This window comes from Neobacillus sp. PVCKKU3, from assembly GCF_058323225.1.
This window is the reverse complement of the sequence record NZ_JBLVQN010000053.1, coordinates 1-43,477: the sequence shown is the minus strand read 5'-3', so window position 1 is coordinate 43,477 and position 43,477 is coordinate 1. Positions and strand designations below refer to the sequence as shown.

Here is a 43,477-nt window from a genome sequence, read left to right as displayed (position 1 = left end):
GTGCTTCATTTTTTTCATGGGGTGTGACACGGGGACGGTTCTCATGCTTCATTTTTTCATAGGGTGAGGCATGAGAACCGTCCCACGTCACATCCAATATTGATTCGAGTCGAACATTCCTTTGATGTGTTGGCCGTTTGTGGTGAGCTTTTTTCGGATTTCCATGTTTCGTTGGTGGTCCCACCGCCAGGGTCTTCTTAGTTCGGCTATGATATAGAGATTGTAAGTTAGTGAGTTTTGGACAAAGTGGATGAGGTCCTGGGGGGTGTAGTTGTCATGGAGATTTTCGATTAGCAGAATTTCCTCTTCAATCATATCGATGCCGCTTAAAATCCACCGTCGTGCCTGGTCCCTATGCGTTTCGAGTGAATCCGAATCAGCTGAATTAATAAAATATAAAACATCTCTCAAGTAAGAAAGTTGTTTTTTATGGAGAGAAATCAAATATACATAGAGATTTTTATATCTTTTGTTATCTAAACCATCAAAAGCAAACTCCGCAGCCTGATGAATTTCTGATACTGCCTTCTGAAAATTCTCCCGGTCACTGTCAGTCAAAAAAATCTTTTCAGAATAAGGAATTCCCACAAGCTGAACAAGACGGTTGAGATACCATTCTGCATAAAAACTATAGCCACTATAAATCTCAAATTGCTTCCTCAGCCCTTCTCTCCTTCTTTTTTCCTCATTCACATTCGTTGTCACGAAAACGATAAAAATCGAGGTAAAGAAAAACGTCCGCAAATCCCATAGGGCATCGTACCAGGTATGGTATTTTTCCATCATAAGACCAATCGGAATGATGACAAGGCTAAAGATCACGGCACATACGAAGACTATAATCAGGTTCCTCGACCTAAGCAGCAACCTTTTTAAGCCCCGCAAAATTCTCTTGCTCAACAGCCATAACATTTGCCCCCAAATATAGAGACCATCCCGCAAATTAATCCGATAGGTCGACTTTTTATAGCGCACCCAAATATTCCATTTCCGTTTCAAATGGACAAATCCCTTCTATACGGATTTCTGTACCACTTAAATTTATATTAAGGAAATAACGGGAATATGTCTTGATGCATGGGGACGGTTCTTATGCATCATCCTACTAAAGTCAAATAAAAGTGAGGCATGAGAACCGTCCCCATGCCTCACTTTGCCCACCGCTGAGAAAGTCTTCCTAGTATGGTGATTCCGATTAGGAATGGGGCTGTCCAAGAATGAATGATGCTAATTAGGTTTAAGCCCCAGATTCCCCATTGGTATAGTGTGTTAAGAGAATGAACGACATACCATGCTAGCAATACTGTTGAAGCCGCTAGGCACAGTGCGGGTAGTCTGTATAGAAGGAGCTTCTGTTTTTCTACAAAGTTTCCTTTTGTCAGTTTCCTTTTCTTAATCCAATCCATCCCATTCTCTATTACCCATACAATCGACCAGCTTAATAGCGGCGCTTTAATGATGTATCCGTATGCCACCTTTGTAGCTGGGTCCGTTAATATATTGCTGCCAAGCGCTAAATTTAATAATACAGCTAAGCCGAGCGCCACAAAGAACAGAATGCCCATTCCAGTAAGAATCACTGATACATATTTGATCGGCCAGAGGTCCTTAGAGAGGAGCGTGTATATAACAAACAGTGTACATAGTAAGCCGAATATCCATTCTGCATGAAATAGTGCGGCCCCCAATGCTGTCATAACTACCCATATTCCAATTGTGGTTTCAGGATCACTTACCTTGCCTCTTCGGGACCGCTTTCTGCGAGATCCTTTAGGGATAAAACTTTTAAGGCTGGGGATCCTAGTCCTAGTTTTCCTCTTGGACCCCTTAGTACCGCTGCCGGTATATACCCCGCCGTCATATCCATCGTACCATTCGTCATCCATGTTGAATTCCTCCAATGATGTATTGTTCCTGTTGTGTATAGTTAAGAATTGTGATAGCACCTGTCTAGTGCCAAACTTACTCATATATTATACTACCATGATAATTTTCAACAAATTCTCGGCTGCCTCCGTACGACTCTAATAAATAGAAATGGAGACTGTCCTTATAAAACAAATGCTCCCCTTCATCTAGGTCTGTTCACAATCGGAACGGTTTTTTTCTGAAAGATTAGGAAGATTGTAAGCTGTAATCTTATAAGGATTACGGATAGCTTCAATTTGTCGCCTACGTTTGTCCCCGTACAGCCTTGACCATAATAAGAGGCAGTAGAGTAAATGGAGGAGGAATATTTATGGCGGAAATTAAATACGAAATAACCGTATCCATGGGCAAACTATCCGAATCACCAAAGGGATGGAGTAAGGAGCTGAATCTCGTTAGCTGGAACGGAAAAGAACCCAAGTATGGATTTGAGGGATTGGGCACCCGGTCATGAAAAGATGGGAAAAGGCGTCACACTTTCAAAAGAGGAACTGCGGGCATTAAGGGATTTATTAAATGGGAAATATGAACTTGAAAAGAAAGGGCTGACTACAAAAAGAAGTCAGCCTTTTTTTGGGGGTTAATAGAGTCTCCAAATGATGCATGAGAACCGTCCCCATGCATCACCCATGCATCAATAATTTGAGGCAAGAGAACCGTCCCTATGCATCACTTTTGCTAGGTTTTTAGTTTCGATAATTAATTCTGTAACTTTTACATTTGAAGGCATTAGAGGATGGTTTCGAATGACATTAGCATTATTTTGGATACTGTTAGCTGACGATGAGGATTCGTTGCCCTCAAGCCATTCTCTTATGCTGCCCTTTGGGTGTTCAGGCATGCTATTTTTAAACAGGTAATCTAATGTTTTAATTTTCTCTTGTAATTCTTTATTATCGTATATTTTCTTAAGTGTTTCTCTAGCATTCTTTCGATTAGCTGTTGGAACGGTAACGAAGATTTCTTCAACATTTTCCCGATAGACAGCAAGGATGATGTCCCGCATGAGATCACTGAAGGGTGCAATGGATGGTCCATAAGATTGCAAGACTAAGATATTATTCGGCTCAAGACTGCTCATCTTTTCTATGATACTTTCCGGACTTTGCTCCATACCAACTACAAACAGCACTTTTTTCTTTTCGTTCCTATTCAATAGGTTCACCCCATTTTTGAATTGAATTCAGCCAAAATCCTTTGTTACGATAGTTCTTTCTCCAAATTTCCTGATAATTTAAAAACCATGACCCGTTCGCCGGTTTGGGTGCTGATGTCGGTATGGAAACTGATGAGTTCCTGACCTGTTATCGAGAAAATAATTTGCTTTAGCTCCTCTTGACCTGATTCCACCAAGCCATTTCGGGTCGTCTTTATAGATAACAATCCCTCTTTATCTCTGCATAAGGCATATTCAGCAGGGGTTAGGATGCCATTCAATACAACAATCACCATATCCCGTAAAATGTCAGTCTTAACAGAAAGGGAACCCCGTCCAAGATAGCTTTTCTCCCATTGCGTTAATGCTTTACTAATTTCAGCTTCAATAGCGCCTTTTGATTTCTCCATATCGACTTTTATCCCTTCTCTACCATAAATAGCTATATTACTTTATAACCAAAGCTGTCTAAAAATATTTTACACCGAATCAGCGCTAAGACCAGCTTTTCCAGTTCCCTTCCGGATCAATCGACGCAAGCCGCAGCCAGCCGTTTTCGACTTTTTGCAAAAAGGCCCGGTCTTGATTCAACAATCGTTCCACATATTCCTTTGGTGCCTGGATGACCACCAGCAGTCGTAACGGCGCATGATAGACTGAGTCGTCCGACTGCATCACGGACTGCCATGGGAGTCCCGATAATAAATCGCTGGCGTTCCCCTGCATCACGCCGATTCCTGATGTCACGGTTTGGGTCGCTTTATTTCCACTGCCATAATAATGAGGCGCAACGGCCGATGCGTAATATTGCAGGTTAATCATTTGGCAAACCGTTCCCGGTCCTGCGATGATACCGCTCAGCAGCGAACCATTTTTATCCTTTTTCCAGTTATAATTATGAAGAAACACTCTTCCCTCGAGATTGCACTCCTCGGTCAGGCTTCGTTCTCCGATCACAAACGCCGCATTGCCGGCCAGCCCCCATTCCGGACGGATCTCACTCCAGTCCTCAGCCAACCGCTCCGCTTCCGCTTTCGGATTTTTCAAGACGCCTTTGAGACTAGGTAATTCCCGGATTCGCTCGGCGTTAGCCTCCTCACTCACCTTAGGCAGGACCGCCTCAATGCGGGTATACGCATCTTCAGCCTTGCCCGAAAGGTGAGGAAGATAAACCCAATGCAATTCATCAAGTGTTGTAATATGCTCAGCAGCTGCAAAAACAGTCTCTTCCGGAACGGAAATCCCCCTTGTCTTAAGGGCCTGCCGTACATTCGGAAGGTTGCACAACGCTGCCAGCACCCGCGCATTAAAGGCGCTCGATGTCCCGCCGCATGCCCCGCAATCGAGCGAAGCAGCATAGGGATTATTGGTGCTGTGACTTCCGTGTCCGCAAATCACCACGAGCGGTGCGAAATGATCGGTGAGCCCGATCGTTTTTAAGGCTTGCTCCACATATTGTACTTTCTCTTCTTCTGAAAAACCAACCGGAATCTCCGTTTCAGCAGGGTCCTCCATCCGGTCAAGCGTCAGCTTCACATCCGGTTTTCTGAACCAGGTGTCAAGCAGTTTCTTGAACGTGCGTCCATCCCTCCTGGGTAAAAAAGTACGGGTCAGCGTCTGCATACTAAGCCACGGTCCGCTTACCTCCGGCAGCAACATGCTGGCAAGCAGGTTGTGCTTCATGGTTTTAAAGGTACCTTGCAGTGAATTAACTGCCTGCAGCCGCTCGTGAAACGGTTGATATTGCGATTCAGGCAAGTATTCCTTTACCTTGAATTGCGGTTTATTCAATACCGGCAAGGAAGGATGGCTATGATGGCTATCGAGTTTGCAGGTTTCAATCGGCAAGCCGAAGAATCCAGCTGCCCCAAAGGTTTCAAAGCCTTCTGTCCGTTCGAGTTGACGGCGGAATGGCTCTGACCTTACATCGATGCAAAAAACAAATTGCGCCAATGAAGGCGATTTAGGCTCAGCCGCCGCCTGCTGTTTCGCGATGATTTTTTCCTTCAATTGCTGTTCATATGTTTGTTCCCAAGCTTCCATCCAAAGTCTGTTGCGGACAATGTTATCAAATTGCCAAGCAAGGTTCAAACGGGCTTTTTGCTCCGCGGCAGGCAATTGTGACCATGCCTTGATGGGGAAGTTCACCCAATGAAGCCAGGCAGCAATTAGAGATTCCAGGAGCACGTCCTCTTCCGTTCCTTGGGTGGGCAAAGGAAGATATGGCTTCATCAAGATCAGCTCCATTGAAATTCTTACTGCCAAATAGTCCATCAGCAAGGAGCTTTCGTTACTACGTTGCTGCGAGCGCCAAAGCATCATTCCCGCCCAGCCTGGCAGGGCCAGCAAATGAGCTTCCAAGTATTCTTGCGACTCTGAAGGATGGATTCCTAAATGGGACAAGGCCTCATTTAAAGCAATGTCCGCTTCCTTCGGCAAATTTTTTATCTGTTTACGCGCCTCTAGCGTTAAGGCCGGGTCTAAGGAAGCCATTCGCCGCCATGCCTGGTAGAAGCCTTCCTCGCGATTTGGCATCGACCAAACGGCTTGGGATTCATCCAAAAACAACTTGCACCACTTAATCAGATGGCGGTTGAGATCCCTTAACAGCGCCTCGCCGCCAATTTTTTCGAAACGCTGACTAAGAGTTTTTACCGATTGTCTGGTCTTTAGTTGGTACTTAAAGCCACTAAGTTTTTTGGCCAATCGTTTTACTTCTGGTTGCACCGTTAAATCAGAAGACGGCAGATCCTTTGTTAGTGCCGCCCGGCAAAACTCCTCTGCTGCTGTAAGCGGGAGTCCGAAAGAGTGCTGCTTAAGCCATTGCTGTAGCCCTTTTTCTAAAAAATTCACATCAATTTCGCCTTGGTCCCGTGCTGATTTTAATAAAGAATCATTGGGAAACATCTCGATATCAGAAACATCTTTAAACCGGCGTGCTGTCTGTTCAAAGGATAGCCGTTCTAAGCCGGCCCAGGGGCTGCGTGCCGCGAACTTGCTGATCGGGCCGAGCGGTGCGATGACTTCGCTAGCTGATTTCACTAAATCATGGATATCAAGACTGAGATTTTCTTGTTCCTTTTCCCAACTTAATGTTCTGGCTAATGTCGGTGTCATCTGAATGACCTCCTATAAGACAAGTATTTTGGATGACTTTCTACTAAATCTTTATGAGGCTCACCCAAATGGACAAGCCAGAGATAAATAACCGTATATGCCGTTGAGGAACGATGGCGCGCGAGCCATAATCCAAAAGCACTGCCGCCCAGCAAGATAATCAGGGCCAAGATGACCGTTGGTGTGGGTGGCTGCATACCAGACAGTACGGTTTCATGTAACAGACTGTCCAAGAGCGTATGGATGAATTTGAACATGATGACCGCTCCGGCAAGGAACGCAAGCCCTGCAACTCGGCCAATCCGGCCTGACCCAAAGGCAACGAGTCCGGTCCAAGCAAACATCACGGACCAGCCTAAAATGAGGGTGCTAATGATGTGATAACCCTCTCCGCCGGAATTCAGCCAATAGCCAATCGAAAAAATGAGACCTAAAACCACTCCGGTGATCGTCCATAAAAAGGGAAACGGACGGCCCTTGAAGGAATGAGTCTCCCGATGCTGGATGGCGGATCCGGCCTGCAAAAATAGGCTTGCTTTGAATAATCCATGTAAGACAGCATGAATAATCGCTGCCAAATACGCGCCTAATGCACACTGAACAAGCATGAATCCCATTTGGGCTATGGTCGAGCCGACCAACTGTCGTTTATAGTCGACATGGACGAGCATAATTCCGGTCCCAAGCAGGACGGAAATGCCGGACAGAACAAGCAGAACTATCTGGGCTGTATCACCGCCGTTAAAGAGCGGTGCAAACCGGGTAAACATCAGACCGCCGGCATTGACGATGCCGGCATGCATGACAGCCGAAACAGGCGTCGGCGCCACGACTGAGTCCAGCAGCCAGCGCTGGAACGGAAACTGTGCCGATGGAATGATCATCGCTACAATCAATAGGAGGCTGATGCAGGTCCTCTCCCACGATGCAAGTTGAGCCAGGTTATTTTTTTCAAGAATAGCCGATAGCTGCCAGTGTCCTGTCGTTTGTGTAATCCAGATAACAGCCACGAGCAGAATAAGCCAGCTAAGTAAAAATATCCGGCCGGAGGAGGCTGATGCTTTTCTGGCCACCTGCCACTCCTTATTTAATCTGATCAGCAGGGTCAAGCCCAAAAGGGTCATTCCCCAGCAGACCAACAGAATCCGAAGATCATTGCTGAGCCAAACAAGGGTATCAGCAAATGTCGTGAGTGTCAGCAGCGTAAAATACTTTCGGTAAGAACGATCACCGAACAAGTACCGTAGTGAGTAGCGCTGCACAATGACACCAATGGTCAGAACAAAAAGGGCAAGGAGCAATGAGAGCGAATCGAATCGCCAAGGTCCATACAGCACACTTCCATCGTGTTTGCTAGAGAACAGCCCCCACATGGCGACGATTGGCGGCAACGAAATGATGCCTATATGATATCGAACAAAATGTACGGGGACCTTTTCCCATAGCAGGAAAATGGCGCTTACCATGGCAACTGCTAGAATGATAAAAAATGCAGTTGGTAATGAAATTAGCTCCAGATAATTGGACATCCTCGCTCTCTCCCTCTTAGATTTTGATAATATGAATCTCTTTTTTAAAAACAAAAAAACCGGCAAACTCTAAATTTAATGGTCATACTACAACCATTAAACTTTGAAGATTGCCGGTTTACCTTTAACTTCCCAATCGGGCTTTTAAATAGTCTACCTTAATCGTATATTATTCATTAAGTATTTTTGATTTCTAGTTCTATAGAATTCCTTTTTCATAAAAGCCAATAGATCATTATTAACCATATGCTAAAGTTCTATATTGAAAGAAATCACCTAAACACTATAATCACGTATTAAATATTACTATTAGTTAAAGATTCTGTCAAGTGAAGCATGGGGACGGTTCTCTTGCCTCACTTTGTGAGGCAGAAGAACCGTCCCCGTGCATCACCGTGCCTCACACCAGTCTAGGCAATTTTACATACTATATGTTGGAGGTGGAAAAATGCCAAGAGTGAATTATCGAAGTTCTGATGTTGATTTAATGGCAAGGATGATGAGGGCAGAGGCCGAGGGTGAAGGAAAGCAGGGAATGTTATATGTCGGAAATGTTATTGTTAATCGCCTTAAAGCAGATTGTTCAGACTTTAAAGGTCTAAGGACAATTCAACAGGTCATTTTTCAGGTACAGGGAGGGAATTTTTCCTTTGAAGCTGTTCAAAAGGGGAATGTTTTTTATCAAAAAGCAAGAGCATCTGAAAAACGATTAGCAAAGAAGAATTTGGATTATTGGAGAGAGCACCCAGGGAAATATGCCCTTTGGTATTTTAATCCATATGCTCCATGTCCTCCAACCTGGTACGGTCAACCTCAATCTGGTCAATATAAAAATCATTGTTATTATGAACCAAAACCTGGTACATGTGAGAGTGTTTATACCGGAGGCTAAGCTTACTCATTGAGTAGGCTTTTTTACATTTTTAGCTTAATAAAAACCCTTGAATGGATACATATAATGAAAATAAAAAAACAACAATAAATAACCAACCTTTTGCTTTTTGCTCTTTCTGAAATTCTTCCAACCCCATCACTAACATGGTTATTCCTAAGAGAAACATCATTATATGATTTAACTCAAAATTATTTGTGATTAGTCCATAAACAGCAAAAAACAAAGTTACACCAGATAAAACATAACGTAGAATTTTCAACAAAAAACCACTCCCCCTTTCGTCCTTTAGAACAAACCCATTCCATAGACATTTGAAATATAAAAGATGCTATACATTTGTTTAATATCGTAAAAAGTTGAAAATGAGGCAGAAGAACAGTCCGAGACCACTGAAAAACACTCCTTACCTTGCCATCCGGTAAAAATAAGAGGCCCTATTCTGCCCGTGAGCCCATGAAAAGAAGCGTACCGGTAAAAATAAGCAGCCCTATTCTGCCCGTGAACCCAAGAAAAGAAGCGCACCGGTAAAAATAAGTGGCCTATTCTGCCCGTGAGCCCAAGAAAAGAAGCGCACCGGTAAAAATAAGCGGCCTATTTTGCCCGTGAGCCCAAGAAAAGAAGCGTACCGGTAAAAATAAGCGGCCTATTTTGCCCGTGAGCCCAAGAAAAGAAGCGCACCGGTAAAAATAAGCAGCCTATTTTGCCCGTGAGCCCAAGAAAAGATGCGCACCGGTAAAAATAAGCGGCCTATTTTGCCCGTGAGCCCAAGAAAAGATGCACACCGGTAAAAATAAGCGACCCTATTCTGCCTGTTAGCCCAAGAGAAGAAGCGCACTGGTAAAAATAAGCCTTCTATTTTGCCCATGAGTTCAAGAAAAGTAACGCTCGAGCATCTTAGGATCATTTTTCAGTGGTCTCGAACCGTCCCCATGCTTCACTAAAATCTGCTCTTTTTCGGGTCGCCGAGGTATGTTTTTAGTGTTTCAATGAATGTTTGTAGTGCTTTTGTTTGGTAGGTGGCGTGGGTTAGGATGGAGAAGTTGCGTTTAAACGGGAGTCCCTTTACGCGAAGGGTGCCGATGTAACCGTTTGTGAGCTCCTTCTTAATCGCCCAGCTTGATAACAAACTGATGCCAAGACCTGCTTCAACCGATTCCTTGATGAGCTGGGTGCTTCCGAATTCCATGACTTTTTTCGGGGTGAACCTGTACCTCCGAAATAGATTTTCCGCAGCCTCCCTGGTCCCAGAGCCTTCTTCCCTAAGAATCCACGTTTCTTCCTCCAAGTCAGCCAGACTTATTTCCCCTTTTTCGCCTAAAAGAGGATGACACGGTGAGGCAACAATCACCATTCGATCTTTAGAAACCACTTTTGAATTTAGGACATTTTCCTCATAAAATCCTTCAATGATGCCAATGTCCAATTGATGTTTTTTCACCAGCTCAATGATTTCCTTTGTATTTTGGATCCGAATCGACGGGTGAATGTCGGGGTATTGCTCCTTCATTTTGGCAATAATATGCGGCAGAATATACTCGCCAAACGTATAGCTCGCCCCAATCGCAATCGGGCCGCTCGCCTTATTGGTCAGGTCATCGACTAAGGATTGCATTTTAGTATAAAGGGCGAGGATTTCCTTTGCATGGTGATAAACGATCTCACCGGCCTGATTGAGGCGGACAAACTTATTACTTCTTTCCAAAAGCCTTGTGCCAATCGATTGTTCTAACGTTCTAATATACTGGCTCACCGCCGGCTGGGTCATATGCAGCTCCTCCGCCGCTTTTGAAAAATTCTCCTTTTCCACCACTTTAATAAACACCTCTAAATGCTGATCCATCCTCTGCCCCCTTTTTCAAAAATAACCCATGTATATAAATTTACTTATCATCCCTATTATATATCATTATTTTCCTTATACACCAATCGCGAGTATGCTTAAGTTACAAAATCAAATCATTTGAGGTGATTGGAATGGGAAGTCAAAGTGCAAGAATTTTACCTCAAGACGAACAGAACGAACAACCTCTTAAAAAGCCGGAAACAAAACCTTCCGCTTATTTATGGCTGGGAGGAATTGCTTTTACCATTGTCATTGCAGCGTTCGGTTTTGCGTTAGCAAAAGTCCCAGGGTTTGATCGTGTCGGACCGCTTGCCTGTGCAATAGTGATTGCGGTAATCTACCGACAATTTTTCGGTTATCCGGAAATGCTACGCGCGGGGATTCAATTTTCTGCCAAACGCTTTTTACGTTTTGCGATTATTTTATACGGGCTCAAGTTAAACATAGATGTAGTGATTCATCAAGGGCTGGGGTTGATTGCCCGTGATATCGGCGTCATTGCTTTCGCTATCTTATTAACCGTGTGGCTTGGAAAATTGCTGAAAGCAGAATCCTCCCTCGTGCTTCTGCTTGGTGTCGGAACCGGTGTATGCGGGGCTGCCGCAATTGCCGCTGTTTCGCCCATTCTCAAGGCAAAGGACGAAGATACAGCCATCGGGGTCGGAATCATTGCGTTGGTGGGGACGATTTTTTCAATAACCTATACGATCTTAAGACCAATTCTCCCATTATCGGGCATTGATTATGGCATCTGGAGCGGCATCAGCCTTCACGAAATTGCCCACGTTGCCTTAGCCGGGGCACCTGCAGGTCCAGATGGTCTGGCCATTGCCCTGCTCGCCAAACTAGGCAGGGTACTCCTGCTCATTCCATTGTGCTTTATTCTTATGTATTGGATGAAAAAACGCAGTTCAGGAAGTGCTGGAGATACAAAAATTGAGTTCCCTTGGTTTCTGATCGGCTTTATCTTGATGAGTTTGTTCGGAAGCTATATCCTTGGCAAATCCATCCCTGTTTCAAAGACAGCTATGGACGGGATTTCAACAGCAACCACCTTTATTTTGACATCCGCTATGGTTGGTCTCGGTTTAAATGTCAGCCTCCGCGACCTCCGGACCAAAGCAGCTCGGCCGCTGATCGCCATGCTGATTACATCCGTTCTACTTTCCGTAGTTTCGTATTTTATTGCGTGAAAGTGATGCATGGGGACGGTTCTCGTGCATCATTTTGTGATATGAAGCACGGGGACGGTTCTCGTGCATCAACAGTTGGGAAGTATATTAGGAAATTTGGAAAGTAAAAGCCGAAATCGCAAAGTATTTGTCCAAAAGTGGAAAGTTAAATCAACAAATTGGAAAGTAACCAGACCAATTCAGAAAGTATATCCAAATAAATGGTATCCTTTTTAAGCAACCGGCTGTTTTTAAAAGCTAAATAAGTTAGGAAGGATTCTCTATTATCAAGAGGATAAACTTACCTATGTCGTGAACCTCTGTATGATTTATTGAAATGAGTCGAAACTGTATCTGGTGGCCCCGTCAATTCCAAGTATACCTAAGTGGTGGTACCTACAAATTTAAGCCGCCATTGATTCCATTCATGAATAAAGCCAACTACCTTGTTCAAGGTAGCTGGCCAATAGCTGTGACACCGGTTACCTTAACTACTCAAGGAACTTAGCGATGTCTGCTCCTTTCTTTTTACTGATTTTGATTAGGATATTTACAATTAACATAAAAATCCCCGTAAGTAAAATAAGAATCGTAGATATGGCTGTGATAGTTGGATTAATTTGCAAAATCAGCTCATTATACATTTTTTTTGGCAGTGTCATATTTTCGCCAGCCAGAAAGACGGTGACGATTAATTCATCGAAGCTTATGATAAAAGCGAAGAGCCATGCCGCTAGAATGCTTGGAAGATGTAGAGGAATCAAAACTTTCCGAAAGACAGTAATCCAAGAACCACCTAAGCTTTTCGCAGCCAGTTCTAACCTTTTATCAAAAGCCTCAAATGCCGGCAGGGTGATTAAAACGATATAGGGGAACGCAACCAAAACATGAGCAAAAATTAGTCCTGGTAAAGTACCTAGGATACCAAGCTGGGCAAAGAATAAATAGAGCGCAACCCCAGTAATGATGGTTGGAATAATCATCGGTGCGATAAAATTACCTACGATAAGATTTTTACCCCTAAAATTGCTAATAGAGAGGCCATACGAGGCTAAAACACCAAAAACTAAGGCAATTGCACTTGCCGCTACGCTAACAATGACAGAGGTTCTAACCGCAATAAGCCAGGAGGGGTCAGTAAAAAAGGAACTATACCACCTCAACGAGAATCCGGGAGGCGGGAATTCAAGGGAACTTGCGTTTGAGAAAGACATCAGGACTACAATTACCAATGGAACAGACAAAAATAGGATAATACAGATTGAAAACAGCCCCAGTAAAACATTCCACACATTTTTCTTATGCAATTTGTGTGTTTCCTTTACTTTAACAGCTGTAGAAATATTGGTAGTATTCAAGGATCTCATTTTACTGTCTCCCCTATCTTTCTATAAATAACGTACAAAATGATGGTAACTAATAGAAGAATAGTAGAAATAGCTGAGGCTAAGTTCCAATTAGCCAAACGGTTAATAAGCGTATCTAAAATGGTAGCAATCATCTGGACTTTCCCTCCTCCTAAAATGGCTGGAGTGATAAAAAACCCAAGGGTCATTATAAATACAAGAATTGCACTAGATAACAAAGTAGGCAGTGTTAGCGGAAAATAGATTCGAAAAAACATAGTTAACGGATTGGACCCAAGTGAATAGGCAGCTCTAATTAACCGATTATCAATTTTTAACATGGCAGCATAGAGGGGAAAAACAGCAAAAGGGATTAGCACATTAATCGTTCCAAGGGTAACACCCAGATCGTTATAGATAAGCTGCAGCGGGCTTCCAATTAAACCTAACTCCAATAGGTTTCGATTAACAATACCATTATTCCCTAAAATGACAATCCATGCATACGTTCGGATTAAAATACTGACTAAAAACGACATAGCGATTAGCGCAAGCACAAATAGCCTTGACTTCCCTCCCAACCGAGTTATCCAGTGGGCTAATGGGTAGGCTAATAGACAGCATAGAAGAGAAACTATAATAGCAGTTTTAAACGTATTTGCTAATATTTGAAGATATATGGGGTGCCTCGCAAGATAAGTATAGTGTTCAAAGGTGAAATCAGGACTAAGGAAACTACGAATTAACATTAAGAGAAGAGGGATATTGAACCCAATAACAATGATAATTAAAGGGGGAACTATATAAGAAAAGCCTTTAAACTTTCTCTTCATCTTCCCACTTCCTTTCCTAAAGATTTTAAAGAAAAAGGCAGATGCTTATAGTCATGATCTGCCTTTTTAAATTTAGTTATTTATTTAGATTTAACTTAAATAACTCCCATTTCTCTTCAACTTCTTTTCCATGTTCTGCCCACCACTTGGAATCAGTAAGACTTTGTTTACTATAGTTCACCTCACTGCTTGGGAAAGCCTCTAGGCGATCCTTTGGTAAAAGAGGCGTTAATTCTTTACTTGGGCCGGTATACGGTAATACCTCAACTGCCCTAGCCTGGTTCTCTGCAACTGTCATTTCATGAATAAAAGCGGAAATCTCATTAATGTTCTTTGCTCCTTTAGGGATAACCAAGTAAGATAAATCAAGTAATCCTTCATTAAAGGAGTATTTAATATTGTCCTTATTTTCAACGATTCGGCCAGACCATGCTGCGGAATAACCAACTTCCTTATCTTTCAGTAACTGTGCAGGCTGGGAGCCAGATTGCCACCAAACAGACACATGCTTTTTAATTTTTTCCAAGCTTTTAAATGCTCGATCAACATCTAGTGGATATAACTTATCCTTTGGAACGCCATCCGCCAATAAAGCAATTGGAAGGGCGAACACAGCATAATCAGGTAATGCCCGTTTTCCAGGGAATTTCTCAACGTTCCAGAAATCAGCCCACGAGGTCAGTTCCTTTCCTCCTGTTGCATCCGGATTCCACGCCATAATTGTTGAGTAATATTGATAGCCTACTCCATATTCATTTTGACCTTCCTCATTAATTGGGTCCGGATTTATTAATTTCCAATCTAACTTTTCAAGAAGATTAGCACTTTTGGCTTGGTAAAGGTTACCGGAACTTACCTCAACCAAATCATAGGTATGCTGGCCAGATTCTACCATTGCCTGCAGTTTTCCTAACGACGTAGGACTTTCACGTACCACTTTAATGCCTGTTTTTTTCGTAAAAGGCTCTACGAATCCTTTTTCCATATAATCTCCGGATGGTCCACCAGCCTCTAAAATTCGTAACGTAAAGGATTTATCCAATTCTCCGTCTTTTTTCGGTTTACTAGATGATTCTTCTGATGCGCCGGAACATCCCGCAGCCAATAGAAGTATGAAAATGGACAAAACAGTCAGCGGATACTTCATAGTGGAAAACAACTTTCTCATCGCAACCTCTCCCCTTATATTTGATTTCTTCACACGAATTCCAACTGTGTTTCTTCCTTACGATAATCCTGTAAAAACCAATTTCTTTTAGGGTCCCATGAAAGTTTGACATTCTCTCCATCTTTGAATCTATAATCATTTCTTGAATCATTAACCGTCACTAACTGTCCATCGCTGATTTCAACCTGATAACGGGTTGCACTTCCAAGGTATGTCGAATTTTTAACACTGCCCTTTAAACCCTCTCCACTTCCATCATCGGATCCAATTTGGATTTGCTCCGGTCGAATCATCAGACAAGTCCGTTCCCCGCCCTGTAAACCAGAAACATAAGTTTTAATTTTATCTCCACTATCAGAAATAAATATCTCATTTCCATTTTCAAATCCGATTGTTCCATTAAAGAAGTTACTGTTTCCTAAAAAGCTAGCTACAAAACGGTTCACCGGCTTGCTATACAATTCTTCTGGTGTTCCGAATTGTTCAATCCGACCATGATTTAATATGAGAATTCGATCTGACATGGTCAGGGCCTCTTCTTGGTCATGCGTGACAGAAATGGTTGTAATACCCAAAGAACGCTGCAACTGCCGGATCTCGAACTGTAAATCCTGTCTAAGCTTTCGGTCAAGTGCTGCCATGGGTTCATCCAGCAAAAGAATAGATGGTTTGAAAATAAAAGCACGGGCAAGGGCCACCCGTTGCTGCTGCCCTCCTGATAGCTCGTTAATCTTCCGGTTGCCGAACGCCTCAAGCCTTACAAGTTCAAGTGCCTTTTGTACCTCCATATCAATATTGTCACCGGTCATTTTCCTAACCTTTAATGGAAATGCAAGGTTCTCAAAAACAGACATATGAGGAAAAAGTGCATAGCTTTGAAAGACAAGGCCGATATTTCTCTTTTCTGCTGGTAACCCAATGACATCTCTACCATTCATCAAGATGTGGCCTGATGTAGGATCTTCAAAACCCGCTATTAACGTTAGTAGAGTTGTTTTCCCCGAGCCGCTTGGCCCAAGAATTGTAACAAGTTCACCCTCGTTTACCGTTAAATCGACATTATCAACAGCTATAAAATCATTAAATTTTTTAGTGAGATTAATAAGGTCAATCATTGGTCTTTTGTCCTCCAAATATTCTCAACACTATCAAATGAATCTAGGCGAAGGTCACTTTTTTCTTCCCGTAAAACATGTTTTGCTACTCTCTCAGAAGGGGTTCTTGGTAAATCTGTCCGAAACTCCCAATACCGAGGGATTTTAAAATAAGCAAGACGCTCTTTTGAAAAATCAAGGAGCCTTTTTACTTGCTCGGTATCCGCGGATTCATCCTCTTGTAAAACAACATAGGCTTTAACCTCTTCGCCTCGGAGTTCATCGGGTACAGGGACGGCAGCGACATATTTTACATTTGGGTGCAATTTAATAACATCCTCAACTTCAGTAGCAGATATATTCTCACCGCTTCTTCGAATCATTTCCTTTTTTCTGCCAATATAGTAAATTAACCCTTCTTCCGTCATGTAAGCCAAATCGCCAGTATGGAAATATCCGTTTCGAAAAACTTCCTTGGTTGCCTCTGGATTTTTATAATAGCCTTCCATCATTCCGGCGCCTCTTATGACGAGCTCCCCGATTTTTCCACGTGGTAGAGTTTGGTCGTTTTCATCCACAATTCTTGCTTCACGATACGGGTTTGGTCTGCCAATGCAGCCAGAGCCAACTAACTGGTCATGCTCCTCTCTTGTTACTCCGATATCACTACCGGTTTCCGTCATGCCAAATGCCTCATACCAAGGGGCTCCCCAACGTTCCTCAAGCTCTTTATGCAAATGAACAGGAATAGCTGAACAGGCAATATGCCGGACACAATTCTCTCTATCATGGAGAGATTTTGGCATTTTCAGCATAAGTACCGGCATAATTCCAAGGCAGTAGAAAAAGGTAACCTTATATTCGCGAACTTTTTCCCAAAATGTTGAAGGGTGGAAACGGTCTAAAACGATTAATGTTCCACCAGAAGCTAATGAAGTGATGACGTTCCACTGTGGATCCATATAGTAAAAAGGCTGGGCTGTCAGCAATATGTCATTTTTATTGATTTGTGGATAGGGCAGCAAAACATTTTTTCTGGCAAAGTTCATCCAATAGTTATGTGTTAACATGCAGCCTTTTGGCCGCCCCGTTGTTCCTGATGTATATTGGATATTCATGATAGACTCGGGATAAACTGGGTTCGTTAGAGGGTCATTGTTGTTTATTTTTGAAAACATATCTTTCAAAAACACGACATCTTCATGGGAATCGTCGTCAACTGCAACAATAGTTTTTAGCGATGGAACGGATAATTGTATTTTTTTTAACAGCGGGATAAACTCAGATGAGGTGACTACTACATTCGCTTCTGAATGTTCTAGAAGGTATTTTGCATCGAATTCTTTGTAATAAATATTAATGGGTACCATGATTGCCCCAAGCTTTCCTATGGCAAGCCAGGTTAAGGGAAACTCTGAACGATTTCTCAGCATAATGGCAACTCGGTCCTTAGCATTAACACCTAGGTTTTCAAGAACCTTTGCGATTGAGTTTGTTTTTTCATCAATCTCTTTATAGGTTAATCTCTCGTTAAATTCGTCAAATATGAGTCCAACCTTATCTCCCCAAAGAATAGCTGCACGCTCTATTAATTCCTTTATATTTTGCACCTTTTCTAATTCGAGAGCCTTGACATTTTGTATACTGCTACTCATAACAGATACCTCCATCTTACAATTTGCTCTTGTTTTTAAATCTTTCGGAAGAGTTTTTAGCGTCCTCTGACTGAGTGGTTGCAAGTACATGATCCACTTCTATCTCGTAAGCGTTTTCAATTGTGGACTGTGATCCACTGTTTAGCGCAAACTTAGCCCTAGATAGAGCTCCTTGCGGCAAATTACTTAGTTTAAACGCCAATTCCATAGGCCATTTACCAAATTCCTCTGAATCAACTACAAAATTAATAAGCCCTAAGCTCTTTGCTTCATCTGCTGTGAATTTTTCACCCAACAGAAGGAGTTCCTTTGCCTTGGCCATTCCAACTGTCATTGGCAAAATATGCGAAATGCCACCAGTTACACTTAAGCCCACACTTACTTCAGGAAATCCAAATTGAGCGTTTTTTTCAGCAACGATTAAATCACAACATAAAGCAAACTCACATCCTGCCCCAAGAGCATATCCGTGAACAGCAGCTATGACGGGGTATGGCGCTTGACGAATTTTTCTAGTAATGTCCTGTGTTCTTTGTACTCTTCTACGCATTTCAAATTCATTATTCGATTTTTCATTAGATTTCAAATCATGACCTGCGCAGAATGCTCTTCCTCTTCCTGAGAGAACGACCGCTTTAACTCCATCACTTTCTGCCCGCTCCAACGCCTGATACAACTCCTCCACTAACTGTGGGATGACAGCGTTTAAGCGTTCCGGCCGATTAAGAACAATTTGGGCTATTTCCCCTTTTAACTCATAATCTACAACACTACCAGAAGTAATCATTGTCTTACCTCCTGATTAACACCAGAAATAAGTTTTTCTGCATTTGCCCCAAGGATTTTTTCTAACACTTCCTGCTTAAGTCCCAAGTTTCGCCATTCTTTTAAAGCCCTTTCCATTGAAAAAACCGGCCAGTCTGTAGCGAACAATAATTGGTCTGGCAGCAAACTATTCATAAAACGGTACATCGTCTCCCATCCTGATCCTTGGACACCAATATATTTTGGTGCTAATCCCCCAAAATCCATAAGAATGTTCGGGTGTTTACGGGCAACAGCAACCATATCTGTAATCCATGGCCACGAGGCATGTAATGCTATTAATGTTATACCGGGGAAGTCGCACGCAACTTGGTCTAATAGTAAGGGATGTTCATTTCTAATAGGGTGTTGGGTAGAGTAATTTACCCCTGAATGTATTCCAACAGGCAATCTTAGTTCCAATGCCTTAGAGTAAAAGGGATATAACTTCCTATCATCAATAGCCATTTCAAAGAAACCTGGTTGGATATTAACCCCTGCCAATCCTAACTCTTTAATTCTTTCCACTTGTTTAACTGCTCTCATGGGTCTAAGGTTTTCCATTGAAATTGTTCCATACCCCGTGAAATGCTTGGGAAATTTGTGTACAATCTCTGCCACAATTTCATTTAATTCATCAGCAGAGTCACCATATTCATATTCTGCATGAATAATGGCATGGTCTACTCCTGCCAACCTCATTTCTTCCATTAAATCATCGAGACTTTTATGGCTATTTTCGGATACTCGTAGCACTGCGTCATATTGCTTTCGGTAAGCACTCACATCTCTGTTACTTACCTTTGGCCTCATATCCATTGGTAACCGGACACGTGCATCTATGATTCTACTCATTTGTTTAACACCTCTCTATACTTTGCATACTCCTCAAATCCAGGCTTATAATACTGGGTCGGACTCGGTAAACTTAAATCCTCAACATTAATTGGGATTCCGTTTCGTATTGCCCCCAGTAGTCTTAATGATATGTTCGCAAAATTTTTGCTGATTTCTGTTAACGAAAGACTGCCATTAGGTGAATACCAATGGGCCACTCCCGTACACATCTCAAGCAATGCAAAAGTAGTTAACTTAATATCCTCTTTAAAGATAAAAGTCCCTTCTTCTATTCCTTTCTTGATAACCATCTGCCAGATCTGTTCATATTCTTTTCTTAAGTTTTTAATCAATCCCTTGTTTTCCCCATGCAGTGCACGAAATTCAGTATCAATAACTAACGCTGATAAACGATTTACACCATGGGCCATCACATGCATTTGAACCAATGCTGCTATCTGTTGTTCGGGCGTTTCATTATTGTTGATTATATCCTTTGCGTTATGGATCAATGGCCTTAATCCAGCTTCCATAATGGACAGCAAAAAGTCCTCTTTATTTTTTATGTAATAATACAGAGTTGCAGAGGTTACTTCAGCTGCCATAGCAATATCACGTACACTAGTCGCCTCAAACCCTTTTGTAGCAAATAATCTAAGGGATGCTTGAATTATTTTTTCCGCAGTTGTTTTTGCTTCTTCTGTCATCTCATCGTTTCCTTTCTAAATTAAAATCACCACCTTTTAAAAATAAGGCAGGTTCAAATATCCATAATCAACTTGTTTACCTTATTTTGTAATTTATTCTATCAAGCGTTCGATAGGTGGTCAATACATTTTTATTAAATATTTGATAATTTGTAATATTTAAACAAATTAACAAACCAAAGAGCAAATCTTTCTCGTTAAAAAAGGAAAAGTACCAGTCGCCTTCCAATTTTCTGGTCGGCGCCTGACACTATTTTTTTCTGATTGCCATTATGCACGGGGACGGTTCTTTACTGATGCACGAGGACCGTCCCATACATCTTTAATTTCTTTCGAACCGTTTAATCCCTTTCTTCGTTTCCTTAAATGACAACCTAAATAAATGGAGGAATGAGGATGAAAAAAAATCTGTTACTCGGCGCAATCTTTTTACTTCTGTTCACGGCCACTGGATTATCGGTTTACGCTAACATGAAGGATTCAACAAAGTCTCAACAGCCGAACGATGGAGTGATTCGAGTGTACGGCCCAGGCGGACCACTGGGACCAATGAAGGAAGCAGCAGAAAAATTTACAGCGGAAACAGGAATAAAGGTTGTCGTAACGGCTGGACCTGAATCCAACTGGGTTAACCAAGCCAAACAAGATGCAGATATCGTTTATGGAGGATCGGAGTACATGCTTCGCAGCTTCATGCTAAGCAATCCAGAAATGATCAATGAAAAATCACTTACAGAATTATACGCCCGTGCAGCAGGAATTTTAGTACGAAAAGGGAATCCCAAGAACATTCAATCGCTTGAAGATTTAACGAAAAGCGGCGTGAAAATTATCGATGTCAATGGTGCCGGGCAGCTTGGATTATGGGAGGATTTGGCCGGAAGAAAGGGACTAATCGGAGGAATTAGCCAAAATATTGACATCTCCGTAAAATCCAGTGCCGAAGCAATCGAAATATGGAAATCCAATTCAAAACACGACGCATGGATTACATATGAATCCTGGCACCATAGGCTTAAGGATGTCACCGATTTAGTGGAGCTCCCAGAAGCAGAAAAGCTTTACAGAGGAACCCCGATTGCGCTAACAACAAGCACGGATAATAAAAAAGAAGCCCAACAATTCATTGACTATCTAAAAACCGACGCATCCCACCAAGTCTTTCAAAAGTGGGGATGGAAATAACGTTCACAAGTAAGTGCAGGTACCCTCCAATCTTCTGGCCCATGCCCGGCACTTTTTTCTATAAAATTCGAACCGTTTTTTGTGTTTCCTCGTTACCTTAATTGAACAGAACAAATAAGGAGGAGTTCATAATGAAAAAGTGGAGTTGGTTAACTTTATTCCTTTTAGCAGGAGTACTTCTTGTTGGGTGCAGTGCAAAAGAAAATGCAAAGGACAAGGATACAAGTAATCAAGCAAAAGAGACAGCCGTAGAGGTTAACAAAGATGCCGAAAAAGTGGCGGACAAATCAGATACAGCCCTGCAGCTGAAGGAAAACGAAAAAGTCGGTAACTATCTTGCAGATGCGAAAGGGATGACACTTTACTATTTTGCCAAAGATCAGCCAAACACTTCAAACTGCAGCGGCGAATGTCTCCAGAACTGGCCTTCCTTCTATTCTGAAAACCTTGAAGCTCCAGAAGGACTTAACAAAGAAGACTTCAGCACCATTACCAGAGCAGACACAGGTGAGAAACAGACTACCTACAAAGGCTTTCCGCTTTACTACTTTGTTAATGACAAAGCAGCTGGTGATGTAAATGGACAGGGCGTTAAAGATGTTTGGTTTATTGTTAACAACGAGACAACATTTCCCCAATAATGCAACTTTTCGAAGAATTGCCGCCAGGCAGTTCTTTTTTCTCATTTTGAAAAGGTTTCCCCTTCCGCTTTCACAATGATTTATACTAGTAAAAACGCTGCAATGTAAGGGAGAGAATCTGGCAATGAAATCGAAGACAGACGAAGAACTGATTGGACTAATTGTCCAAAAGCATCGTCCGGCACTTGAAGAGCTATATGACCGATACGCAAAGCTTATCTATAGCTTCTCCTATAAAATAGCAAAGGGCGATACAGATAAAACAAAAGAAATAGTCCAACATGTATTTCTCCGGCTTTGGACGACAAAAAGCACCTATAATCCTGCAAAAGGGCAGTTGGCGAACTGGCTTCTTACCATTACCCGAAATATTGCGATTGATCTCATTCGTAAAGAGCAAAAACATAACGGAACCATCCCGTTAGAATTGAATGACATGGTGCAAATTCAAGGGCAGCAGTCGGAGGATGTCCTGCAGCAAGTATCAAGAAATCTATTAAAACAACAAATTCAGGAAGCCAAACGCCATCTCTCTGAACCACAGCAACGCCTCATCAACCTTTTATACTGGGAAGGTTACTCTTTAAGCGAAATTGCAGAAATAGAACAGAAGCCGCTCGGTACTATTAAAAGCAGGCTGCATCAAACCTTGAAAAAACTTCGGAATTACTTTAGTGAGGAAACAGGAGGGGTTCGGCATGGAAAATAAATGCAAAAACCTATCTTTATATATGATTAATGAATTGACTCCGCTTGAAAAAGAAGAATTTGAACGCCATTTGAAAACTTGTACCCACTGTCAGCACGAATTAGAATCGCTGCAAGGATTATGGCAGACCCTTTCTTATGAAGTTGAAGAGGTGGACGTTCCAGAAACACTGAAAGCAGATGTCATGAACTTTATTTTTGAAGAGAATAAAGCACCTCAGCAGGACCAGAAAGTAGAAACAGCGAAGAAAAGCTTTAGCGAACACTTAAAGCTCCATTTCAAAAAGCATTTCTCGCCATTATCCACTGCTGTTGCTGTCGTTCTAGTCATTGGCTTAGTCGGACTATATTGGAATAACCTTCAATTAAAAGATACGATTACAGCCTTAGAAACAAAAGAAGCGGACACAGCCCAAATTGTATCGACATATGTCCTAAAAGGGCAGGGTTTAGCCGCTTCGGCAAACGGCAATGCTTACCTTCTTAAAGAAGGCGGCACCACCAATCTTGTCATCGAATTAAATAATATACCGCGTACCAATGATGAGGAAGTATACCAAGTGTGGCTATTAAAAAACGGCACTCGGCAAAATGCGGGGACTTTAAAGCCTGATCAAAACGGCAACGGCCTAATCACCTACCGCCTCCCCCAAGCCCTATCGTTTGACGCTATCGGAATCACTTTAGAGCCGAACCCAAACAACACACAACCGCAGGGCCAAAAAGTAATGGGAACTTCTTAGGGGAGTGGTGCAAGGGTGTGACATGGGTACAATTAAAATCCCGCACATAAATTGCCCGACAACCGATTAGGTGCTAGTCGGGCCTTTTTACTTCCCCGAAGAGAAAAAATATCTAAAACGGAAAATTCAGCGAATATATAGTTGTATAAAAATTCTCTTTAATGTATATTTATTAATATGTAACTAAGTTGGGATAGTTTTAATTTGTTATATTGATATATTCTCTTGGGGGATTTTCTATGAACATTCGAAAAGCGATAATGAGCGATACAGAAAGTATCTATAATTTAATATCAGGGTATGCCAAAGAGGGAAAGCTGTTGGTGAGAACTTATCCTTCAATCTATGAAAATCTGCAAAGTTTCGTTGTTGCCGTTTTAAATGACGAAGTTGTTGGGATTTGCAGTTTGACAATCCTTGACCGGAATTTAGCTGAGGTAAGGTCATTAGCCGTCAGCCCTGCTTATGTTGGAAAAGGAATCGGAAAAGCACTGGTAAAACAAATTATGAAAGAAACAGCAAACTTGGAAATTACTAAACTAATATCATTAACCTATCAAATTGAATTTTTTTCAAAGTTAGGTTTTAATGTGGTAGATAAAAACGAATTACCCCAAAAAATGTGGAAAGATTGCATAAACTGCCCCAAACTGCATTCCTGTGATGAAACAGCGATGTTATTGAACGTTTGATGATGCATGGGGACGGTTCTCATGCATCATTTTTTCCAATAATCAAATAAGACTGAGGCAGAAGAGACCTTCCCCCATCACACCAATCAGGCTTGGAAATAATAAAATTTCCCATTGTGGCAGGCACCAATCATTCTCCCAAATTCAATAATTGAGGCAGAGGAACCGTCCCCATGCATCACTTTACCAAGCACGTCTCCCCTTTTTCATCAAACGCAGCCTTAAAATCGAACGCATAAGGAGTGGGTCCATTCTGAATATAATGGCTGTATCGCTTGAAAGCCTCCTTCCATGACACTTCCCATTGCTTCTCCGCCCACCACACTACATAGGAAAGGTGTTTATCCGGATAAGGCTCCATCCATTTGCTTCGATCTCGCAACGCTTGCTTATGCAGACCTGAATAGGTAAAACGATATAAGGCTTCGAGGTTTTTCCATATTGTTAAAGTAAGAACAGGGAATCCACTCCCCTTTTTGGCTTCTTCAGGTATAGGGACTCCTTCAGGTGAAAACACCTCTATAAGTTGTCCAGTTTTAGCGGCCTGATGAATGATTTCATTACCCACTTCGAAAAATTCACTTGATGCCGGGTGGTTGTACGGGTGATTGAGCCTGCCCACAGTATAGATTGCAACAAAAGCCATACACAGTCCTCCATCTATAGTTTTCACCTATTTATATTCAAGTAAGACGGGAACTTATACCCATGCTTCCGCATGAGACCAACCCTCTCATTCATATATTTTAATGAGAAGGAGAGGAGGAGCGCCTTGCATTACGGAAAATATATAATCAGTGGCGTGATTTTAGTCTTGGTTATCGTGCTTTTTATTTTTTCCAGCACGAAGGTGGAGTCTGGACATCGAGGAGTTTTGTTGCAATTAGGAGCAGTGAAGCCAACGATTTTGACGGAGGGCTTTCATTTTAAAATTCCATTCATTCAAAATGTGGAACAGATAGAGGTCCGGGTCCAAAAAGAAGAAAGCTCGCAAAGTGCTGCTTCAAAGGATTTACAAATGGTTACAACCAAGGTGGCCGTCAATTACTCGGTCGATCCAGGAGCGGTCAATAAGCTATTTCAGGAAATCGGTCTTGATTATCGTACCCGCATCGTGGATCCCGCCATCGCCGAATCCTTAAAGGCGATTACCGCTCAATATACAGCGGAAGAGCTGATTTCAAAACGCCCGGAAGTATCGGCTAAAGTGAAGGAAATGCTGGACAAGAAATTAACCAAGTATTATATGCTCCTAGAAGATATCAATATTAAAGAATTTGCTTTTAGCGAGGAATTCAACAAAGCGATTGAATTGAAGCAAACAGCCGAACAAAATGCGTTAAAGGCCCAAAGGGATTTAGATCGAATCAAAATTGAAGCCGAACAACAAGTTACACAAGCGCAAGCCGAAGCAGAGTCATTAAAATTGAAAAAAGAAGAAGTCACACCCGAGCTAATCCAACTGAAACAAATCGAAGTACAAGAAAAAGCCTTGGAAAAATGGGACGGACGCCTCCCAAGCGTAACCGGCGGGGCAACCCCGTTTATTGATTTGAGCGGGGTGAAATGATGCATGGGGACGGTTCTTATGCCTCACTTTGTGAGGCATAAGAACCGTCCCAACACTCGATATTGTTCGATGTAATTCAGCAAATTGTTGCCCATGTCCAACCTAATCAAACGTTTAATTAAACCGGGTCAATGCCCTGGCCTACCCTTGATACACACTATCACATGTTCCAGGTTTTGGTTCATAATAACAATGATTTTTAAATTGACCGGATTGTGGTTGATCGTACCATGTTGGAGGGCATGGCGCATGTGGATTAAAATACCAAAGGGCATATTTTCCTGGGTGTTGTCTCCAATAATCCAAGTTTTGTTTGGCTAATCTTTTTTCAGAAGTTCTAGCTCTTTGATAAAATACGTTCCCTTTTTGAACAGCTTCAAAGGAAAAATTTCCTCCTTGTACTTGAAAAATAACGGAGTTGATTGATCTTAGCCCCTTAAAGTCTAAGCAATCTGCCACAAGTCGATTTACAATGACATTCCCAACATATAACATTCCTAATTTTCCTTCACCCTCAGCTTCTGCCCTCATCATCCTCGCCATTAAACTAACGTCTGAACTTCGGTAATTTGCTCTTGGCATTTTTCCACCCCCAAAATATAGTATGAAAAATAGCCTACATTGTTGCATTGTGGATGATGCATGGGGACGGTTCTCGTGCATCATTATTTCCAATAATTAAATAAGAATGAGGCAGAAGAACCGTCCCCATGCTTCACATTGTTCGAGCTATTCCAACAAAGTGTTGCCCATGTGCAACCCAATCAAACGTTTAATTAAACGGATTCAATGCCTTGTTACTGAAGGTTTTTTTCTTCCACTTTTACGAAAATGCTTGTCGGTCAGACAAACGTTTGAGTAAATTCCTACAAAACGTTGATAAATTAACGTTCTGTTCCCTATTTCCGTGGAAATTTTGATGAATGCTGCCAGATTAAGGCGAATCATTTCTTGCAAGTTTTACACAAACTTGAAAATCCGACAATTTCCACCGAATTCTACTACCGCGTTCCTTATTTAAACGTTTGGATAAAAGCTAAGACACTATTGATTTAATAGACTTTCCTCGCCTATTCCTCCAAAAATTTTGTCAGTTAATCAAACGATTGTGTAGTATTAGACTGAGCCCTTCCCTTAACTGGGTTTACAATTATTTTGTAAGCAGAAGAATGTCGAAATCTTCAATAAGATTCCACTGGTACGATTCTCAATTTATCCGATGATGGCAACGCTGCCGAATCAACATGCTTAATTAGTTGAAAAGAAACTTGAATAAACAAAAATAAACGGCTCAGTTTTGTGAGCCGTTTGCTTTTTCAATACAAATATTAATCCACAACACATCCAAATTCTTTGATGCATAAGAACCGTCCCCACGTCCCTACTTTAATTTAATGCCAATAAATTTCAGTTCCGTCATTTCTTCTATGGCATATTTTATTCCTTCTCTGCCTACACCGCTTTGTTTTACACCGCCGTAAGGCAGGTTATCCTGCCGGTAGGTAGAGATATCGTTAATCCAAACACCGCCTATTTCTAATTGGTCGGCTACCCTGATTGCTCGGTCAATATCCTGGGTGAAGACACCAGCTTGCAAACCGTAAATGGAGTCATTAGCATATCCGATAACTTCCTCTTCTGTATCAAACGGAATAACTGATACAATCGGTGCAAAAACCTCTTCTGCGATGATTTTCATATTACGATCGACATCAGTCATGATGGTCGGGGAAAGAATGTTCCCCTCTCGATCGCCGCCCACTTCTATTTTCGCGCCATTTTTGACGGCATCATCAATCCAAAGCTTTGCCCGCTCCGCTTCTTTCTCCGTAATCATGGGCCCGATATCTGTGGCCTCCTCCATCGGATCCCCAATTTTCAAAGCCCTTGTTTCTTTTATAAACTGTTCCAAAAATGCCTGATAAACATTTTTTTGTACAAAGATTCGTTGAGCATGGATACAAACTTGTCCTGAAAAAGAAAAAGCCCCAGTTACTAATCTTGTTACAGCCGTTTGTATGTCTCCATCGTCGAATATGATGTTAGGGGAATTGGAGCCTAACTCTAGGATAACTTTTTTAAAGCCGGCGGTTTCACGAATTTTCTTTCCAACGGCTAAGCTTCCTGTAAAGGATATTTTATGGACTTTTTCATGCGTGACAAGAGATGCACCTACTTCTCCCGTTCCCATTAACAAATTTAGTGCCCCATCTGGAAGGCCTGCTTCCTGAAATAACTTGACTAATTTATAACCCGACACCGGTGTTTTCTCGGCTGGTTTGAAAACAATTGTATTACCCGCAGCAATCGCTGGTGCAATTTTATGCAATGACAAATTTAGCGGAAAGTTAAAGGGAGTGATGGCTCCTACCACACCTAATGGGATTCGTTTCACTAACCCCAATCGATTTTCCCCTCCAATGGCTGCATCCATTGGCAAGACTTCTCCGGTAATATTTTTAGCAAGTTCAGAAGCAAACCTTAGAACTTGAACGGAACGATTGATTTCATCCCTGCTATATTTGATTGGTTTACCAGCCTCTCGGATAATCGTGTCTATAAAATCCTCAGGATTTTCCTCTAAAAGATCGGCAGCTTTTCGTAAAATATCACTCCGTTGATGAGCAGGCATCATCTTCATCGTGGAATGAAAAGTTTCAAAGGCATTTTCTACTGCCTCATTCAGATCAGCTTCTGTCGCTAAAGCTAATTCCGCTACAATTTCTTGATTATATGGATTTTTTACCTCAAGTGTTTCTCGATTATGTTCATTTCGCTCTTGACCATTGATAATCGAACCGAGCCGCATGTTGACCCTCCCTTTCTTAGCATTGAAGATGACTTAATTTCTCGGTTAATTTCATGTTTTCACTATAATCAACTGGGCAATCAATGAAGACAGGTTTGTTCATGGCAATGGCCTTCTCTAATGCAGGTTTAAGTTCCTCTGCCCTGTTAATTTGCAAAGCTTCAAATCCGTAAGATGATGCAAGCTGAATAAAGTCAGGATTTCCAAATTTAATATGGGAAGGACGGTTAAACTTTTTCAATTGATGCCATTCGATTAAGCCATATCCTTCATCTCTCCATAATAAAACAATAATCGGGAGATTCAGTCGTTTGGCTGTTTCTAACTCAGCGCCGGTCATTTGAAAAGATCCATCTCCGCATACCGCTACAACGGTACGATTCGGCTGGGCAAGTTTCGCCCCTATCGCTCCTGGGACAGCGATCCCCATTGATGCCAGGCCATTAGAAATAAGACAGGTATTCGGTTGATAGGTATGGAACATCCTCCCCATCCATACTTTATGTGCCCCCACATCTGAAATCACGATATCATCTTCTTTTAAAACAGCTCTTAAATCGGAAATAATTTTCTGAGGTTTGAGGGGGAAGCTCGTATCGACACTAAATTGCTGCAGCTCAGCCAGTGCCTTATTCCGAACGTTCAATACCCATGAATTATTCCTTTCTCTAGGGGAAAGAACTTGATGCAACTTTTCTAAATTCCGTTTGATATCTCCTAGTACGTTTAGTTTGACAGGATAATATTGATCGGTCTCTGCTTCTTCAGTATCAATGTGTAAAATGGAGGTAGCACCATTAGGATTCCATTTAGATGGAGCATATTCTGCAATATCAAAACCAATCGCGATAATTAAATCGGAATGATTAAACCCACAAGTAATGTAATCATTCCCGCCTATGCCTGCTGTAAGTAAACTTAAGTCATGGGTCCATGGAAGAGCTCCTTTTCCCATGAAAGTATGGACAACAGGGATATTGACCTTTTCCACTAGAGCCCTTAATTGATCAGCAGCATGTCCCCTAGTTATCCCGTTACCAGCTAAAATAAGTGGGTGCTCAGCCTGCTCAATAAGTTGGACTGCTTGTTTAATGACCTGATCCCCTGCTTCTGTTAAAGTATGGACAGTTCCCTTTAAGGGAGTTCCCTGAACCTCCATTCCAGCAACATCATTTGGGAGATCGATGTGGACAGCACCAGGTTTATCTTGAGTAGATACCTGAAATGCTTTACGAACTGCTTCAGGGATGATTTCTCCCTTTTTAATTTGTGCATTCCATTTTGTTACAGGTTCATAGATATGGATCAAATCATAATACTGATGACTAATTTTATGCTGCCTGTCTAAACTAGCTTGGCCAGTAATCGCAACAATTGGATTCAAATCCATGTTGGCATTTGCCACACCTGTTAAAAGATTTGTTGCTCCTGGACCTAATGTGGCTAAGCACACACCCGGGTTTTCCGTTAACCTTCCGTAGGTCCCTGCCATAAAAGCTGCACTCGTTTCATGTCTGGTTACGATAAAATTAATCGTTGAATCCAGTAGAGCATCCATAAGATCGATATTTTCCTCGCCTGGTATCCCAAAGATATATTTTACGCCTTCTTCTTCTAAACACTTTACTAGTAATTCAGCCGCCTTCACTATTAAACACCCTTTACAATGGATTACGAAGAATTGGATGCTGCTTCTCCGTTCGTACGAATCATAACGTCGGCAATATTCATGATCATTTCCTTCATAAATAAACACTTAATATCCAAACATAAAAACGGAATATATATAGTTAAGATTCTCTTTATGGAGAAACTTATCCTTAATGATTTTTGTATCCTTTCCTTTTGCTTTGTTCTGCCATAAAAAGGCCTCCTTTATAAACTACATTCCGCCTTGCTGATACGTTTTTTTAAAAGGTGTTATGCAATTATCTGGCCGTTAACATGAAAAAAGCACAATTCTTTCTGCAGAATTGCGCCTGATCGAGAAATAGCCACTTATCCTAGTTTGTTAGCGACCTTCCAATGTTGTATTGAGCTTCGTTCCCGTGTAGTGCTAGCACCTAACATATTTACGTTTAAACCCAAGCTTCCCTCTATCAATCTCCTTTTGAATATTTTCGGAAGCATTCAGGATACTGCTCTTTTTCTTATCCCGCTTGATTTCGACCGGGCCAACAGCCTTTGCGGTTTCAACCGCCTTTTCATGAAGCGGCACATAGGAAATTGCGACGGTGTAGATAAAATTATTCATCGCCGATTTTGCTCGATCCGGAGCATCGTGAATCGTCTTTTCCACCTGGTCAAGCATACCGGCAAGCTTGCTTGCGCTAAACTCGGTGTCCTTACGATTACCCAATAGCCAGCAGTAACAGCTCCAGCCTGCCGACATTCTCAGTTCTTCCCCGCTGGCAATCCATTTATCAGCAACAGCCTGCGCAATATCGGCTTCTGCCAATGTGACCGCCACCACATAATCGGACAGCATATAAAAATACGCCCCATCCATCCAGCGCTCAAAATCCGCCTCCGTCATGGCCATTGGGTCCGCAATGATCCCCGCAAAATACATGGCATCGTAGTTCCCAGTGGCATAAAGCTGCTCGGCCAAAGGCTGATTCTTCTTGATTTTCTTTGCAATCGGCTTCATCGCACCTGTTGCCACGCCAAAAACTGGCTCGTGTGCACCATTGCCTATGTACATCTTTTTCAATCGCTCCTTGCCGAGCGCCTCAAGCTCCTGCATAACCGTTTCAAAATCCATTGTTTTTGCACTTCCTCCCTTTAAAAGCATACCTTCTTCATTGTAACCAAATAGTTTCTATTCTTAATAATCATATTACCTAAAAACAATCCACGAATCTTGAAAAAGGGGGTAAGTTCAGATAAAAAGCCAATTATAGGGCACTTCTAGAGGGCGGTAAAAAGAGAATGGAAAGTATATTGGATGTTTAAGAAAATAAAAGTGGATATTCGGAAAGTATCTAGCCAAAAAGTGAAAGTAAAACCATCAAAATGAAAGTAACCAGACCAATCCGGAAAGTATATCCAAATAAATGGAAACCACCTCAAAAACCTAGGATAGGCACTCCGCCCGGGGTTTTTGGCTATAGATTCCACATAGACGGTTCTCATGTCCCCAAAATGAGGCAAAAGAACCGTCCCTCTGCCTCATTTCTCAACAGTCTTCGCAATCACAGCCCCAACTATGAGCGCCCAAACAGGTGCGCTGATGTGGAGAAAGGAGACTTGCGACAGAGCGATGAGAAATGCAGCTAATGCACTTAAGCGGTAGCGGTTGTCGGAAAATCCCTGCTGCAGACTGGAATGCAGCACCCCGATTAAGGCAAAGCCTGCTAGCAGCGAGACGAATGCCTGTGGCAGTGATTGGATGAAGGGCACGATTTTCCATGCAAAAATACCAAATAACATCACGAAAATCCCACACAACACAGATCCTGCGTATCGTTTTGATTTTTCGCCAGAATCAGGCCCTGCGCATATCGCTGTCATCATGCCGGCGATGTTCGCGCAATGGCCGCCGAAAAACCCCGTGATGCTTGAAAACACACCGCTAATGGTGACAATTTTACGGATAGGCGGGTCATAGTCCTCGCTTTCCAGGGCGCCTATTCCTGGTGCCGCATCATTGCTAAGGACTAACATCGCAAGCGGAAGCGCCAAGGTCAACACTCCCATCCACGAGAATTCCGGAGCATGCAGTGACGGCAAAGAAAAAGGAATTCCCTGTGAACTCAAGTCGAGATCCTGTGTGAAAAAAAGGGCAACAAACGCCACGGCGACCGCTGCCATGACGGCAGGAATCCGCTTGCTGTATTTGGTGCATACAAAAAAGCTGACCAAGGCCGCCAACCCGACCACCGGCATTTCTTGAATGGCTGGAATCAGCTTTACAACATATCCAGTGACCAATCCTGCCAGCATCGCCGATATCACTTCCTTCGGCACCCATTTGATGATTTTTGTAAAAAGTCCGGAAACACCTACGATTAGGATCGTAAGCCCCGACAACACATAGCCGCCGATGAGTTCCGGAAATGTAAAATGGGCCGTAACCGTTGCGAGGAAAGCTGCTCCCGTGATGGAATGGCCGCCAGTGATCGGCTTTCTAAAAAGAAGTGCCATCAAAATGCCAACTACACCGGGAAAAAAATTGGCGGCAAACATCCAGGTAATCGTTTGCTCATTGGTAAAGTGGCCTGCGGCTGCAGCCTGCAAAATAATTAACGCCGGCCCCGTCATAAGTAATGTGCTAGAAATCAGACCTGACGATAGATTTTGACTATTAATATCGTGAAAAAAAGATTTCCTTTTTCTATTGGACTGTAAACGAACACTTTCATCTAATTTTCCTGGTAATCCCATCTGCCTTCCACATGTCCTCTCTTTTTATCCTATTATTAAAAAGGTAGGCTAATATATTTCGATTGTCAAACTTTTTGGAATAGTTTATCAGTTTTTGAGGCACAGGGACGGTTCTCATGCATCATCGCGGAGTGAGTGAGGCACAAGTACCGTCCCCATGCATCACCCACTCAAATAAAGGCGAACAGTGTGTTAACTGTCCGCCTAGATTTATCATTATTTATTCCATTGAATAGACAAGATTTACTGTATTCTTTCCAGACGATTTTGATTTATACATTGCTAAATCCGCGAGTTTAAGTATTGAAGCGGGAGTGTCTTCTGGTTGGCACATAGCAATGCCGATGCTCGCGGAGATTTTACAATCGTGGACGCTTATCTGCAGGAGGTTTAAGATCCGATTTGCTTCAGCTTCTGCTTGATGTATGCTAACACCTCTAAGCAATACTGTGAACTCATCACCTCCAAGACGGCCCACAAAAGTACCCTCATTTTCTATTTCTAGCAGTTTTCGGGAAACCTCTATTAAAAGTTGATCCCCAACCTCGTGGCCATACCGGTCGTTCACCCTTTTAAAGCCATCCAAATCAATAAACATTAAATAGGATTGGCCCTTTTTCTTTAAGGCATTCTCTAACTCTCTTATAAAGTAATGTCTATTGGGAAGTCCTGTTAAAGAATCATATAAAGCCATTTTGGTTAGTTTTGCATTTAACTCCTGTATTTTTAGCTGCCTATTTATGAGTTTCTCCGCTAATGCCCCAACCCCAATCGAGCAAGAAAGGGTGATCAACGAAATCCCAATATGCAAGGCGGAGTTCTCATCGATCACATTTACACTGTGGAATTTTTTCTCATAAAAGAACCAGCTTAGATGATAGGCATTGACGATGATTCCAGCAAAAACACCGCCATACAACCCTAAATAATAGGAAAAGATGAAGCACGGGATAAGCAATGCAAACCAAGACAGATCATCAATATAAAACCTTTCATAATCATCTAAAAAATCGGGTATGAGTATAATAAACACACATAACGAAAGAAGGGGTAATGGAATTTTCCGAGTATTTATCGACAAACTTTTCAAGTGTTAATCCTCCGCCAATCATTGCTCTTAGATAGGAGTTGGGAAAACGCAGCTACATCCACAGGCCTACTAAACAGATATCCTTGAATCAGACTGCATTTGTGCTTTAACAAAAAATCAAGTTGCTCTTCTGTTTCAACCCCTTCAGCTACCACCTTTATTTTTAGTTCTTGTGCCAAATAAAGGATTGATTTGATGATCGCCTCATCATCAAAACTAGAATGAATAGCATTAATAAAAGAACGATCAATTTTTAAAAAATCCACTTTAAATTTTTTCAAATAATTAATCGAGGAGTATCCTGTCCCGAAGTCATCTAAGGAGATCGCAATACCACTCTCTTTTAAAGCATTGATGGTCGCTAAAACTTTTATTTCATTTTGAATAAGGGATGTCTCGGTAATTTCAAACTCCAACCATTTCGGATCGATGTTGGTTTCAGCTAGAATCATTTGCAATTTGCTAACAAGATCATCCTTTAAAAAACGTTTCGCACTAATATTGATCGATATGGGAACGATTGTATTTCCATCTTCCAACCATTGTTTAATTTGCTTACAAACCTCCCCAATAACCCAATCCCCTAAATCAATAATTAAATTCGTTTCTTCTGCTAATGGAATAAAATGATCAGGAGGAAGAATTCCCCTTTCAGGATGGTTCCAACGAATTAAAGCCTCGGCTCCCTTAATTTCCCTGGTCTTTGGGTCCACTTTTGGCTGATAATGGAGGATGAATTGTTCCTCTTGAATGGCTTTCATCAAATCGTTGACCATCAGAAATTGTTCATGAAATTCAGTTGTCATCGAAGGAGTGTAAAACTGAATATTGTTTTTCCCCAGTCCTTTTGCGCGATATAAAGCAATATCCGTATTGGCGCATAGCTCATTCATGGTCCTGCCGTCACGTGGAAAAATGCCGATTCCAATACTGGTCGTAATGTGTAAGTGATAATCTTGAATGATAAATGGGGATTCAAATTCCCTTTGTATTTTTAATGCCACTTCATTTGCGGCTTTCGGATGACAATTCGTTAGAATAATGGCAAATTCATCGCCGCCGAGTCTTACTAACAGATCATTTTCAGTAAGATGGCTGCCCAATCTTTTTGCTGCTTCTTTTAGAAGTTGATCTCCTCCAGAATGTCCTAATGTATCATTCACAAACTTAAAGCGGTCCAAATCCAAATAAAACAATACAAACTCTTCCTTATGTTTTCTTACCAAATGCTCTAATTTCTCCTCAAATAGCCTTCTATTCGGCAAATCGGTTAAATAATCGTGATAGGCATAATAATTAATCTGATCATATTCTAATTTCTTGTTATGAATATCAGTAACTAGACCATCTAGACGTACTAAGGCTCCATCGGAGTCTAAAATGGGAAATGTCCGCGCCTCGACCCATTTTATTTCTCCTGAAGAATCCACAATCCGATACTGATATATACAGGTTTCCCCATTTCTAAGCTCCATCTGGCTTTGTTCAAAGCACTGTAAATCTTCAGGATGAATTAGTTCTATCCAATCACGGGAACCATTCATAAAATCTTCTTTTTTGATTCCTGATAAGGCTTCAATGCCTGAAGATACATAAACAACTTTACGAGCGCGGATATCCCAAGACCAAACACCTAAATTTAGACTTTCATAAATTTGCTGGAATTGTGTTTCACTTTCCTTTAACCGTGTCTCAGTCTGAATAAGTTTTGAAATGTCTTTCGCAATTCCGTAAATGCCTACTACCTCACCATTGGAAAACATAGGAATATTGGTAACGGTAACTTCGACATAATGTCCGGCTTTATGAATGCAGCTGCAATTATATTGTTGCACCTGCCCGCCTACAGCAAGTTGAACATGATCTGAAACCCGGTCCAGATCTTCTTTTTTAACTAAGGCATGGTACAATCCATGAATCTCATTTGAGGAGTACCCAAGAAAGCCTTCTATACTTTTATTGCAGCTTAAAATATTGCCCACTAAGTCCATTGTGAAAATGGTATCAGGATGATGATGAAATATTGATTGATGGATATTTTGTTTATGAAAATCATCAGAGGATATCGTGTTTGTAGTCTTTGCAATTTGAAGTATGCTCACTAATAATTCCCCTCAATTTCACGAGTTTTGTGGTCATTTCTATTTAGAGGTACATGATTTAATAATTGAATTTGATAAATTAATTCATCTAGTTCTCTACTGCATGTCAACACTGTCGGACTGGAAAAGCCATATAAATAAACAAGACTTTCTAACTTGTTTTTCAGTTCTGAAATCTGTTCTAAGATCAATGAGGCATTATCCATTTTTTCCTCCACTTTTACTATAACTGCTTTATTTTTATAGTTTCATTATGAAATAACAGGAAAAAATAAAATATCACCAAACCTTCCCAATATGAACAATCATGAAAATAAGGAAGGTCTTCCTATATACAAACAGTCCAAACTCCCCGTATTTTTTTACATAAAAAAAGGCCAATTCTGGCCCTTATTTCAGTTTATCTTTTTATATAATTTCTGACTGTTGCTAATGGTTTCATAGCAGTCGGCTTTCATTGTGTGGTTAATCGTCTCTTTATCACCGAGGCCAAGAATCCCCAACTTTCCCAAACTTTCATAAAAGAGGGAATGGACTTTATCTTGCAGGTTTTTATTAAAATAAATTAACACATTTCTGCAAAGAATGACATGAAATTCATTAAATGAATGATCTGTCACTAAATTATGCTGGGCAAAGACGATATTCTTGGAAAGGAACGGATGGAATTTCACACCGTTATTGGTGACCTGATAATAGTCAGAAAAGGCCTTTTTTCCTCCCGCCAAAATATAATTATTCGTATATTTCCTCATCTGTTCTAACGGAAATACCCCTAATTTAGCAATTTTTAATACTTCCGCATTGATGTCGGTGGCGTAAATCTTGGTCTTTTCATAGATGCCCTCTTCATGGAGCAGCATTGCCATGGAATACACTTCTTCACCAGTCGAGCAACCTGCATGCCAGATCCGAATTGAAGGGTAAGTCCGCAATTGGGGAACGACCTTTTCCCTGAAGTCTAGAAAAAATAAGGGATCGCGAAACATTTCTGTTACGTGAATCGAGAAGTCAGAAATGAGCCTTTTTAAACAAGCTGGGTCATGTAAGATCTTTTCTAACAACCCCGTAATACTTGAAAGTTTTTCGGCATGGATCCTATGCCAGATTCTCCTTCGGATCGATTTATAAGCATAGTTTCGGAAGTCATAGCCGCACCATGTGTATAAACCTTGTAATAACAAGTCGATTTCAAGTTTTTCTAAATCCTGTTGGGATTCTGTCGAATGATTACTCATAAGCCCTCTCAATCATTTATTCTGGATTCTCCAAGATTATTATTTTTTATTGTATAGCCACACTCTTATCAGAGAGATTAGTTGATCCGGGTCAAAAGGCTTCACAATATAGTCAGACGCTCCTGCCTTTATACACTTTTCCCGATCTTCCTTCATCGCCTTTGCCGTTAGGGCAATGATAGGTAAAGAAGAGTATTGCGGTTTTTCTCTTATTCTTTGAATGGCTTCATATCCATCCATTTCAGGCATCATGATATCCATCAATACCAAATCAAAACCAGGACCTTTTTCTAAAAGTTCAATACCTTCCTTGCCATTCTCGGCAAATGTAATATCCATATGATAAGTTTCGAGTAAACTCATTAATGCGTAGACGTTTCGGACGTCATCATCCACGAGAAGAATCCTCTTTCCCTCAAGCTCCTCCTGAACCGTAACTTGATCGGCAGTGTCCACGTTCCCACTTTCTTCCTCTTTTTCACTTTCGGAATGCAAATATAATTCTAATTCATCCATTAACCTTTGCGGTGAATGTTGATCTTTGATAATGATGGTATTCGTGTATTTTAATAAATGGATCTCTTCTTTCGCACTTAAGTCACGGCCCGTGTAAATAAATACGTGTAACTGTTCGTTGTCAGGGCTAGTCTTAATTTTTGCTAATAAGTCCATTCCATTTGTATCTGTTAATCCTAAATCAAGGATCATAAAATCAAACTTGTTTACCTTTAACTCTTCCATTGCCTCCAAACCCGTTGAGACAGCTTTGATGATGACATTTTTTGCGCCTACCAATTCCATTAAACTATTGCGTTGTCTCACATCATCATCGACTATCAAAAGCCTTTTTATCGGTTGATTGACATCTAACGTAAGGTCTTTTTCAGGTACACTGGCGGGTTCACTTATTTCCTCTCGCTTTACATTTGTGGATTCAATCGTTACGGCCACCTCTTTCAAGGGCTTAAACTGTTCTTGTTCCTGGGCCTCCTCTTGAAAATCCGCTACATAAAAAGAAAATCTGCTTCCCTTCCCCTGTTCACTTTCAACCACAATTTCACCGTTTAAAAGATTGGCTATTTCTCGACAAATGGACAAACCTAATCCGGTTCCGCCAAACCTCCGACTCGTCGTACCGTCAGCTTGCTGGAAGGCTTCAAAAATAAGCTCCTGTTTATCATCTGGAATCCCAATCCCGGTATCAACGACAGAAAAAACATACGTCGGCTGCTCGACGATGTTAGAAGACAATCCAATCTCAAGCCTTACCTCGCCTTGATTCGTGAACTTAAAGGCATTGGACAAGAGATTTTTTAGAACCTGCTGTAACCTTTGTTCGTCACTAATAAGGGATAGCGGCAGACCATCCTGTAAAGAAATGTGGAAGTTTACGTTCTTTTCGTCTGCGATGGGCCTAAAACTATTTTCCACAAACTCTACTAGATCACTAATCAGTACTTTACCTGGATTCACCCTCATTTTTCCTGATTCAATTTTTGCCAAATCTAAAATATCATTAATGAGTACCAATAAATCACGGCCAGAAGAATGAATCGTCTTTGAAAACCTTACCTGTTTTTCGGTAAGGTTCCCCCCCGAATTTTCCGCAAGCAATTTAGAAAGAATCAACAAACTATTTAATGGCGTTCGAAGCTCGTGGGACATATTGGCCAGAAATTCGGATTTATATTTAGAGCTTAACGCAATCTGCCTTGCCTGTTCTTCAAGTTCGGCATGGGCACTTTCCACTTCCCTGTTCGTTAATTCGAACATTTTATTTTTCTCTTCTAAAATGGCCGCCTTTTCCAGCAATTCCTTATTGGTTTGTTCCAATTCTTCCTGCTGATACTGCAGTGTTAGCTCTGATTGTCTTAGTGCTTGTGTTTGTTCCTCTAACTCTTCATTTGTAGCTCTGAGTTCCTCCTGCTGTGCCTGTAACTCCTCAGATTGTGCCTGGACCTCTTCCGTTAACATCTGGGATTCTTGCAGTAATTGAGCAAGTCGAATTCTTCCATACACACTCTCAAGAATAATCCCTAAACTCTTCGCGATTTCGTCCAATAAGCCATTCTGTTCCTCCGTTAAAGCTTTAAAGGATGCCAGTTCTAATACCGCTTTTACTTCGCCTTCAAACAGAATCGGGAAAATAGAAAGATATAAAGGTGTTCTTTCCCCCACACCAGTTTTTATTTGTATATAGTCTGATGGGACATCTGTAAGAATAATGGGGGCTTTCTCAATGGCAGCCTGTCCGATGAGGCCCTCCCCAAGTTTAAATGTAATGGGATGCTGTTTATCGTTCATTTTTCCATAGGATGCAAGCAAGGTAAGGGACGAATCTTCCTTGCCGTACAGGACCGCATGACAGGAGTCAAGTAAAGGTACAGCCTTTGAAAGAAACGTTTGAGACAGTGTTTCTAGATTTTGTATACCACTTAAACTAGTGGTAATGTCCGCAATATTGGACTTTACCCAGAGCAAACTTTGTTCCCGCATTCTTTGTTCCGCCAACGACTGCACCATTGTATTAAAAGAACGAGCAACCTCACCAACCTCATCATTGGATGTTACTTCAACCTTTGTGCGAAGGTCGGCCTTTCCATTTGCGACATTTTCCATGACATTCGAAACTTTACTTAACCGATTCGCAAATTCCCACACGATTCGGACGATATAACTGGATGAAAGAACAATGGCGATTAGGCTAATAAGACTGGTGATCGCTATTTGCCACTTGAAGCTTTTGGTTGAATCATCAAAAGATGAACTCATGTTGGTCTCAAAATGGTTGGTAAAGACTGTAATTTCTTGTAAAAGCTTGTCATGAAGTGAATGCCCGTTGTTATCGATCAATTGAATCGCTGCAGCCTTTTCACCTTTAGCATTAAGTTCGATTACTTTATCTTTATAAACATTAAATTCAATAATAATTTCCTTTAATTTATGGACCATATCTTTTTGCTCGCTGGTATTGACTTTAGATTCCAACAAGGTAAGATCCTGACTCACTCTTTCACTTAACATTTCAACATGATCCAATTCCTTTTGAATCGAAGCTTTGTTAGTGAAAAGGACCACATTTCTTAAACTAATGGCTTCATCTTTTATTTCCTTTTGGATTTGTTCAGCTAACAATGCCTTCTCATAATTATGTTGAGTAAGCTCTGTCAATTTCGTCAGATTTTGAATCTGTAATAACCCAAAAACAATGATGAGAAGAACAATGATTGGTTTACTGCTAATTCCCAGAATTAGCTTCGTTTTGAATTTCATAAAGAGCTCCTCGCACTAAATTTTACATGCTGAATGTCCCTATCTTATGCTTTAAGATTCTCACCCTCTTCAATACATGTTTGGTATACCTTTGCCATAGCCTGCAGGCGGTCATTGACGGCTAGTTTTTGAAAAATCCGTGTAATATGATTTTTTACTGTATGTTCACTAATAAATAACACATCTGAAATTTCTTTATTGCTTAACCCATTTACTAAAAGCTTAAATACATCCATTTCTCTTGATGAAATAGCGTATAATTGTTCAGTACGAAGGAGTGCTGCATCGAGAAGCGATGCACTTGAAAACGCACGGGAAGCTTCCACATGTCCACTCGTTAATTCCCCTTTATTACTCTTTTCCTTCTTTTCAAAACGGATAATTCCCTTGCGGTTCGTTGTTTTAGAGAGAGCCGGAACAAGAAACGCTTCGAATTCGGCAGCAGGTACAGGAGGAGAATAAAGGTAACCCTGGGCCTCGTCACATTGGTATTTTTTCAAAAAATCTAACTGTTCCTCTGTTTCAACACCCTCAGCAACCACAGACATATGCAGTCCGTGAGCTAACGAAATAATCGAGGAAATGAGCGTTTGGCTATGAGAGGCATCTTTGGAAATATCGCTTATAAAGGATCGATCAATTTTTATGGTATGGACTGGAAAACGCATGAGATAGCTTAATGAGGAATAACCTGTTCCAAAGTCATCGATACTGATCCGAATCCCCCATTTTCTAAGTTGGTTTAATGTTCTTGTGATGATCTCCTCGTTTCCCAATATGGTTGATTCGGTAATTTCAATTTCTAACCATTCTGGGCCTAGTTCCGTTTCCTTTAAAATTTGCTGAATGCTGCTAACCAAGGCTTTTTGTAAAAATTGTTGGGCTGAGAAATTCACTGATATTTGAATGGGGGCATATCCAGCTTGCTGCCAAGCTTTATTTTGCAGACAAACAGACTTAAGCACCCAGTCGCCAAATGCCATTATGTCCCCCGACTCTTCTGCCAGCGGGATAAATTCCGCAGGAGAGACAGGGCCCCAATTCGGATGATTCCATCTTAATAAGGCTTCGGCATGTCTAACTTTACCCGTTTCAATATCTACTCGAGGTTGATAAACAATGGATAACTCCTCACGTTCGATCGCTTTTCGCAAGTCGTTCCTTAAAATAAAGTTCTTATAGGATTGGATATTCATCCCGGAATGGAATACCTTATATCTATTTTTCCCTTGTTCTTTTGCACGATAAAGGGCTGCATCTGCGTTCCTCATTAATACTTGGGCATCCTCTCCGTCGTAGGGAAAGACACTAATTCCTATAGAAGTGGTCATGTATAATTCATAGTTATCAATAAAGAATGGCTCTTTATAAACCTCTATAATAGTCTCTGCTAGTTCAAGTGCGCTTTCCCGGTCTGTATCCGGTAAGAGAATAGTGAATTCGTCTCCGCCTAACCTTGCCACTAAGTCCTGAGCTCTCGTAGTGGCCGAAAGTCTTTTGGCAATTTCCAGTAGCAATTTATCCCCTACAATATGCCCGAGTGAATCATTAATATATTTAAATCGGTCCATGTCCAAATACATCATCGCTAAAGGTTGATAAGACTGCCTGCCTTTATTTAGCATGAACGTTAATTTTTCATTAAATAATCTTCTATTCGGCAGCTCCGTCAAGCTATCGTAATAGGCCATATGGGTAATCTTTTCCTGATCATGCTTCTTCTTGGAAATATCACGGATCGTAACGGCAATAAGACACCGATCCTGTACATATCTTTTGCCAATTTGGATTTCGGCAGGAAAGGCTGTTCCATCTCTTCTAGTAGCCTTAATCTCTTCCAGATTGTCATTACCCGATAGATAACTTACATTCTTTATCGTATTTAATAGACTATTAATATAGTTAGTAGATTCTTCTCCTAAAAATAGCCCAAATACACTTTTTCCAATTAATTCATGCTCATGATATTGAAACATTCCCTTAATGGCTGGGTTGACTTTTAAGATCCTCCCACTTTCATCAATGACAAGCATGGTATCAATGGAGGTTTCACTGATCACATTTGCTAATGCTTCGGAAATGCGCAATTGAGAAGTCAAATTCGACAGCTCCTCATTAGCCTTTTCTAATTCCTTTGTTTTCTCCGTAAGAATAGCGGCTTGCTGTCTTAGCTGCTGATTTAATTTATAAATCTCAATGAAACGTTCGACTTTTGCTTTTAAAATAGTAGGCTCGAGAGGTTTCAGAATATAATCAATAGCACCGAGGGAATATCCGGCGAAAATATGCTCAGAATCCATATTGTTGGCGGTAATAAAAAGAATCGGAATGTTTTTCGTCTTTTCGCGTGCTTTAATGATCTTGGCTGTCCCGAAGCCGTCTATACCGGGCATTTGTACATCTAGCAAGATTGCCGCAAAATCATGCCTTAGCAGGCATTTTAGTGCCTCTTCACCCGAAGAAGCTTTTACTAGATTGTAATCTTCATGCTCAATAATCGCTTCCAAAGCTAATAAATTCTCGGGTCTATCATCGACTAATAGGATATTTATTTTACTATCAATGCTCATCATAATCCTCCCCTCTTGTATACAGGACCAAAAGGTATTCTTTATAAGTAATAAATTAGTATTATTCCAGTTAACTATGTAGGTAGTGTTAACTATCATTTTACTTATTATTACAAAATTCGGATCATATTAACATAGTTTCGACAAAGTTAGACATTGATGATATAGCCGATTTTTTTAAGAGACTAAGAGCCTGGTTATATTATGAAAAATAGAACAAAAAATAAATATCACCAGTTATTCCTATCTTTTTCATTCCCGAAAAAAAGGAATATACTCCTAGTAGTGATGCATGGGGACGGTTCTCTTGCCTCACTTTGTGAGGCAGAAGAACCGTCCCCCGCTCCACAAATCTAGTAAAATAAAAAAAGAGGTTGAAACCAAA

Annotated in this window: 37 protein-coding genes and 1 pseudogene; 10 read left to right on the top strand and 28 right to left on the bottom strand. The window is 41.2% G+C overall.

The window, feature by feature from the left end:
• Positions 1-87: 87 nt before the first annotated feature.
• Positions 88-999 (bottom strand): hypothetical protein, encoded by a 912-nt coding sequence (locus tag ACNQGS_RS25700; RefSeq protein ID WP_491489817.1) that lies wholly within the window; start codon positions 997-999, stop codon positions 88-90.
• Positions 1,000-1,148: 149 nt separating this feature from the next.
• A complete protein-coding gene (locus ACNQGS_RS25695) occupies positions 1,149-1,886 on the bottom strand; it encodes a hypothetical protein (RefSeq protein ID WP_491489816.1) in 738 nt (245 codons plus the stop codon).
• Positions 1,887-2,239: 353 nt separating this feature from the next.
• Here ACNQGS_RS25695 and ACNQGS_RS25690 point away from each other — a divergent pair.
• Positions 2,240-2,513 (top strand): annotated as a pseudogene (locus tag ACNQGS_RS25690) (YdbC family protein).
• A 50-nt stretch (positions 2,514-2,563) separates the two neighbouring features.
• On the opposite strand, the gene ACNQGS_RS25685 reads toward ACNQGS_RS25690, so the two are convergent.
• The 4 genes from ACNQGS_RS25685 to ACNQGS_RS25670 all read right to left on the bottom strand — a co-directional run bounded on the left by ACNQGS_RS25685 (position 2,564) and on the right by ACNQGS_RS25670 (position 7,731).
• Complete coding sequence (locus ACNQGS_RS25685; protein ID WP_491489815.1) at positions 2,564-3,085, bottom strand: carbonic anhydrase; 522 nt, start codon at positions 3,083-3,085, stop codon at positions 2,564-2,566.
• 44 nt (positions 3,086-3,129) lie between these two features.
• Positions 3,130-3,495, bottom strand: a complete 366-nt coding sequence (locus ACNQGS_RS25680) for a Na-translocating system protein MpsC family protein (RefSeq protein WP_491489814.1) — start codon at positions 3,493-3,495, stop codon at positions 3,130-3,132.
• 85 nt (positions 3,496-3,580) lie between these two features.
• A complete protein-coding gene (locus ACNQGS_RS25675) occupies positions 3,581-6,202 on the bottom strand; it encodes a DUF2309 domain-containing protein (protein ID WP_491489813.1) in 2,622 nt (873 codons plus the stop codon).
• Complete coding sequence (locus ACNQGS_RS25670) at positions 6,199-7,731, bottom strand: NADH dehydrogenase subunit 5 (protein ID WP_491489812.1); 1,533 nt, start codon at positions 7,729-7,731, stop codon at positions 6,199-6,201. The genes ACNQGS_RS25675 and ACNQGS_RS25670 overlap by 4 nt, the downstream gene beginning before the upstream one ends.
• Positions 7,732-8,179: 448 nt before the next feature.
• Between ACNQGS_RS25670 and ACNQGS_RS25665 the strand changes: the two genes are divergently transcribed.
• Positions 8,180-8,623: a cell wall hydrolase gene (locus tag ACNQGS_RS25665; protein WP_491489811.1), complete on the top strand. Its 444-nt coding sequence runs from the start codon at positions 8,180-8,182 to the stop codon at positions 8,621-8,623.
• Positions 8,624-8,654: 31 nt separating this feature from the next.
• On the opposite strand, the gene ACNQGS_RS25660 is transcribed toward ACNQGS_RS25665, so the two are convergent.
• Positions 8,655-8,888 (bottom strand): YczI family protein, encoded by a 234-nt coding sequence (locus tag ACNQGS_RS25660; RefSeq protein WP_491489810.1) that lies wholly within the window; start codon positions 8,886-8,888, stop codon positions 8,655-8,657.
• A 675-nt stretch (positions 8,889-9,563) separates the two neighbouring features.
• Positions 9,564-10,466 carry a LysR family transcriptional regulator gene (locus ACNQGS_RS25655; RefSeq protein WP_491489809.1) on the bottom strand — a complete coding sequence of 301 codons (903 nt, stop codon included), beginning with the start codon at positions 10,464-10,466 and terminating at the stop codon, positions 9,564-9,566.
• Positions 10,467-10,600: 134 nt separating this feature from the next.
• On the opposite strand from ACNQGS_RS25655, the gene ACNQGS_RS25650 reads away from it, so the two are divergent.
• Complete coding sequence (locus ACNQGS_RS25650) at positions 10,601-11,662, top strand: YeiH family protein (RefSeq protein WP_491489808.1); 1,062 nt, start codon at positions 10,601-10,603, stop codon at positions 11,660-11,662.
• A gap of 470 nt (positions 11,663-12,132) precedes the next feature.
• Here ACNQGS_RS25650 and ACNQGS_RS25645 read toward each other — a convergent pair whose 3' ends face one another.
• Positions 12,133-12,675: an ABC transporter permease gene (locus ACNQGS_RS25645; RefSeq protein ID WP_491489818.1), complete on the bottom strand. Its 543-nt coding sequence runs from the start codon at positions 12,673-12,675 to the stop codon at positions 12,133-12,135.
• Here ACNQGS_RS25645 and ACNQGS_RS25640 point away from each other — a divergent pair.
• Positions 12,608-13,039 (top strand): hypothetical protein, encoded by a 432-nt coding sequence (locus tag ACNQGS_RS25640; protein WP_491489819.1) that lies wholly within the window; start codon positions 12,608-12,610, stop codon positions 13,037-13,039. The genes ACNQGS_RS25645 and ACNQGS_RS25640 overlap by 68 nt on opposite strands.
• On the opposite strand, the gene ACNQGS_RS25635 is transcribed toward ACNQGS_RS25640, so the two are convergent.
• The 7 genes from ACNQGS_RS25635 to ACNQGS_RS25605 all read right to left on the bottom strand — a co-directional run bounded on the left by ACNQGS_RS25635 (position 13,005) and on the right by ACNQGS_RS25605 (position 20,085).
• Positions 13,005-13,526: an ABC transporter permease gene (locus ACNQGS_RS25635; RefSeq protein WP_491489806.1), complete on the bottom strand. Its 522-nt coding sequence runs from the start codon at positions 13,524-13,526 to the stop codon at positions 13,005-13,007. The genes ACNQGS_RS25640 and ACNQGS_RS25635 overlap by 35 nt on opposite strands.
• 370 nt (positions 13,527-13,896) lie before the next feature.
• Positions 13,897-14,988, bottom strand: a complete 1,092-nt coding sequence (locus ACNQGS_RS25630; protein WP_491489804.1) for an ABC transporter substrate-binding protein — start codon at positions 14,986-14,988, stop codon at positions 13,897-13,899.
• Positions 14,989-15,017: 29 nt separating this feature from the next.
• Positions 15,018-16,103: an ABC transporter ATP-binding protein gene (locus ACNQGS_RS25625; protein WP_491489802.1), complete on the bottom strand. Its 1,086-nt coding sequence runs from the start codon at positions 16,101-16,103 to the stop codon at positions 15,018-15,020.
• Entirely contained in the window at positions 16,100-17,737 is a 1,638-nt protein-coding gene (locus ACNQGS_RS25620; protein ID WP_491489800.1) for an AMP-binding protein, read from the bottom strand. Before ACNQGS_RS25620 ends, ACNQGS_RS25625 begins: the two co-directional genes overlap by 4 nt.
• A gap of 16 nt (positions 17,738-17,753) precedes the next feature.
• Complete coding sequence (locus ACNQGS_RS25615; RefSeq protein WP_491489799.1) at positions 17,754-18,524, bottom strand: enoyl-CoA hydratase/isomerase family protein; 771 nt, start codon at positions 18,522-18,524, stop codon at positions 17,754-17,756.
• Positions 18,521-19,396: an amidohydrolase family protein gene (locus ACNQGS_RS25610; protein WP_491489798.1), complete on the bottom strand. Its 876-nt coding sequence runs from the start codon at positions 19,394-19,396 to the stop codon at positions 18,521-18,523. The genes ACNQGS_RS25615 and ACNQGS_RS25610 overlap by 4 nt, the downstream gene beginning before the upstream one ends.
• Positions 19,393-20,085 (bottom strand): TetR/AcrR family transcriptional regulator, encoded by a 693-nt coding sequence (locus ACNQGS_RS25605; RefSeq protein ID WP_491489797.1) that lies wholly within the window; start codon positions 20,083-20,085, stop codon positions 19,393-19,395. The genes ACNQGS_RS25610 and ACNQGS_RS25605 overlap by 4 nt, the downstream gene beginning before the upstream one ends.
• A gap of 396 nt (positions 20,086-20,481) precedes the next feature.
• Here ACNQGS_RS25605 and ACNQGS_RS25600 point away from each other — a divergent pair, with 396 nt between their 5' ends.
• The 5 genes from ACNQGS_RS25600 to ACNQGS_RS25580 all read left to right on the top strand — a co-directional run bounded on the left by ACNQGS_RS25600 (position 20,482) and on the right by ACNQGS_RS25580 (position 24,054).
• The gene (locus ACNQGS_RS25600; protein ID WP_491489796.1) at positions 20,482-21,270 is read left to right on the top strand and encodes an extracellular solute-binding protein; all 789 of its coding nucleotides are present in this window, start codon (positions 20,482-20,484) and stop codon (positions 21,268-21,270) included.
• 131 nt (positions 21,271-21,401) lie between these two features.
• The gene (locus tag ACNQGS_RS25595) at positions 21,402-21,911 is read left to right on the top strand and encodes a hypothetical protein (protein WP_491489795.1); all 510 of its coding nucleotides are present in this window, start codon (positions 21,402-21,404) and stop codon (positions 21,909-21,911) included.
• A 124-nt stretch (positions 21,912-22,035) separates the two neighbouring features.
• Complete coding sequence (locus ACNQGS_RS25590; protein WP_491489793.1) at positions 22,036-22,620, top strand: RNA polymerase sigma factor; 585 nt, start codon at positions 22,036-22,038, stop codon at positions 22,618-22,620.
• Positions 22,610-23,362: an anti-sigma factor gene (locus tag ACNQGS_RS25585; RefSeq protein WP_491489792.1), complete on the top strand. Its 753-nt coding sequence runs from the start codon at positions 22,610-22,612 to the stop codon at positions 23,360-23,362. The genes ACNQGS_RS25590 and ACNQGS_RS25585 overlap by 11 nt, the downstream gene beginning before the upstream one ends.
• A 239-nt stretch (positions 23,363-23,601) precedes the next feature.
• On the top strand, positions 23,602-24,054 hold the full coding sequence (locus ACNQGS_RS25580) for an N-acetyltransferase (RefSeq protein ID WP_491489791.1): 453 nt from the start codon (positions 23,602-23,604) through the stop codon (positions 24,052-24,054).
• Positions 24,055-24,232: 178 nt separating this feature from the next.
• On the opposite strand, the gene ACNQGS_RS25575 is transcribed toward ACNQGS_RS25580, so the two are convergent.
• Positions 24,233-24,700, bottom strand: a complete 468-nt coding sequence (locus ACNQGS_RS25575) for a DUF3291 domain-containing protein (protein ID WP_491489790.1) — start codon at positions 24,698-24,700, stop codon at positions 24,233-24,235.
• Between the two features lie 126 nt (positions 24,701-24,826).
• Here ACNQGS_RS25575 and ACNQGS_RS25570 point away from each other — a divergent pair, with 126 nt between their 5' ends.
• Complete coding sequence (locus tag ACNQGS_RS25570; RefSeq protein WP_491489789.1) at positions 24,827-25,624, top strand: prohibitin family protein; 798 nt, start codon at positions 24,827-24,829, stop codon at positions 25,622-25,624.
• Positions 25,625-25,765: 141 nt separating this feature from the next.
• On the opposite strand, the gene ACNQGS_RS25565 is transcribed toward ACNQGS_RS25570, so the two are convergent.
• The 11 genes from ACNQGS_RS25565 to ACNQGS_RS25515 all read right to left on the bottom strand — a co-directional run bounded on the left by ACNQGS_RS25565 (position 25,766) and on the right by ACNQGS_RS25515 (position 43,092).
• Positions 25,766-26,206, bottom strand: a complete 441-nt coding sequence (locus ACNQGS_RS25565; protein WP_491489788.1) for a cell wall hydrolase — start codon at positions 26,204-26,206, stop codon at positions 25,766-25,768.
• Between the two features lie 799 nt (positions 26,207-27,005).
• Positions 27,006-28,433, bottom strand: a complete 1,428-nt coding sequence (locus ACNQGS_RS25560; RefSeq protein ID WP_491489787.1) for an aldehyde dehydrogenase family protein — start codon at positions 28,431-28,433, stop codon at positions 27,006-27,008.
• A 16-nt stretch (positions 28,434-28,449) separates the two neighbouring features.
• Entirely contained in the window at positions 28,450-30,081 is a 1,632-nt protein-coding gene (locus tag ACNQGS_RS25555; RefSeq protein ID WP_491489786.1) for an acetolactate synthase large subunit, read from the bottom strand.
• Positions 30,082-30,489: 408 nt separating this feature from the next.
• Positions 30,490-31,197, bottom strand: coding sequence for a DNA alkylation repair protein (locus ACNQGS_RS25550; RefSeq protein ID WP_491489785.1), 708 nt, complete (start codon positions 31,195-31,197; stop codon positions 30,490-30,492).
• Positions 31,198-31,604: 407 nt separating this feature from the next.
• Positions 31,605-32,819 carry a benzoate/H(+) symporter BenE family transporter gene (locus ACNQGS_RS25545; RefSeq protein ID WP_491489784.1) on the bottom strand — a complete coding sequence of 405 codons (1,215 nt, stop codon included), beginning with the start codon at positions 32,817-32,819 and terminating at the stop codon, positions 31,605-31,607.
• 220 nt (positions 32,820-33,039) lie between these two features.
• Positions 33,040-33,852, bottom strand: a complete 813-nt coding sequence (locus ACNQGS_RS25540; RefSeq protein ID WP_491489783.1) for a GGDEF domain-containing protein — start codon at positions 33,850-33,852, stop codon at positions 33,040-33,042.
• 53 nt (positions 33,853-33,905) lie between these two features.
• The gene (locus tag ACNQGS_RS25535) at positions 33,906-36,011 is read right to left on the bottom strand and encodes a sensor domain-containing protein (RefSeq protein ID WP_491489782.1); all 2,106 of its coding nucleotides are present in this window, start codon (positions 36,009-36,011) and stop codon (positions 33,906-33,908) included.
• Positions 36,011-36,217: an aspartyl-phosphate phosphatase Spo0E family protein gene (locus tag ACNQGS_RS25530; protein WP_491489781.1), complete on the bottom strand. Its 207-nt coding sequence runs from the start codon at positions 36,215-36,217 to the stop codon at positions 36,011-36,013. Before ACNQGS_RS25530 ends, ACNQGS_RS25535 begins: the two co-directional genes overlap by 1 nt.
• A 189-nt stretch (positions 36,218-36,406) precedes the next feature.
• Entirely contained in the window at positions 36,407-37,249 is an 843-nt protein-coding gene (locus tag ACNQGS_RS25525) for a CheR family methyltransferase (protein ID WP_491489780.1), read from the bottom strand.
• A gap of 39 nt (positions 37,250-37,288) precedes the next feature.
• Positions 37,289-40,522, bottom strand: a complete 3,234-nt coding sequence (locus ACNQGS_RS25520; protein ID WP_491489779.1) for a response regulator — start codon at positions 40,520-40,522, stop codon at positions 37,289-37,291.
• Between the two features lie 44 nt (positions 40,523-40,566).
• Positions 40,567-43,092: an EAL domain-containing protein gene (locus ACNQGS_RS25515; protein ID WP_491489778.1), complete on the bottom strand. Its 2,526-nt coding sequence runs from the start codon at positions 43,090-43,092 to the stop codon at positions 40,567-40,569.
• Positions 43,093-43,477: the final 385 nt, after the last annotated feature.

What these genes read in the sequence shown, in the direction of transcription:
- ACNQGS_RS25695 (WP_491489816.1), bottom strand. Translation starts at nt 1,886, where the DNA reads ATGGATGACGAATGGTACGATGGATATGACGGCGGGGTATATACCGGC.
- ACNQGS_RS25680 (WP_491489814.1), bottom strand. Translation starts at nt 3,495, where the DNA reads ATGGAGAAATCAAAAGGCGCTATTGAAGCTGAAATTAGTAAAGCATTA.
- ACNQGS_RS25675 (WP_491489813.1), bottom strand. Translation starts at nt 6,202, where the DNA reads ATGACACCGACATTAGCCAGAACATTAAGTTGGGAAAAGGAACAAGAA.
- ACNQGS_RS25670 (WP_491489812.1), bottom strand. Translation starts at nt 7,731, where the DNA reads ATGTCCAATTATCTGGAGCTAATTTCATTACCAACTGCATTTTTTATC.
- ACNQGS_RS25665 (WP_491489811.1), top strand. Translation starts at nt 8,180, where the DNA reads ATGCCAAGAGTGAATTATCGAAGTTCTGATGTTGATTTAATGGCAAGG.
- ACNQGS_RS25655 (WP_491489809.1), bottom strand. Translation starts at nt 10,466, where the DNA reads ATGGATCAGCATTTAGAGGTGTTTATTAAAGTGGTGGAAAAGGAGAAT.
- ACNQGS_RS25650 (WP_491489808.1), top strand. Translation starts at nt 10,601, where the DNA reads ATGGGAAGTCAAAGTGCAAGAATTTTACCTCAAGACGAACAGAACGAA.
- ACNQGS_RS25640 (WP_491489819.1), top strand. Translation starts at nt 12,608, where the DNA reads ATGGTTGGAATAATCATCGGTGCGATAAAATTACCTACGATAAGATTT.
- ACNQGS_RS25635 (WP_491489806.1), bottom strand. Translation starts at nt 13,526, where the DNA reads ATGTCGTTTTTAGTCAGTATTTTAATCCGAACGTATGCATGGATTGTC.
- ACNQGS_RS25630 (WP_491489804.1), bottom strand. Translation starts at nt 14,988, where the DNA reads ATGAGAAAGTTGTTTTCCACTATGAAGTATCCGCTGACTGTTTTGTCC.
- ACNQGS_RS25625 (WP_491489802.1), bottom strand. Translation starts at nt 16,103, where the DNA reads ATGATTGACCTTATTAATCTCACTAAAAAATTTAATGATTTTATAGCT.
- ACNQGS_RS25620 (WP_491489800.1), bottom strand. Translation starts at nt 17,737, where the DNA reads ATGAGTAGCAGTATACAAAATGTCAAGGCTCTCGAATTAGAAAAGGTG.
- ACNQGS_RS25615 (WP_491489799.1), bottom strand. Translation starts at nt 18,524, where the DNA reads ATGATTACTTCTGGTAGTGTTGTAGATTATGAGTTAAAAGGGGAAATA.
- ACNQGS_RS25610 (WP_491489798.1), bottom strand. Translation starts at nt 19,396, where the DNA reads ATGAGTAGAATCATAGATGCACGTGTCCGGTTACCAATGGATATGAGG.
- ACNQGS_RS25605 (WP_491489797.1), bottom strand. Translation starts at nt 20,085, where the DNA reads ATGACAGAAGAAGCAAAAACAACTGCGGAAAAAATAATTCAAGCATCC.
- ACNQGS_RS25600 (WP_491489796.1), top strand. Translation starts at nt 20,482, where the DNA reads ATGAAAAAAAATCTGTTACTCGGCGCAATCTTTTTACTTCTGTTCACG.
- ACNQGS_RS25595 (WP_491489795.1), top strand. Translation starts at nt 21,402, where the DNA reads ATGAAAAAGTGGAGTTGGTTAACTTTATTCCTTTTAGCAGGAGTACTT.
- ACNQGS_RS25590 (WP_491489793.1), top strand. Translation starts at nt 22,036, where the DNA reads ATGAAATCGAAGACAGACGAAGAACTGATTGGACTAATTGTCCAAAAG.
- ACNQGS_RS25585 (WP_491489792.1), top strand. Translation starts at nt 22,610, where the DNA reads ATGGAAAATAAATGCAAAAACCTATCTTTATATATGATTAATGAATTG.
- ACNQGS_RS25580 (WP_491489791.1), top strand. Translation starts at nt 23,602, where the DNA reads ATGAACATTCGAAAAGCGATAATGAGCGATACAGAAAGTATCTATAAT.
- ACNQGS_RS25575 (WP_491489790.1), bottom strand. Translation starts at nt 24,700, where the DNA reads ATGGCTTTTGTTGCAATCTATACTGTGGGCAGGCTCAATCACCCGTAC.
- ACNQGS_RS25565 (WP_491489788.1), bottom strand. Translation starts at nt 26,206, where the DNA reads ATGCCAAGAGCAAATTACCGAAGTTCAGACGTTAGTTTAATGGCGAGG.
- ACNQGS_RS25560 (WP_491489787.1), bottom strand. Translation starts at nt 28,433, where the DNA reads ATGCGGCTCGGTTCGATTATCAATGGTCAAGAGCGAAATGAACATAAT.
- ACNQGS_RS25550 (WP_491489785.1), bottom strand. Translation starts at nt 31,197, where the DNA reads ATGGATTTTGAAACGGTTATGCAGGAGCTTGAGGCGCTCGGCAAGGAG.
- ACNQGS_RS25545 (WP_491489784.1), bottom strand. Translation starts at nt 32,819, where the DNA reads ATGGGATTACCAGGAAAATTAGATGAAAGTGTTCGTTTACAGTCCAAT.
- ACNQGS_RS25530 (WP_491489781.1), bottom strand. Translation starts at nt 36,217, where the DNA reads ATGGATAATGCCTCATTGATCTTAGAACAGATTTCAGAACTGAAAAAC.
- ACNQGS_RS25525 (WP_491489780.1), bottom strand. Translation starts at nt 37,249, where the DNA reads ATGAGTAATCATTCGACAGAATCCCAACAGGATTTAGAAAAACTTGAA.
- ACNQGS_RS25520 (WP_491489779.1), bottom strand. Translation starts at nt 40,522, where the DNA reads ATGAAATTCAAAACGAAGCTAATTCTGGGAATTAGCAGTAAACCAATC.
- ACNQGS_RS25515 (WP_491489778.1), bottom strand. Translation starts at nt 43,092, where the DNA reads ATGAGCATTGATAGTAAAATAAATATCCTATTAGTCGATGATAGACCC.